This is a genomic window from Exiguobacterium sp. HSB13 (genome assembly GCF_056764755.1).
Genome location: NZ_JBUZOM010000001.1, coordinates 230,686 through 288,356, shown reverse-complemented (window position 1 = coordinate 288,356; position 57,671 = coordinate 230,686). Strand labels below are relative to the sequence as shown.

Here is a 57,671-nt window from a genome sequence, read left to right as displayed (position 1 = left end):
CCATCATCTGTTCGACCTTGTCCATCGATAAATGGCGGTATGGCGTCGCACTAAAATGACGGGCAAACGTTACATCGTCAAGCAGACGTTGCATCACTTCGGTATCTTCCCGTTGAAAACGCGTCAGCCGGATGTGGTGACCTTCCAGTAGTTTTTTCAATTTTATCCTCCTCTATACTAAAAAACCGAAAAACGCTAACCCTTTTCAGAGTTAGCGTACTGTGATCATAAAACTTTTTCGAGGAATTTTTTCGCCCGGTCCGTCTTCGGATTGTCGAAGAGTTCAACCGGTGAACCTTCTTCCATCAAAATTCCTTCGTCGAGGAACAGGACACGATCCGCAACTTCTTTCGCGAAGCCCATCTCGTGTGTGACGATGACCATCGTCATCCCACTCTCAGCTAGCTGCTTCATGACGTCAAGAACTTCGTTGACCATCTCCGGGTCAAGAGCGGACGTCGGTTCATCAAACAGCATGACGTTCGGTTCCATCGCAAGCGCACGGGCGATCGCGACCCGTTGTTTTTGCCCACCTGACAACTGGTTCGGATAATTATCACGTTTTTCCGCTAGACCGACACGCTCAAGTAACGTCTCCGCCCGTTTAACTGCCTCATCCTTTGAGATACCAAGTACGTTGATCGGTGCGTACGTCAAGTTATCGAGAACGGACTTATGCGGGAACAAGTTGAACTGTTGGAAAACCATTCCGATGTTCTGACGTGCTTTTGAGATATTTGCTTTTGGTTTCGTCAATTCGAAACCATCGACGATGATTGTTCCACTCGTTGGTTGTTCAAGTAAGTTGATACACCGCAGAAATGTTGATTTACCGGATCCCGACGGTCCGATGACAGCGACGACTTCACCGCGTGTAACCGTCGTCGAGATACCTTTTAATACTTCTAATTTTCCGAACTGCTTATGCAAATCGGTGACTTGGATCATAGGTTCCATCTGATTACCCACTCTTTCTCATAGCTTTTTCGACTTGTTGGCCTATCAAGCTCAATCCCATGACGAGAACAAAATATACGAATCCGGCAAACAATAACGGTTCGAAATAAATCGCCTTTTCTCCTCCGACGATTTGCGCACGACGCATGACATCAAGCACACCGACCGTCGAGACGAGTGCTGATTCCTTCGTCAACGTGATCAATTCGTTCATGATCGCAGGAAGGATATTTTTAAAGGCTTGCGGTAAAATGATCGAACGGAGTTGTTTGAAATACGAAATACCGAGCGCATCCGCCGCTTCCCACTGTCCACGATCAACAGCCTGAATCCCTGCCCGGATGATTTCCGAGATATACGCTCCGGAGTTTAGGGAGAAGGCAATGATTGCCGATTGATATCCTGTTGTGACATACCCTGTCAGTTGCGGTAATCCGAAGTGGACGATCGCCAGTTGCAAGATCAGCGGTGTTCCCCGGAAGATCGCCGTGTAGGCATGACCGATGAAACGGAGAACCCGGCTCTTCGTGATTTTCAGTGCCGCGACGACGATTCCGATCAGCATCCCGGCAATGGCCGCCACGATGACGACTTGGAACAGGACCGGAATCCCCTCGAGAATATATGGAATTGAATCTTGAATCTTTGTAAAGTCTATCATAATCAATCTCCTAACGTCGCACAAAAGGGATGAGGTTACCCCCACCCCCATGCACTTGACTTATTTTGCTTCTTTTTGGAACCATTCTTCTGCCAATTTATCGATTTCACCACTGTCGATCATCTTCTTCAACTCTTTATTGAAATCGTCACGCATCTTGTCCCCTTTTTTGAAGGCGATCGCTGAACCAGCTGGACCATCTTCTTCAATCTGGTACGTTTTCAGGGATGCATCTTGATCCATGTATTTGACGGCTACTGCATCCTCGATGATGAGGGCATCAATCCGACCTGTATTTAATTCTTGAATGATTTCTGGGATTTTGTTTAAAGGAACCGCTTCGCTGTCTTTAAAGCGATCTTTTGCGAGTCCCTCTTGGATGGAACCAAGCTGGACACCGATTTTTTTGCCTTTGAGTTCGTCTTCCGAACTAATGGCTTTATCTTTCGTCATGACTAAGTTTTTTGATTCGAAGTAGATATCCGTGAAGTCAGCGTTTTTCTTCCGCTCTTCTGTTGGTGTCATGCCCGCCATGACGAAGTCGACACGACCTGAGCTGAGGGCACCAAGTAAGCTACCGAACTCCATGTCTTCGATTTTTAAGTCATACCCGAGATTTTTCGTGACTTCTTTGGCGATCGCAACGTCGAATCCGACGATGTCCTCTCCTTTTTTCGTATCGATGTATTCAAATGGGAAGTAATCCGCTGACGTTCCCATCGTCAATACTTTATCACTTTTACTTGATCCACCTGTTGATTCTTCCGACGCGCCACATGCTGCCATCGTGACTGCCAGAATGCCTGCCATTGCCGTTGCTAATAATTTTTTCATTCGAGTTTTCCCCTTCCAACGCTCAATTGTCAGAACTTTAACAATAGTATGACTTATGTGTATGTCCAATTCAATACCGAAAAGCCTGACCTGTTCTATTGCTTTTAGGATATACGAATATTTATTCACTGTAAAGCATAAATATATAAATTTTTTTGACTTTCTATTCATAATTCATGCATAAATGACTTTTTATACAGTTTTGCAAACGCTTTCAAATTTCAAATTTATTATTTTAATCTCATGAATGCGCAAAAAAAGACCCCTTTATCAGGAGTCTTCTTTGTTTATGCGTAGATTTCAATCAATGATTCAAGTTTCTCGACGACCTCTTCTGCCGTGAACGATTCGATGTCGAACCGCTCAACCATCGAGAGGATGTTTCCGTCTTGCATTAATGCAAATGATGGAGATGAAGGTGGATAACCTTCGAAGTATTCACGTGCACGGTCTGTCGCTTCACGATCTTGTCCAGCGAATACCGTAACGAAATGATCGGGCTTGATGCCATCTTTCCGATTGACATACGCTGCAGCAGGACGGGCGATCCCGCCAGCACATCCACAAACAGAATTGACAAGGACAAGTGTTAACCCTTCGCGTTTCATTGCTTCATCCACGCTCTCTGGCGTCGTTAATTCTTCAAATCCAGCAGCTTGCGCTTCTTTGCGGGCTGTTTGGACAACATCTTCAAAATACATTTGGAAATCCATCGTATTGCCTCCTTTGATTCGTTCTCCACCTTATTGTACGAGTTTCGGTGAAATCTGTCCAAGTCTGCCGCTTAATTCACTTTCTAAAAATGGACGGGCATGCAACAAATCACGGAAAGCGATATAACGATCAATCTTTTCTTCTGTTGGTCGTTTATTTTGTTTATAGGCGCGAATCAAGATGTTCTTCGGTGTGTGCTCGAGGTCGATGAATTCGAGAAGTTGCGCTTCATAACCGACGAGCGTCAGTAACTCGGCACGAATCGAATCTGTCGCAAGTGATGCGAATTTTTCTTTAATCAGTCCGTGCTGGAGCATGACATCGAGTGGCGAACAGTCGAGTTGACGGTTCAATTCCTTTTGACAACACGGTACGCTCAGAATGACTGATGCATTCCAGTCGACAGCTCGCGCGAGTGCGACATCGGTTGCGACATCACAAGCATGGAGTGTCACCATCAGGTCGACTTCCGTCTCCCCTGTGTAATCATGAACGTCCCCGACGCGGAACGTTAGATCGGTATAATCCAGATCACGCGCAATTTGTGTACATTCTTCGATGACTTCTTTCTTTAAATCAAGACCTGTCACTTCGAGGTCAAATCCTTTGACGACTTTTAGATAATGATAGAGAGCAAACGTCAAATACGATTTTCCGCAACCGAAGTCCAAGATCCGAAGTTTTTTTCCTTTTGGCAAGGCAGCAATGCTATCCTCGACGAATTCAAGGAAGCGATTGATTTGTTTAAACTTATCGTACTTTTGCTTTTTGACCTGTCCCGCTTCCGTCATGACGCCGAGGCGAATCAGAAACGGAACCGGCACACCGTCTTCTAATAGATAGGTTTTTTTTCGGTCATGCGACAAGAGAGCTTTCATCGGTTCCTTTTTGGATGTCTTGAGCGCGACTTTCATCTTTTTCGAGAGCTGGAACTGCCATTCTTCTTCCTCAAAACGGAATAAGAATTGGCGGAATTCCGTGAACCAGTCATCGAGTCGCCCGACGAAATCGTCCATTAAAATATTTTCATGCTTCATAACGCGTTCAAATTGAAACTCAACCTGCATCATCACCGTATCTCTTAATAGAATCGGTTTTACCTTGATTCGTCGGAGATCATTTGATTTTTGACGCGGATTACTTATCGTTGCATGGATCAGTGTTCCTTGCGTGATTTGCGAGGCAAGGCTCGCTTTTAATTCATGTAGTTCCACTAGTCGTCCCGTCCTTTTCTGATGTTCTTTCGAAACTGTAGCAAATTCGTACCTGTTCGACAAGTTTACACGCTTCATCATTCGCACATAATCAAAAGGAGGAATTCATCATGTTCAAAAAAATTCTCTCACAAATCGGAATCGGTGCCGCAACGGTCGATACACGGTTGACGGATGATCGCTGTGAACCAGGCGGTCAAATCCACGGTGTCGTCCATATCAAGGGCGGAAACGTCGATCAAGAAATTGACCGGATTTATCTTGAATTCAACACGCAGTACAAACAAGAAGTCAATGATAGCACGACATTTACGACCTTTACGCTCGACCGGTTTGCTTTAAATGAAGCAAAGTTCACGATCGAAGCGGGTGTCGAGCGGGAAATTCCCTTTACACTACGCGTGCCACTGAATACGCCACTCTCGGTCAGCCAATCGAAATCGTGGATTGAGACGGGTCTCGACATCGCTCAAGCCGTCGATCCATCGGACCGTGACGCCGTCATCGTCGAAGCAAACCGTTACCAAGCAACAGTCTTAGATGCCATGGAGTCACTTGGCTTCCGATTGAAAAAAGCCGACACGGAAAAATTACCTGGACGATTCCGGAAAGATTTACCGATTGCTCAGGAGCTTGAGTATTCAGCTCGCAATACACACTACGCTCATAAACTGGATGAGATCGAAATCATCATGCTTCAAGACGGATCTGGGATTGATTTAATCGTCCAAGTCGACCGTCGTGCGCACAGTCTCGGATCATTATTCAGTGAAATGGCTGGTGCGGATGAGTCGATGATCAAATTGCGTCTGTCCAATAGTGAATTGCAAGATCAATCGTTCGTCGAACGTCAGCTGACAAACATCGTGGAACGCTATAGCTAATTAATCGATCGAATTTACTTGAAAGTGATTCCTCTTCAGGGGAATCACTTTTTTATTGAATTTTATTTCAATTTGAAATCGTTTACAAATAAAATATTGTTTTAAAATATTCCCCTTGCTATACTGTCCGTATTGAAAAGAATTCCAGTCACGGTTTGACTAAAGGAGGACATACATCATGAAAAAAATCGGACAGTTCACGTTAACAGCAGGACTCGCAGCAGTACTTGTCTCAAGTAGTTTGCCTGTCATGGCAGAGGCAGGGTCTTCAGCCGATCGGATCAGTCAAAAAATCGTCACGATGACACTCGAACAAAAAATCGGACAAATGATCATGCCCGACTTCCGGCAGTGGAATGGTAGCAATCATACGTCGCTTGCCCCAGAAGTCGCGAACATCATCGACCGCTATGATTTAGGTGGCGTCATCTTGTTTGCTGAGAACGTCAGCGAAACCGAACAGACGACAAAACTCGTCCATGATCTGCAAGAAGTCGTCAAACAGGACGTCAGCAACGATATTCCGCTCTTCGTCACGATCGACCAAGAAGGGGGCATCGTCACTCGGCTCGGAACAGGGACGAACTTACCTGGCAACATGGCGTTAGGAGCGACCCGCAGCAGTACATATGCGAGTGATGCCGGTCACATCATCGGTTCCGAACTGCGTGCGCTCGGTATCAATGTTAACTTCGGTCCAGATCTTGATGTCAACAGCAATCCTGGAAATCCCGTCATCGGTGTCCGCTCGTTCTCGAGTGATCCGGAGCTCGTCGGAACGCTCGGTTCCGCTTTGATGAAGGGAATTCAGGATGAAGGCGTTGCGGCGACCGCCAAGCACTTCCCGGGTCACGGCGATACGGCGACCGATTCCCATTATGGCTTGCCGATCGTTGACCGATCCCTGCAGGAGCTAGAACAAGTCGAGCTCGTTCCATTCAAACGAGCCATTGCTGAAGATATCGATATGATCATGACGGGACACATCGGAATGCCACAAATCGAACCTGAAGTCGTCACGTCGAAAAGCGGTACCTTCCCTTTACCTGCTACGTTGTCGGATGACGTCATCACCGGTGTGCTACGCGAAAAACTCGGTTACGATGGCATCGTCATCACGGACGCGTTGAACATGCAGGCGATCGTTGATAACTTCACGGAATCAGAAGCCGTCTTAAAGACGTTTGACGCCGGTGTCGACATCGCGCTCATGCCGACGATTCTTCGTTCCGAGCAAGATGTCGAAAAGCTCGACCAGATTTTCAAGGACGTGATTGCGGCGGTCAAAGACGGTCGCCTTTCAGAGGAACGGATCGATCAGTCGGTTGAACGGATTCTGACGCTGAAGGCAGAGCGCGGAATTTGGAACGGTACGACTGACACGACATCACTAGCTGAAAAAATCGCGCAAGCGAACCAAATCGTCGGTAGTCCAGAGCATAAAGCAAAAGAACGTGCGATGACGGAAGCCGCCGTCACACTCGTGAAAAATGATCAGCGGACATTACCATTCAAACCGAAAAAGAATGCCAACGTCCTTGTGATCGCCCCTGCGGCGGATCAGACGGACAGCATGAAAAAGACGATTGCTTCCCTACCGAAGAATCGGAACTGGCGTGTGACGACAGCGAATTACTCGGCTACTACGCTACCGCTCGACCAAAACCCGACACTACGGGCACAAATTGATGTAGCAGATTACATCATCGTCGGCTCAAACGTCAATACGAGTGCTAAACTACTGCCTACCTCACCAGAACAAGCGATTCCGGCTTCGATCTTCCGCTATGCGAAACAAACAGACACACCATCCGTCCTACTCAGTCTCCGTAATCCATATGATGTCGCCGTTCAACCGGATGCACCGGCACACGTCCTCGTCTATGGTTTTAAAGGGGATCCGAACGGTCCAGACTCTGAAGCAGGCAATCTGAAATCAGCGGGACCGAACCTTCCGGCAGGTATCCGAGCGATCTTCGGAACGTTCAAACCGCAAGGCACTTTACCCGTTGATGTACCAGTCTTTCAGAACGGTGTCTTTACCGATCAACTGCATCTTAAATTCGGTGACGGCTTTAAAAACTGGAAGAAATGATGACGTGATACACCAAAAGACCGAAGCTCCTTAAAGGATGCCTCGGTCTTTTAATGATGGATATGCAGATTCGGCTTCTGCTTTCGCACGCTCGTAGACACGATGAAGTGAATAAGTCAACGAAGCGTAGAGGACGACGACCAGGACAGTCGCGATAGTTCTCCCCGTTGTAAAACCGAACTGAAGCAACCCCTGAAAATTCTGAATCGTAGCATATGTTCCGTACACCGCCATCAAGATGGGAATGATGTACCCAACAAATCTCACTTTTACTTTTCCGAGCACCTGTTGCACGACATAGGCCGCGAGGATCACGAGTGCGATGACGATGATTTCCATTCCAATCCCTACTTTCGCTAGATGGTATTCCTAATTCTACCATCTAGCGATTCAAGAAGATACTGCTCGTGCCGGAATCGTTTCGTAAACCGACGCAAACGTCTCTTCCGTCCACCCCATATGCCAGAAGAGTAACTCATAGTAACAACTCGTCACGAAATGACGTTTCATCCGCTCGCGTTCCGTCGGGCTCGCTTGCTCCGCCAGCGCATCAAGCCTTGCAATCTGTTCAAGGACGACCTTTTCAAACCATTCCGAGCTATACGTGTCGATCCATTGCTGATAGATTTTTTCTTCCGGTGTACATGTCAGTAATTGTTGCCCGACTTCGTAATACAACCAGTAACATGGCAAGATGGCAGCAATCGTCTCACCGAGTGTCCCTTCGCTTGCATGATGCATGTGCGAGACGTACGCATATGCTGTCGGTGCCGGTTCGAATGCTTCAAGGTCTGCTGCCGTAATACCGAGCGGCTCAAAAAATGATTGATGTAAACTTAGTTCTGCCTCGTAAGTTGAAGTCGCGTGCTCGGCAAGCGTCGCGATTGTCGCGAAGTCGTCTGCTTTTGACGCTGCTCTCGCCTGTATCTTCGCAAAGTGTTTTAAGTAGTAGGCATCTTGCATGACGTAATGCCGGAATTTCGAGAGCGGTAACGTCCCCTCTCCGATTCCTTGAACGAATGGGTGCGTAAAACTACTATCCCAATACGCTTGTGCCGCTTGTTTGATTTCTTGTGTAAATGTCATGATCTCATCCTCCTCGTTTGGTATGAAACGAAAAAACACCACCCCGAAACACACGGGCATGGCGCAAGAAGAACAAGACTTGACGCCACTTCCCTCCGTAAGTACGAACTTAATCAGGTTCAAAGGGTCCGAACGTCTTCGTTCGTCTCAGTCAGCCTACTGACTCCCCTAGTGGTCATTATTCGATTCAAATTCACTATAGCATGCTGAAAACGGAAGTCAAGTTGTCCCCTTTTCGCTATACTATGGAGTGTCAGAAGACGGATGCCGTCTCCATCTGCAGACCGATTCCGAACAGACATCGTTCCCGTACACTAACTTTAGTACCTGATACTATAATTCATTCTGTTACTTACAATTGGAGGACTTCATTATGCATACACCAACAAAAATCATGGCATCAGCCGTTATCGCTTCTGCTCTTTTACTTCCGACAGCCGCATCTGCCGAACAAGTCGTCGATCAGACGATCATCACACTCGGGGAGTCGCTCGGGGCAAAGGATAAAGCATGGGTGCTTTCCCGTCTCAATGCACCGGAAGGCATCACGCCGATCATCGCAACTTCTGCAGACGAAGAAAAATATCTCGGGAAAAACATTCCACAGTCGCAAAAAGGTGGCAATATGTATTCGTCGGCTAAGATCGAACTGACGGAAAAAGGCGATGGACTCTCCGTCTCGACGGAGAATATCACATGGGTGACAAAGGATATGTATCTCAACGCTCTCGTCACAGCAGGTGTCAAAGATGCCGACATCACGATCACTTCTCCCTACAAGGTCACCGGGACATCGGCCCTGACGGGAATTATGAAAGCGTACGATCAAACTTCTGCCGAGACCGGAATTAAGTTAAGTGACGAACGCAAGGATCTAGCACAGCAAGAATTATCAGTCACATCAGACGTCGGGAAAACGGTCGGCACGGATAAGGTCGCTGACTTGATGAATGAGATCAAGGCTGAGATCGCCAATCAAAAACCGGAAACCAAAGTCGAGATCGAAAACCTGATCGTCCAAGTCATTCAAAATAACAATATCCAGTTGTCTGACGCACAAATGGACCGGTTGACGAATCTGTTCAATCAAATGGAGCAAGCGAACATCAACTGGGGACAAATCGAGAGTGGATTGAAAAATGCGGGACAAGACATCCACGCGTTCGCAACCTCAGAAGAGACAAAAGGATTCTTCGCTAAATTATTCGATGGGTTAAGTGACTTCTTCAGCTCGATTGCTGGCGTGTTCAAATAATTCAGACTTCCGCAACTGAAAAAATAGTAGTAGACTAGATGTATCTGAAACGAAAGGTGGTGTGAAAAGATGGACTTTGCCGCGTGCAAACACTGGTTGATGGAACAATTGTATCTGTTGCGCGCGATTTTTCATGGAATGGCGTTCTAAGGCACCCGTCTGTCCTTTTTTAGAACTTCATGAATGAAAAATACAGCAAAGCGCATCTTTCACACGTTAGGGAGAGTGCTGTTTGCGCTCTCCTTTTTTTGATGCGCGCGAAAGGAACAATTGATTATGATGATTTGCGACATTCAACACCTGACTAAACAATTCGGAGGCGAGACGATCTTAGCGGACGTTTCCCTCTTCTTAAACGAACACGACCGCGTCGGTCTGATTGGACGAAACGGGAGTGGCAAAACGACATTACTCCGCTTGCTTGCTCGCCTCGAGCAACCGGACGGTGGTGTCATCTATCAAAAGAGCGGTTTGACGATCGGCTACTTGGAACAACTTCCTGTTTATAGTGAGACGATGACCGGACTCGACGTCCTTTGGACAGCGTTTGCAGACATTCTCGCGATTCGTTCTCGGATGCAACAGTTGGAGCAAATGATGGCGACAGCACCAGATGATCTCGATGCACTACTCGTGCGATATGCGGAAGCGACGAATGCGTTCGAACAAAAGGATGGCTACCTGCTCGACTCGAAGATTGAGCGCATGGTGAACGGATTACACTTACGTCCGTTACTCACGCGTCCTTTCCACCAGTTGAGCGGTGGTGAACAGACGAAGATTTGTCTCGGTCGCATGTTACTCATGGAACCAAATCTGCTCATTCTTGACGAACCGACGAACCATCTCGATTTGGCTGCCGTTGAATGGCTTGAGCAGTTCTTGCGGGACTACACAGGGACCATCCTGCTCGTCTCTCACGACCGGGTCTTCTTGGACGCCGTCGTCACTTCGATCGTTGAGCTCGAAGATGGTGAACTGACAGCCTATATAGGGAACTACAGCGCGTTCGTCGTCGAGAGAGAACGCCGTCTGCTCGAACAGTTCCATGCCTATCAAGAACAACAGAAAAAAATCAAAAAGATGAAGGAAGCGATTCGTCGTCTTCGGCAATGGGCAAACGAAGCGTCTCCACCGAGTGAGAAATTATTCCGTAAAGCGAAATCGATGGAGCGGGCACTCGAGCGGATCGAGCGGATTAAACGACCACAACTCGAAGCCAAAACCGCTGATGTCTCCTTCTCCTCCACCGATCACACGAGCCAAGTCGTCTTTCGCGCTGAAGAGCTCTCGTTTGCTTATGGAACCCGTCCTATTTTTGATGGCGTCTCGTTCGAAGTCATGGCACAGGATCGTATCGCGATCGTCGGAACGAATGGGAGCGGGAAATCGACGTTGCTCTCACTGTTGCTTGACGAATTATCACCGGACGCGGGCACACTCACGCGTGGACTATCAAATCATGTCGGTTACTTGTCCCAGCATGCCCATTTCGAGGAGGACGCGCGGTTAATCGACTGGTTTAGACAACGAATTGCCGTTCCGGAAGCAGAGGCACGCCATATCCTTGCCCGGTTCCTATTCTTTGGACCGACTGTATTCCGGTCCATTTTGTCACTGAGCGGAGGCGAACGTGTACGATTGCAACTCGCCGTCCTCGTTCATTCGTCGATCAATGTCTTAATTCTCGACGAGCCGACGAACCATCTCGATATTGAATCCAGAGAGACGCTTGAAGAAGCACTCGAGAATTTTTCTGGTACATTGATTGCCGTCTCACACGACCGCTATTTCTTGAATCGTCTTTTCTCGCAGATCCTGTGGCTCGAAAATGGTCTGACACGCTATCATGGTTCGTATACGTACGCCCAACAGAAGCGTACCGAGTTCGCTACGGCTTCCTCACTCCACGTACCCCCTCGAAAACCAAAGCGCTTGTCGCAACACGAGCTGGAAGTGCAGATTGAGCGACTTGAACAGAAATTAGCAAAACGTGAAAAATCGACTGATACCATTTCTAAAAGCATCCAACAGCAACTCGATGACCTATACGAACAGTTGCTACAATATGGATGATTTAGCTTTCCTTGACTGTCACTCTCGATACCGAGAGCGACAGTTTTTTCGTTCACCTACAAAGTTTTTAACTCCTAAAATTTAGCTAACTTTATTAAGTTTTAAAATTTAATTTTATTTTGTTGTTGCTTATTGTCTGAAAATTCGTATAATTTAGCGTATAGCTTTTATTATTCTTTGGGAGGAATACACCATCATGAACGCCATTCAGCAAGTCATTCAAGGAAGTGTCGATTACGCCAATAACATTTTATGGTCGTATGTATTAATTGCCGTATTGATCGGCGGCGGGATCTACTTCACGATCCGAACTGGCTTCATCCAATTCACTTACTTAAAAGAGATGTTCCGCGTCACGCTCGATAAAAGTGAACAAACAACGGATGATACAGGAGAAAGCATCACTTCCCTCCAATCATTCTTCATCGGGGCTGCGACACGGATCGGTACGGGTAACCTTGCCGGTGTTACGATTGCCGTCACACTTGGTGGACCAGGTGCCGTCTTCTGGATGTGGATGGTCGCGTTACTCGGAGGTGCGACAGCGCTTATCGAGAGTACACTCGCTCAAGTCTACAAAGTGCGGGATACAAAATCGAACGCATACCGTGGTGGTCCTGCCTACTACATCGAAAAAGGCTTAAAGAATCGTGCTCTTGGAATCGTCTTCGCAATCTTGATTGCCGTTACATTCGGACTCATCTTCAACTCCGTTCAATCGAATACGATTGCTGCTGCCTTTGATAATGCGTTTGGCATCAATACAGCTGTCGTCGGTGGTGTGCTCGTCGTCTTGACAGGACTCGTCATCTTTGGTGGTGTCCACCGTGTCGCGAAGTTCTCTGCGATCGTTGTTCCCATCATGGCAGGACTTTACTTGATTGCTGCTCTTTATGTCGTCGTTACGAACCTCACTGAGCTACCTGGTGTCTTCGCAATGATCTTCAAAAGTGCCTTCGGAATCGAACAAGCAGTCGGTGGATCAGTTGGTGCTGCGATCTCACTCGGTGTCAAACGTGGATTGTTCTCGAACGAAGCCGGGATGGGATCTGCTCCGAACGCCGCTGCTGCTGCTGAAGTCTCGCACCCAGCCAAGCAAGGTTTCTTGCAGACACTTGGCGTATTCCTTGATACATTGATTGTTTGTACAGCGACAGCAACGATCATTCTCCTCAGTGACAGTTATGCTGCTGGTAACGGCGAAGGGATCGGCATGTTGCAAAACGCACTTTCTGAGGAATTTGGTGCGATTGCTCCACCATTCATCGCACTCAGTGTCTTCTTGTTCGCCTTCAGTTCAATTGTCGGTAGTTACTACTACGGTGAAACGAACATCGAGTTCATTAAACAAAGTCCGGCTGCCGTCTTCGGTTTCCGTCTTGCGACGATGGGCTTCGTCTTCATCGGATCGGTTCTCAGCCTCGGTATGGTATGGAGCTTTGCCGACCTCTTCATGGCAGGCATGACATTGATCAACATGACGGCAATCCTTCTCTTGAGCGGCATTGCCCTCAAGGTCATCAAAGACTACCAGGAACAACGCAAACAAGGACTTGATCCTGTCTTCTCAGCAAAAGCACTCGGCATCGAAAATACAGAGTGCTGGGATGTTGAAGAAGAAGCACGTCCTGCGGCTGGTGAAGTGCCACCATCACAATAATTTATCTTTGAGTTTAAACTATAGCACCGAGTAAGCCATGCGCTTACTCGGTGTTTTTATTTGTCAAAAAAATTTGGATTATGTTTTCATCGGACAGGGAAAAAGTCAACAGATTGTCCTGAAGGAGGAATTCATCTTGTCTCAAGTCATGCTCATCATCAACCCGTCTTCCGGTAAAGAACTCGGAAAAAAACACGCAACGCTCGCTGAAGAAACGCTTGCTACTCGTTTTGAAACCGTCGACGTTCGGTTCACGGAAAAAGAACACGATGCGACGGAATTCGCGCGTCATGCTGCCCAGTCTAATTATGACGCCGTCATTGCCATGGGAGGTGACGGAACAGTCAATGAAGTCATCACCGGAATCGCGGAGCAACCACATCGCCCAACACTCGGGATCGTCCCACTCGGAACGGTCAATGACTTATCGCGCGCTCTACACATCCCGACTGATCCGGAAGAGGCGATTCAGATCTTAGCTGATGCCCCTGCCCGACCGCTCGATATCGGTAAATATGATGACCATTACTTCATGAACGTCATCGCTGTTGGTCTGATTGCAGAAGCCGTCGAGGAGGTCAGTGTCGAACAAAAAACGTCACTCGGATCGGTTGCCTATTTCATAGAAGGTCTGAAAGCCTTCAAGGATCATAGCCCGTATCCGATCGAAATCGATTCCGCTGAAAAACAATTCGATGGGGAGGCACATTTGTTAATCATCGCTTTGACGAATTCAGTTGGCGGATTCGAATCGTTTGCGGAAGACGCAAGAGTCGATGATGGACTTCTGCACGGTTTCATCATTACGAAGCTCGGATTTTTTGATGCGCTTCAAGCATTACCTAAACTCATCACAGGTGGGTTATCAAAGGCCGATCAAATCGAACACTTCACGACGACACGTGTTGAAATTCGCTCGAAAGAGGAATTGCCGATCAATGCCGATGGAGATACAGCAGGTCACGTTCCCGTGACTGTCGAAGTACTCCCGCAACATTTGACTGTGTTTTCACCCTCTTCTGCTGAATAACAGTATAGGTTCATAGTAAAAAAGAACTGACTCTCCGTCAGTTCTTTTTTACTTATTAATCCATTACAATATATGTTAACAAAGCGTAATTTTGAAACATATTTGAAATATTTTCGTGTTATTGACGATGCTATAATCATCTCAGGCGAAAAATCATTCTTTTAAATAAATAAATATACATAAAATCTTACAATTTTGTAATGATCAGTTCTGTCGCTTCAGATTTTTAAGGAGGAAAAACACTCAATGAAACGTTTACTTACAACAATGACAATGACAGCTTTGGTAGTTTCAGGTTTTGCTACAACGAGTGCTTCGAAAGTTGAAGCTGCAACGACATATAAAGTAAAGGTCATGGCAGACGGACTTCGTGTTCGTACAGGTCCATCAACGGCTTACAAAATCGTAGGTAGCGTCAATACAGGACAGACATTCAATTATCTCGGTGTTTCCGGTTCATGGACAAAAATTTCATACGGTGGCGCATCACGCTATGTTTCTTCTACATATGTTAAAAAATACAGCACAACGACTTCAACAAAAGCAACAACTGGATTCTCGCGTCCAGCAAGTGGCCCGATCACACAAGGATATGGTGCTGCGAGTGGCATTTACGGTTACACGTTCCATAACGGTATCGATATCGGCGCTCCAACAGGTACACCTGTCTATGCATCAGCCGCTGGTAAAGTCATCACGTCTCGTTATTACGGCGCGTATGGCAATCATGTCATGATGACACATACTGTTAACGGCATTCAATATACGACGGTGTATGCACACTTGAACAGTCGCTCTGTCGCAGTCGGACAAACGATTGCAAAAGGATCGAAAATCGGTACGATTGGTGCAACAGGTAACGCGTTCGGTGCGCATCTTCACTTCGAAATGCATCGCGGTCCTTACGTCTACAGCGGAACATCTGCTGCAAACAGTGTTAATCCACTCAATTACTTCAACTAAGCTTGATTCACCGGACTTCTCCCCATGAGAAGTCCGGTTTTGTGTTTCAGATGAAATCTCCTGACAGGAGTGGTACGGTATGATTATGAGTCTAATCCACAACGGAGGCGAAACCCATGAAACGAACGATCCCCCTTCTTTTATCAGCGACGTTTGGTGTGGCGTTACTTGCCGGATGTCAAGATCAACCGACACCAGAAGAACGTCTTGATGCCTACATCAAACTTTGGGAAAAACAAGATTACGATAAGATGTATACGTACGCGAGTACGGCTACTAAAAAAGAATATGGTAAAAAAGAATTCATCGACCGGACAAAACAATTGTCGAAAACGCTTGATATCAAAAAGTTATCCGTCGAACGGAAGAAAGCGAAGGAAGCAACGGATGAAGAAAAAGCGTCTCTTCCCGTGCGGATCTCTTTCGATACGGTTGCAGGAGCCGTTGCTTATGATAAACAAGTTCCGTTAACATTCGAGAAACAAGGAGAAACAGAAAACTGGTTCATTGACTGGGACTCTTCGTTTGTTTTAAAAGACTTTAAGAAAGAAGACAAGGTTCAGTTACAAACCGTTGAAGGGAAACGCGGTGATTTACTCGACGCGAACGATAAACCGCTCGCGACCTCCGGTAAAGGGTATGCTGTCGGAGCAACTGCAGGACAACTTAAAGATGTCGCACAAGTTGCCGAATTGCTCGACCGCCCTACCTCATCGGTCGAAGATTCCTTAAAAGCAAGTTGGGTCAAGGACGGACAATTCGTTCCGCTCAAAACACTGACCGATGAAACAACGGTATCGAAATTGCGTGACATTGCAGGTATCAGCATCAAAGAGACGGAAGTCCGAACATATCCACTCGGAAAGGCCGCTTCACACTTGATCGGTTATATCGGCTCTGCGACAGCAGACGAGATTAAAGAATCGAAAAATAAAATCCAAGCTGGCGAACAGATCGGGAAACGGGGTCTCGAACAAGTCCTTGATGATCGCTTACGCGGTAAAGCCGGAGCTTCGATCATTCTACAAAAGAAAGACGGATCAAGCGTCACCGTCGCTGAAACGAAACCGACGGATGGTGAGGATATCCCGTTGACGATTGATGCTACGCTCCAGAAAAAAACATATGACACGATGAAAGAGGATCCAGGAACGGCATCGGCAATCGATCCGCGGACTGGTGAGACGCGTGTCTTACTCAGCTCCCCAGGCTTTGATCCTTCTGAGTTCATATCAGGTATCTCGCAAGCAAGACTCGATGAACTGACTCAGGATAAGGATCAACCGTTGTTGAACCGATTCACGAGTGCCTTTGCACCCGGTTCGACTCAAAAACCACTGACGGCCGCGGTTGGCTTAAAGAGTGGAACACTCGACCCGGAAAAATCCTATACGATCAATGGACTGAAAAATAAGATCGATGGTTTTAACGTCACACGGATTCACGAGACGCCAGCACCCGTTAATCTGCACAATGCGCTCGTTTATTCCGATAACATCTACTTCGCCCGTTCCACACTCGAACAGGTTGGAACGAAGGCGTTCACGTCTGGACTTGAAGCACTCGGATACGGAGAGAAGCTACCGTTTACGTATCCGTTACGCGCTTCTCAAATCTCAAACGACGGGACGATTGCTTCAGATGGACAGCTGATGGATACGTCGTATGGACAAGGACAGATGCTGACAAACATTCTCCACCTAGCGTCGATGTATGAAATTTTCCTAACTGACGGAACGATTTATCGTCCGACCCTTTTACAAGAGGAAAAAACGAAGCAAGTCTTCAAAAAAGATCTGCTAGATGCGAATGACGCGAAGATGATTCGCGATGATCTCTATGACGTCGTCCATAACGGCTACACACTTCCGGCTGACATCAAGGAAGTCGACGTTGCCGGTAAGACCGGCACGGCAGAATTGAAAAAGGCAGGCGAAACCGATGGAAAAGAGAACGGCTTCTTCGTCGGTTACGACAACGACAAAAAAGATCTTCTCGTTGCCATCATGATTGAATCGGTCGAAAAAGAAGATCGCGGTAGTCCGTATGTTTCTGGACTCGTCGCCGAAGTACTCAAACAAAATCGATGATTGGAGTGATCTCGTAATGATCCGCATGAGCCATGATTCAGACCTCCCTGCCCTGCTTACACTGACGGCTGAGACATTCCTGCATCATCAGCGATTGTCGCCTCACTTTCATCCAGATGTAACGACACCGTACACGCTGGAGTCTTTAAGTCAGATGGTGGAAGCAGAACAACAACTCTGTCTGACAGCGCTTGACGGAGAAACACTCGTTGGTTACTTGTTCGGCAAGTGGACTGCGCCAGCATCCGATCGATTTACACCAGTCCGGATCTTAAACATCACTGACGTCGGTGTCACCTCATCCCATCGTTCGTCGGGAATCGGTCGCCAGTTGATGCAGGTTGCAGAAGAACTGGCACTCGCGCGAGGTGTCGATGCGGTTCGCTTAAACGTTTGGGCGGTCAACGACCGGGCTGCAACGTTTTATGAGGAACTCGGATTCGAGCCACTGTATACGAGTTTGCAAAAGCCACTCACTCAAAAATGATATTAAATTAGACACCAAAGAGCGGATGATCAAGTGATCATCCGCTCTTTTTATTAATGTGAAGGAGTCGTCGCAAGGCGTGCTGCCATCAACTGTTGAATCGTTTCTCGATCATTCTGATGGAGTAAGTCGACGATCTTACTACCGACGATGACACCCGAGACTGGGCGACTCAATTGTTTGACATGTTCCGGTGTACTGATTCCGAATCCGGCAAGGACCGGTACTGGACTGTTTGCTGCGACGTTTGCTAAGTGGTCTTCGAGCGCCGTATCAAACGTCGTCTGTCCGCCTGTCGTTCCGTTGACCGTGACCGCATAGAGGAAGCCTTCACTTTTATCGGCAATCTTTTGGATCCGCTCCATCGGACTCGTCAAGGAGACGAGTTGAACGAGCGCGATGTCCGATTTGTCTTCTTGTTCGAAAAACTGTTCGCTCTGCTCAAGCGGCAAATCAGGAATGATTAGTCCGTCGACCCCGACTTCGCGGCATGTCGCTAGAAACGCTGTTAATCCGTAGCGGAAAATTGGATTCAGGTACGTCATCAAAACGACCGGAACATCGACGGTCTGACGGGCAACGCGAACTGCCTCAAGGACATCCTTCAGTCCGACGTTCGCTTCTAGCGCACGGAGTCCTGCTTCTTGAATGACCGGACCGTCAGCGACGGGATCCGAAAACGGGACACCAACTTCAATCGCTGTCGCGCCGGATTCAGCGAGAAACGAAAGGATTTCCGGGAGTTGATCAATTCCTCCATCTCCCCCCATCACGTACGGGATGAAGGCTTTCTCCCCTTTGCTCGTAACGGTACGAATGGCTGTTTCTAATCGCATCATGCTTCCCCCTTTAGTGCGTTTCTGACAGTGACGACGTCTTTGTCGCCGCGTCCTGATAGGCAGATGACGAGAATCTCTTCTTTGTCCATCTCTGCCGCGAGTTGAGTCGCATAGGCAATGGCGTGCGCCGACTCAAGTGCCGGGATGATTCCCTCCTTACGGCTCAACAACTGAAGTGCTTCCAGTGCTTGTTCATCGGTCACCGCTTCATACTGAACACGACCAATATCTTTTAGCAAACTATGCTCCGGACCTACACCCGGATAATCGAGTCCAGCTGAGATCGAGTGCGCTTCTTGTACTTGACCATGTGCATCCTGTAAGAGATACATCATCGAGCCGTGCAAGACACCGACCTCTCCTTTTGTCATCGTCGCTGCGTGTTTCTCTGTGTCAATCCCGCTACCCGCTGCTTCGATTCCGTATAATTTTACATCTGTATCATCGATGAACGGATGGAACATGCCGATCGCATTACTGCCACCGCCGACACAAGCGACGATCGCCTCCGGCAGACGCCCTTCTTTTTCGATGATTTGGCGTCGTGTCTCTTTTCCGATGACCGCTTGGAAATCACGGACGAGTTGCGGGAATGGGTGTGGTCCGAGAACAGAACCCATCAAGTAGTGCGTGTCCTCGACATGTTTGACCCAGTAACGGAGTGCTTCATTGACGGCATCTTTGAGTGTCCGACTCCCTTGAGTGACCGGGATGACGGTTGCTCCGAGTAACTCCATCCGGAAGACGTTCAACTCTTGACGACGGACGTCCTCTTCGCCCATGAAGATGACACACTCGAGGTCGAGTAAGGCACAGACCGTCGCTGTCGCGACACCGTGTTGTCCTGCCCCTGTCTCAGCAACGATTTTTCGTTTCCCCATCCGTTCAGCCAGTAACGCTTGACCGATCGTATTGTTGATTTTATGGGCACCGGTATGGTTCAAGTCTTCTCGTTTCAAATAGATCTTTGCGCCACCGATCGTTTGCGTCAAATGTTCGGCAAAATAAAGTGGTGTTTCACGTCCGACGTATTCTTTCAGCAATTCGTCCATCCGTGCTTGAAACGCTGGATCTTCTTTTACCGTTGCATATGCTTCTTCGAGTTCGATTACCGCGTGCATCAATGTTTCCGGGATGTAGCGTCCTCCGTATTTACCATATTGTCCGAGTGTATCCGGTTGTGCGTAGCTCATGCTTCTCTCTCCTTTACGGCATCTGCGAATGCCTGCATTTTGATGGAATCTTTCCGTCCATCCGTCTCGATGCCACTTGAGACATCGACGGCGAACGGGTGATATCGTTTGATTGCTTCTCCTACGTTGTCAGCTGTCAAGCCACCGGCAATGAACAGTGGACGTTCTGCTTGAATATCTCGTGACCAGTCGAATGTCTCGCCACTTCCAGCAACCGGTGCGTCGACGAGTAAATAATCCGTCTGTTGTTCTACTTTTGCGATATCCGTCACCGGAATCGCTTGAATGGTCGGAACCGGTATCTTGCCGTCCGGGATCGTCCCATGAATTTGAACGAGATCCAGTTCGACCTGTTCGACCGCATCAATCACCTGTTGATAGGTCGGGGAGACGAAGACACCGACGACCTGGACTGTACTTGGAATATCGCGTCTAAGACGTGCTGCCTCTTCCAGCGTGACCTGTCGTTTACTTTTAGCAAAGACGAAGCCGATGTAGTCCGCTAAGCGAACTGCTGCTTCGACATGTTCTCTTTCCCGGAGACCACAGAACTTAATCCGTGTCATACGCGCACGCCACTCACTTCTCGGATGAAGACTTGTGGATCGTCTGCCCGCATCAATGTCTCGCCGACGAGAATTCCGTCTGCACCGGCAGCATGTAATCGCTGTGCTTCCTCGACCGTCTTGATGCCACTCTCACTGATGTACCGGACGTCCGGTTGTTTCTGTTCGAGTAATCCAATCGATGTCTGTAAATCAACTTCGAACTTTTTCAAGTTGCGGTTGTTGATGCCGATGATTTGCGCACCGATCGCCTCTGCTCGGCGTAATTCCTCTTCGTCATGGACTTCGACTAAAACCTCAAGTCCTTCCGCGTAAGCATACGCATACAAGTCAGCAAGCGTCTCTTGTTCGAGAGCGGCGACGATCAAGAGAATCAACCGTGCTCCATGTGCTTTTGCGCGGTCAATCTGAATCCGGTCGATCATGAAATCCTTACAAAGCACCGGGATGTCGACTGCTGCAGCGACTGCCGCTAAATCATCCATCGATCCTTTGAAGTATGTCTCGTCCGTCAAGACGGAGATGACGGTCGCCCCACTCGCTTCATATTGTTTCGCCTGAGCGACGACATCGACGTCAAGTGCGATTGCCCCTTTTGATGGCGACGCTCGTTTGATTTCCGCGATGACGGATAACTCCGCTCCCGATAGTCGTTGCTTAATCGACGGCTTCAATGCCTCCCGGTCGATCCGTTCGACGCCAGTTAATTTCAATTGTAGGACTTCTGTCCGTTTCGTTTTGATGATGCGATCTAAGATATTCATCCGATTGCTTCCTCCCGAGTCATTTGTCGTAATTGATTCAATCGTTCCATCGCTCGTCCTGAGTCGATGCTATCTGCTGCTAAAGCGATTCCTTCTTGAATCGTCTTCGCACGGTTCGCTGCAAAGAGGGCAATTCCAGCATTGAGCAGGACCGTGTCACGATAAGCACCATGCTCACCACCAAGGACTTGCAGTAAAATGGCCGCATTTTCTTGTGCACTACCTCCGCGAATCGCTTCAAGCGGTGCGGTCTTCAGTCCGACTTCCTCCGGATGAAGACTGAAGCGGATTAGTTCACCTTCGTCGAGTAAGACGAGTTGGTTCGTTCCGGCAAGGGACGCTTCATCCATTCCGTTCGCACCGTGCAAGACGATTGCCCGCTTCCGACCGAGTCGATGTAAAGTCAATGCCATCGTCTCGAGCATATCCTCGCGGTAAATTCCTAATAGTTGTGTCTTGAGCGGAACTGGGTTCGTCAATGGACCGATCAAGTTAAAGATTGTCGGAATCCGCAAATCGCGTCGGACCTTCATGATTTGCTTGACACGTGGATGCATCCGTTGCGCAAACAAGAAGGCGATTCCGTTTGACTCGAGCTGTTCTGCTAAACGTTCCGGTGTCGTATCGAGCGAAACCCCAAGTGCTTCGAGCACATCAGCGCTGCCCGTTTTACTCGAGACACTCCGGTTCCCGTGTTTTGCGACTTTCATGCCGGCACCTGCTAGAACGAAGGCCGCTGTCGTACTGATGTTGAACGATTGTGAGCCGTCGCCTCCTGTACCGCAGTTATCCATGAACTCACCCGTGACCGGAATGTCGAGGGCGACCTCGCGCATGATCGAAGCGAGACCAGCTAATTCTTCTGCAGTCTCCCCTTTTGCTTTCAATGCAACGAGAAAAGCGGCAATTTCGCTATCGGTCACGTCTTCCGCAAACAGTTCGCGTGCTGCCTGTTGCATCTCTTCATATCGTAAATGTTTTGCTTCCGCTAATTTTAATAACGTCTCTTTCATCGTTTGTCACTCCTTCGTCAATTCAATGAATCGTTTAATCATCTGCTGTCCTTGTGGTGTTCCGACGGATTCCGGATGGAACTGGATTCCGAAGGTTGGATGTGTTTTGTGTTCGAGCGCCATAATCGTTCGGTCATCCGTTTCTGCTGTGATGACGAGCTCCGTCGGTAAGTCGTTTCGAGCGACGATCAGCGAATGATAGCGCATGACTTCTAACGTTTCCGTCATTTCGGCGAAGAGTTGTCCCGATTGTCGAATCATCGATGTCTTCCCGTGCATGATGACCGGTGCTTCGACGACGCTTCCTCCGAATGCTTCGCCGATTGCCTGATGTCCGAGACAGACACCGAGAATCGGTACTTGACCCGATAATTGACGAATCAGATCGATGCAGATGCCAGCGTCAGCCGGGCGACCGGGACCCGGTGAGAGGATGATGCCGTCCGGCTTCATTTCGCGGAGTCCTTCTATGCTGACCGCATCGTTTCGAATGACGTGGACGTCCGTATAAACGGATGCGTATTGGTATAGGTTATAGGTAAAGGAATCATAGTTATCAATCAGGACGATCATTTCCAAACCTCCAGTAGTGATTTCGCTTTGTGTAACGTCTCCTGGTACTCGAGGCGTGGAATCGAGTCGTAGACGATGCCAGCACCTGCTTGCACAGAGGCGACACCATCTTTGATCACCATCGTCCGGATGGCGAGGGCAAAATCCATATTCCCCCGAACATCGAAATAGCCGACAGCCCCGGCATATACTTCTCGTTTCACCTGTTCGTACTGGTCAATCAACTGCATCGCTCGGATTTTCGGAGCTCCCGTGACCGTCCCAGCTGGTAGACAAGAGACGAGTGCGTCTGCTCCGGTCTTTCCGTCTGCTAACGTGCCTTCGACGACGGAGACGAGGTGCATGACGTTCTTGAAGCGCTCGATTTGCATGAAACGTGTCACCTCGACGGTACCAATCTGACAAATCCGACCGAGGTCGTTGCGTCCGAGATCAACGAGCATCCTGTGCTCGGCGCGTTCCTTCTCATCGTGAAGCAACTCCTCTGCCAGCCGTTCGTCCTCCTCTTTCGTCTTCCCCCGGCGGCGTGTGCCGGCAATCGGATTCGTCGTCACGCGATTCCCTTTGACTTGGACCAAACTTTCCGGGGAGGCACCGAGTACGATTGCTTCCCCTAAGTCGATATAGAAGAGATAAGGGCTTGGATTGTCCTTGCGGAGCTTCCGGTAAAACTGGAATGGGTCACCTGAGAACGTCGCATCGAGGCGCTGTGAGAGTACGAGCTGGAAGACGTCGCCTTGGCGGATATGTCTCTTCGCTTGTTCGACGAGTCCTTCAAACGTCTCTTGATCCATCAATGGTTCGTAGACGACATCTCGGAGTGGACGCTCAATATCCGTTCGCTCTCGCGGTTGCTCAAGTTGTACTTTCCGCTCTGCTAGACGTTGACGTAATTCATCACGATCGGTGATGCCACCGAGTGACGTCTGAATCAAATGAACACGATGTTCGAGATGATCGAACAGGATGATTTGGTCGTATACGGCGAGTAGCGCGTCCGGTAGTTGTCTCGTTCGCTCTGGAACCGCTCCGAGTGTTTCATAGGCGCGCATCATGTCGTAACCGACATATCCGATCCCACCTGCTAAAAACGGAAGGTCCTCTTCGACGCCACCTCGGAGGATCATCTGTTGCATCAGCCGTACCGGATCACCCGTTTCCTGCGTCAATTGACCTGTCTTCAACTGTTCCCGTGTCACGGTTTGCCCCTCTGCGCGAATCATCTCCACCGGATCGACACCGATAATTGAATACCGTCCTTGATCCGTATGGGCGGAACTTTCAAGTAAACATTTTTGCGTTCCGCTCAGTTGTTGGAAAATCATGATCGGCGTCATCTCGTCGCCGTTTAATTCAAGTTGTTCGATGATAAGTGTGTCTGTCTGAACCATCCCTGTTCGCCTCCTGGAATATAAAAAAAGTCCTCCACACAGCGTATGCTGCATGGAGGACGATTATCTCGCGGTGCCACCTCTCGATTGGAACGGTTCGACCGTTCCCACTCTGTCTGATGCGTCTACATAAGAGACATCATAGCCTACGATAACGGGGGCATCCGTCGCGACCTACTTCTTCGTTCAGCCACGCTCTCATGAGACCATTCACGAAACCTCGCCGTACGGAAGTCGCACCATTCTTCCGCTCTCTGAAACGCCGATGTTGTCTCGCTACTTAACTCACTCTACGATTTGTTCGATTCGATTGTATACGAAAAGGGTCTTCTCGCCCATTCATGTAGAACATGAAGGACGGGAAGACCCGCGGTACCACCTTCGTTGACGATGCTGACACCGTCCCCTTTGAAACGAACCGGACCGTTGTCCTGATTCGTCGACCCCGATAACGGGAGGAACCCGTCAGAGCCTACTACCCATTGAAGGGATTCGGTCTGAAGCTCAGAAGGCCATTCGCTTGTTGCCCGATACTGATTCGCACCACCCATCAGCTCTCTTGAATCGTTTCACAAGTTACTTCTCTTCGTCTTTGCTATCGTGTGTTGAATTGATTCTTATATTACGATGCTTCTTCTTCCCTGTCAACTGGAAAAACTCAATATAGGGAAAGTTGGTTCGGATCGATCGATTCGAGTGCTTGTTTGACGGTTTGCAGGAACTGTCCGGCAACGAGTCCGTCGAGTACCCGGTGGTCGATCGACATACAGAGGTTGACCATGTCGCGTGCTGCGAACATGCCGTTCACCCAAACTGGACGTTTGACGATTGATTCAACAGATAGAATCGCCGCTTGCGGGAAGTTGAGGATCGGTGCCGATTGGATCGAACCAAACGATCCTGTATTGTTGACCGTAAACGTCCCGCCTTGCATCTCTGCAGACGACAACGTGCCTGCTTGTGCCCGTTTTCCGAAGTCATCAATCGCGCGTGCGATTCCCTTGATGCTTAGTTCATCCGCATTCTTGACGACTGGTACGAACAGAGCGTCCTGCGTCGCGACGGCAAGTGATAGGTTGATCGCTTTCTTTTGAATGATCTTATCTCCCGCCCATGTCGAGTTCATGATTGGATGTTTCTTCAATCCTTCGACCGTCGCCTTCATGAAGAACGGCAAGAACGTCAATTTGACCCCTTCTTGTTTGAAGAACGCATCTTTATGACGATTACGTGCTTCGACCAAGTTCGTGACATCCACTTCAATCATCAACCAGGCATGTGGCGCTTCGTGTTTCGCGCGTACCATGTTCGAAGCGATTGCTTGACGCACACCGGCAGTCGGAATCTCGATGTCGCCCGTTTCCGTCGGTTGTGGTGTGCTGACCGGACGTTTCGGTGCGGATGGTGCTTCTGCCGGAGGCGCTACCGGAGTTGCTTGCGCTTCCGGTTTTGGTTCAGTTGCTTGTGGTGTCGGAATAGAGCCAGACTCGATCAGTTTCAAGAGATCTTTCCGGGTAATCCGGCCACCGGCTCCCGTACCTGTTACTTGTTCGAGATCAATGCCATGTTCCCCCGACAGCTTCAAGACTGCTGGTGAATAACGTTTTTTCATCGATGTATCAGCCGACGTCGTTTCTTCGACAGCCGGTATTTCTTGTTCGGTCGCTGCGACTTCCGTTGATCCGCCGTTGACTTGCATCGTGACGATCGCGTCACCGACTTGTAACGTATCGCCTTCTTCAGCAAGCAGTTTTTCAATCACACCGTCGAACGAAGATGGGACTTCTGCCGTTACCTTATCGGTAATGACTTCCGCAATCGGATCATATTTTTTGACAGTATCGCCCGGTTTGACGAGCCACATCGAAATCGTTCCTTCAGTAACACTTTCCCCAAGTTGTGGCATCGTAAGTGTTTCAGTCTTCATCGGTCAGTTCCCCCTTAGTATGCGTGTAACGTCCGGATCTTATCTTCAATTTTCTCACTTGAGATGTTGAAGAACTTCTCCATCGTCGGAGCGTATGGCATCGCTGGGACGTCTGGACCACAGAGACGCTCGATTGGTGCATCAAGATCGAACAATGCTTCTTCTGCAATGATCGCCGACACTTCACTCATGACGCTACCTTCTTTATTGTCTTCCGTGACGAGTAAGACTTTCCCCGTCTTTTTCGCTGCTTCGACGACGGCTTCGCGATCGATCGGATACACCGTCCGCAAGTCAAGAATGTGGACATCGATTCCGTCTTTTTCAAGGCGTGTTGCCGCCTCGAGTGCCATATGGACACATAGTCCGTAAGTGATGATCGTCACGTCTTCGCCCTCACGCTTGACGTCTGCTTTACCGATTTCAACCGTATAATCGCCTTCAGGGACATCCCCCTTCAACAGACGATAGCCCCGTTTATGTTCGAAGAACAAGACTGGGTCATTCGAACGAATCGCTGCCTTTAGCAATCCTTTTGCGTCATATGGATTCGATGGGATGACGATTTTCAGACCTGGCGTCGAGTTGAACATCGCCTCGACCGACTGAGAATGATAAAGTGCCCCGTGAATACCGCCGCCAAACGGTGCGCGGATGACGATCGGACACGTCCAGTCATTGTTCGAACGGTACCGAATCTTCGCTGCTTCACTGACGATTTGGTTGACCGCTGGCATGATGAAATCAGCGAATTGCATTTCAGCAATCGGACGCATGCCGTACATCGCAGCTCCGATTCCGACACCGGCGATCGCACTTTCAGCGAGTGGCGCATCGATGACACGTTCTTCTCCGAATTGTTCGAGCAATCCTTGTGTCGCCCGGAAGACACCACCACGGACACCGACGTCTTCGCCGAGGATGAAGACGGACTCGTCGCGTTCCATCTCTTCTTTGATTGCACTATTGATCGCTTCGATTAAACTTAACGTCGTCATTTCGTTTCCTCCTCGTCGTACACGTAACGTAATGCATTTTCTGGCGCATCGTAAGCTGCTGCTTCCGCATAAGCCGTTGCTTCGTCGACTTCTTTCTCCATCGCTTGTTCGATTTCAGTCGCTGATTCTTCCGTCAGGACACCCATTTCAATCAAACGCGCACGGAAGAGTTTGATCCCGTCACGTGCTTTTAAGGCATCGAGTTCTTCAGCAGAACGGTACGATTTATCGTCATCATCCGATGAGTGTGGCACGAGGCGTTCGACTTCAACTTCGATCAAGGTCGGACCTTCTCCCCGTAATCCGCGTTCACGCGCTTCCTTGACGACTTTGAAGACAGCGAGTGGATCGATGCCATCTACCGTATAGCCAGGCATTCCGTAACCGATCGCCCGATCAGCGACGTGTTTCGCCGACAACTGTTTCGAAAGTGGTGTCGAGATCGCGTATTTATTGTTTTCACAGAACAAGATGACAGGAAGCTTGTGAATTCCGGCGAAGTTCGCCCCTTCATGGAAGTCTCCTTGGTTTGAAGAGCCCTCTCCGAACGAGACGTACGCGACGAGTGGTTCCTTACGCATCTTCGCAGCAAGTGCGATCCCAACAGCATGTGGTACTTGTGTCGTGACCGGACTTGAACCTGTGACGATGTTCAAGGCACGTGAACCGTAGTGTCCTGGCATTTGGCGACCACCTGAGTTCGGATCTTCTGCCTTTGCAAATGCAGACAGCATGATATCGCGTGATGTTTGACCAAAGTGCAAGACGACGCCTAAATCACGGTAATACGGCAAAATGTAGTCCGTTCCTTTTTCAAGGGCGAACGCTGCACCAACTTGAGCCGCTTCTTGTCCTTGACATGAGACGAGGAAGGGAATTTTACCCGCTCGGTTCAATTTCCACATCCGTTCGTCGATCTTCCGCGCACGGACCATCGTTTCGAACATCTGAATCGCGTCCTGTTCCGTTAATCCGAGTTCTACTAATTCTTTGAATTCTATCTTTTCCATCCGTAATTCCTCCTTAGGCGTGAACCGCAAGTCCATCGACGGCAAGTGCTGCTTCACCGAATGCTTCTGACAAGGCTGGGTGCGGATGCACGAGCTGTCCGACTTCCCATGCCGTTGCATTGAGTACGAGCGCTAATCCACCTTCACTGATCAGTTCCGTTGCTTTTGGTCCGACGATGTGAACGCCGACGAGATCATCTGTCTTCGCATCCGAGACGAGCTTGATGAAGCCTGCTGCCTCTCCTTCGATCCGTGCTTTTCCTAATCCGTTGAACGAGAAGCTCCCTACCTTGACGTCCATTCCGGCACGTTTTGCTTCGTCTTCCGTCAAACCGACCGATGCCGCTTCCGGTACGCTGTAGATACAACGTGGTACGAACGCATATTCAAGTGGTGTCGTCGATCCGTTTACAATCGCTTCAACCGCTTTGACACCTTCTGCTGACGCGACGTGCGCTAGTTGTAAGCGTCCGATGACGTCCCCGATCGCATAGATATGTTGATCCTTCGTCCGGAAATGGTCATCGACTTGGATGAAGCCATTTTCAACGACGATATTCGTGTTTTCGATTCCGATGCCTTCGACGTTCGCCATTCGACCGATCGCGACGAGTAACTTATCCGCTTCAAGTGTCGTCTGTTCTCCGTTACGGTCGATTGCGATCGAAACACCGTCTTCCGACATCCGGAACGTATCGCTTTGTGCAGCTGCACCGGTATGAATCTTGACGCCCCGCTTTTTCAGTTGACGAGCGACTTCACGGCTGACTGCCGCATCTTCCGTTGGTAAAATTCGGTCGCTGAATTCAACGACTGTTACTGCGACGTCGAAATCTGTCAACATCGATGCCCATTCGACACCGATGACGCCGCCGCCGATGATGACGATCGATTTTGGCAAATCTGCCATATCAAGCGCATCATCCGAACTGAGGACATACTCTGAATCAAAAGCAAGTCCGTTCAATGGACGTGGGCGTGACCCTGTCGCGACGATCAATTGACGCGGAAGAATCAATTCGCCTTCGCCTTCTTCCGGCTCGACGCTGATCGTTCCCGGCATCGGTGAAAAGATACTTGGTCCAAGAATCGAACCCCGACCGTGAAAGACTTCAATCTTTCCTTTTTTCATCAGATGCTGAATGCCTGCCTCTAATCCATCTACGATTTCTTGTTTGCGTTGTTTGACCTGTTCGAATCGTAAAAACGATTCCGGTACGTCCACGCCATATGTAGCAGCGTGTTTGACCGTCTGATAGACTGCTGCTGATTTCAAAAAAGCTTTAGATGGGATACAGCCACGATGTAAGCATGTCCCGCCTAATTTTCCTTGTTCTACGATTGCTACCGACTTCCCGGCTTGTGCCGCACGGATCGCGGCGACATATCCACCGGGTCCACCGCCTAGGACAACGACGTCGAATTCTCTAGCCATGTTGGTTCGCCTCCATATTCCTTAACTTCCTCTTCTCCACGTAAGACACGCAACACTCCTTCTGCGAGCGCCTGCAACTCATCTTCACCAGGACTACGTACGACTTGACCGAGGTGGGCGATGCGTTCTTCGATCGCACGCGTTAACCGATCACTATAGGCGAGTCCGCCCGTGAGAATGATCGCGTCGATCTGACCGAACAAGACAGCACTTTGACCAGCGATCTCTTTTGCAATCCGGTACGCTATCGCGTCATATAACAATGCCGCTTTTTCGTCACCTTCTTCAATCCGCCGCTCAATCTCAATCGCGTCAAACGTTCCCAAGTGCGCGACAAGTCCGCCTGACCCAACGACCAGACGCTTCATCTCTTCAAGTTTATACTTGGTACTATAACATAGTTCTACTAGTTGACCAACAGGTAGCGATCCGCTGCGTTCCGGCGAAAACGGGCCTTCTCCATCGAGTCCATTGTTGACATCGATGACACGCCCCTCTTGGTGTACACCGACCGTAATCCCGCCGCCCATGTGTGCGATGATCAGGCGCAGTTCCTCATACGGACGTCCGATTTCCTTCGCGTACCGCTTCGCGACAGCTTTTTGATTCAATGCATGAAAAATACTCTTTCGTTCAAGTTCAGGTAAGCCTGTAATCCGCGCGATCGGCTCGAGCTCGTCAACGACGACCGGATCAACGATGAATGATGGGATGTCGAGTGTCCGAGCAATCTCATCCGCAAGAAGTCCACCGAGGTTTGAGGCATGGACGCCAAAAATACCGCTGAGTAAGTCTTCTCGCATTTCCCGGTTAACTGCGTACGTCCCGCTGACGAGCGGTCGGAGTAACCCACCGCGTCCTACGACAGCAGTAAGCGCTTTCAAATCAATCTGCTCTTCAGCTAATACTTCGAGTAACACATGACGACGCATCTCCAGCTGTGTTGGAAGCGGTCCTCCGACCGCTTCCGCTGGATGGCGCAACGTCTTCGTGAACACCTGGTTCGCCCCTTCGAAGATACCGATCTTCGTCGACGTCGAACCAGGATTGATCGTTAAAATACGTTCGCTCATGGATATCCTCCTCTGATCAGCCGCGTGATCCTAGAATGTTTTTATCACGACGTAGGAACTGACTACGGGCACTACGCATCGTCGCGATACGCTCTTCTGCCATTTTTTCAGCCGCCCGGTACGTTGGTAGGTGGTCGCGTTTTGCGATTTCAAATACTTTCGTGACCGCATCGTAGACGAGTTCGACTTTTTTCATGGCACGATCACGGTTGTATCCGTCGAGTTCGTCAGCAACGTTGATGACACCACCGGCATTGATGACGAAGTCTGGTACGTATAAAATATCGCGTTCTTCGAGCATGTCACCGTGACGGTCTTCTTTGAGTTGGTTATTTGCCGCACCGGCGATGATCTTAACTTTCAATTGTGGAATTGTCTCGTCGTTTAATGTCGCACCGAGGGCACATGGAGCGAAGATATCCGCTTCGACACTGTAGATGTCTTCTGGTGCGACGATCAAGGCACCGAATGCTTCTTCTGCACGTTGAAGTGCTTCTTGGTTGATGTCCGTGACGATCAGTTTCGCCCCTTCTTCATGCAAATGACGGCATAGATTGAAGGCAACGTTACCGACACCTTGGATCGAAATCGTTTTTCCACCAAGTGAATCTGTTCCGTACACTTCTTTTGCCGCTGCTTTCATCCCACGGTAGACACCGTATGCTGTCACTGGTGACGGGTTACCACTTGATCCGAATGCTGGGCTAACACCAGTGACGAAATCTGTCTCCATATGGATGTAATCCATGTCTGCAACCGTCGTATTGACATCTTCTGCTGTGATGTAACGACCATTCAGTGACTGGACGTAGCGTCCGAATGCCCGGAAGAGTGCTTCTGACTTTTGTGTCTTCGCATCGCCGATGATGACAGCTTTACCACCACCGAGGTTCAAACCAGCAGCTGCGTTCTTATACGTCATCCCTTTTGATAAACGGAGCGCATCAATCAATGCTTCTTCGTCTGATGCATAGTTCCACATACGAAGTCCACCGAGTGCCGGTCCGAGTGTCGTGTCATGAATCGCGATGATCGCTTTTAATCCCGATACTTTATCGTGGCAAAAAACGACTTGTTCGTAATCTTCCATCTCCATTGTTTCAAAGATGCTGAAGCGTGATTCTACGTTTGTTTCGACCATTTTAAGTTCCTCCTCAGATTGTTTGTTTTACTTTTTTCGTCTGTTGAGCATTTAAAAGCGCAAAGGCTAGTGAGTACATTTTTGCTTCTGCTGTATCGGCACGGCTTGTTAAGACGACCGGAGCCCGTGCCCCGACGAGAATCGCCGCAACCGAAGCATGTGCGAAATACATGAGTGATTTGTAGATGACGTTCCCGACTTCGATTTGCGGAACGACGAGTAAATCCGCCTGACCTGCTACGTCTCCCGTTAACCCTTTTTGCTGGGCAGCGACGAGATTCACGGCATTGTCAAGCGCGAGTGGTCCGTCTACAAGGCAATCCTTGATTTGACCACGTCGGTTCATCTGTGTTAAAAGTGCGGCATCAATCGTCGCCTGCATCGTCGGATTGACGACTTCGACGGCTGCTAAGACTGCGACTTTCGGTAAGCCGTATCCGAGAGCACGTAAGGCGGAGACACCGTTTTCGATGATCTTCACCTTGTCTTCGAGTGACGGTTGGATATGAATCGCTGCATCTGTTAATCCAATCGCTGATTCACGCCCTGGTACTTCGAACAACGCGACATGCGACAGGACATTTCCTGAACGCAGACCTGTTTCTTTGTTTAAGACGGCTTTCATGAACGTTGCTGTTGGAACAAGTCCTTTCATCAAGACGCTCGCATCCCCTTTGCGAACGGCATGAGCAGCACGTTCTGCCGCTTCTTGTGATGTAGAGGTATGGGTAATCACGAATTGTGACTCCCGTAATGCCCGTTTTTGAATCATCTGCTGAATCCGTGTCGCATCCCCGAACAAATGAAAACGCGCTAAATCGTTCTCAATTGCTAATGCGACAGCATCCATCACTTCTTCGTCATCCGCAGCTGCAATCGCAACGACGGAATCTTCGAGTCGAGCTGCCTGCTCGACCATTTCACTGAATCTCACCGTATTCCCCCCTCACCTGTCATACATAAATAGTAATAGCAATTTTCGTGCCAATTCAAAAGAGACGGTAGGATAAGCAAGAACGTCTTTAATTTTGCACGCTTTTGCATTTTTTGCAATATATTGCACGCAAAAATTTGCGCTTTACGAATAGATGTTAAATCGTTCCACTTTGTAATAAAGTGCCCGGAGAGAAATTCCGAGTTGTTTCGCCGCTTCTGTTTTGTTGCCATTAAAGGCAGTAAGCGCTTCCCGAATTAACCGTTCTTCGACGTGGGACATCTCGTCTGATAAATGTTTGATTTCCTTTTTCTGTCTTGTCGCAACTTTCGTTGTTTGTGGCACGACAAGCTGAAGATGCCCCTTTCGTAAGACCGTTTCTGTTTTATCTGTAAAAATCAACGCGCGACCGATGACATTTTCAAGCTCGCGCACATTTCCTTTCCACGGTTGCTTCTTCATTGCTTCAAGTACATCATCCGAGATCCGTCCGACCGATCGTCCATAACTTTGATTTAATTTACGGAGTAAGTGTAAGGTCAATGGTGCGATGTCATCCGGTCGTTCCCGTAGTGCTGGTATGTGAATCGGTAAACGATTGATCCGGTAGTAGAGATCTTCTCGGAACTCATTCATGATAATCTTTTGCTCCAGATTCGCATTCGTCGCCGCGATGATTCGGACGTCAACCGGAATCGCCTTTGTTCCACCAACGCGAACGACTTCATTCTCCTGTAACACGCGTAACAGTTTGGCTTGGACGTCGAGTGGCAATTCGCCGATCTCATCTAAGAACAGCGAACCGCCGTGCGCTTCTTCGAAGTATCCCCGTTTCCCGCCACGTCGCGCTCCTGAGAACGCGCCTTCCTCGTACCCGAATAGTTCACTTTCGAGTAACGTCGGTGCGATCGCCGCACAGTTGACGCGGACGAATTGTTCATATTTACGTTCGCTCGCTGCATGAATCGCATGTGCGAACAGTTCCTTTCCGGTTCCGGATTCACCGCGAATCAAGACGTTGACAGGCATCGTTGCCGCAAGCTTTGCTTGATCGACGACGAAGCGCATCGCTTCACTCTCAGCGATGATATCATCAAATGTATATTTGGCTTCTAGCGTCCGGATTTTTTGCCGCGCTGCCTTCAATTCTTTGGCCAGTGCCTTCATTTCTGAGATATCCCGAATCACACCGACGGAGCCGCGGACTTGTCCATCGACGATGACAGGTGCCGCATTAACGATGATATCGCGTTGATCTTGTCCAATTTTCATTCGAACATCTCGCACGTTCTCGCCCGTATTCAAGACTTTCAAATGAACGGATTCCTGCATTCCGATATCGGCACTTGCTGGTTTTCCGACGACATCTCGCTCTGTGAAACCGGTCATTCGCGTATAGGCTGGATTGATCAGCATCGTCTGTCCGTCTTGATCAGCAACGGATATCGCTTCACTCGTACAATGAATGATCGCTTCGAGCATTTTCTCTTTTTCAGTCAATCGCTCGAGCAACACTCTGACGAATTCACCCGGTAAGACCGCTGCTCCCGGAAAATCATGGATCAATTGCTCAAGTACACCATGTTCTCCTGTAGCGTCAATAATGAAATCGACGTTCGTTCCTTCAAAAGCTGACCAGTTCGTTTCGATCCGAATGTCCGCACGCCGTGCAAGCGCCACCCCAGGCGCCTCCATATTTGGATCGACGAGACCGATGACCGTTAATAATGGTGAACGTTGAAATGCGTGCAGGACTTCTGTTCCCCCTTGACCAGCCCCGACAACGAGTAGATGATGCATATGAATTCCCCCTTTGAAACTGCTTACATTTATATCGTACTCGGAATAAAATAGGGAAGCAAACCCGATTCGCAGAACGATCGATTTTTTGATACAATACGCTTGGAAAGGAGTGGCGTCCTATGCGTATCATTGGTTTGCTCTCATTATTAATCCCCGGCATCATCGGCGCGATTGGTATTAAGCTCATGCGTGATAGTGTTTTTCTAATTGCACAAGTGCCGTTTAAATACTTAGGCGATGCGGCTTACGTATATGTATTGCAAGGTCTCGTTGGTTTAGTTCTTGCGATGGGTGGCATTGGATTTGTCGCAGGATATGTCTTTTATCGCGATCGAAAACGTGGAAAAGTCTCCGACCGCTATCAAAAAAAATGAACACAGAAAAAGGTCCCCATCTCTTGAACTCATTTCAAGCGCGGGACCTTTTACTCGTATAAAATTGGTTTCACTTACGGATGAACTCCTCTCATAGTTAGAACTATTCGTGTACTCCAAAACCTTAGGTGTTCCTCTTAATGAAGAGGTAGAAAGAAATCAGATCTGGCTATCGGGCTAACGATAGAATGGTGTTTCAGTTCCATCATCTGACTGTACTCGGGACCTAGGTGGAGCGTAATGTCATCCGCTTGAAGCAGTCAAACATTCGGTTGCTAACAATCACTGCTAGACAACACTCCTTTTCACGAACTGTACTTTTTCATTTTAGACGATCCGTTACCTTCCACTTTTCCCTAGCTTCGAAATCATGGAAGCTCCCATTCATTCGAGATTTCCCATCTAGAATGAACAAGATACCTTGGTACGACTTCTACCAAGAGAATGTCGTCCGGCATTCTTGAGCCATTTACAGTTGGCGTTCTGAGATGATATTCATCAACAGGATTTCCGGAGTCCTTGTCGACTCGACGTTCATCTGACGTCTTGCCAAATCATTTGGTACCTTTATTATAACAAACATTTCAGTTTATGCAATATTTATTTGCAAGCGCTTTTATATATTTTTATTTTTACGGTATGCTATAAGCAGATTGTATTCGAAAGGAGACCTTTCATGCGAAAAATCATCGTATTCGAACATCTATCGTTAGACGGTGTCATTCAAGCACCGAGCGATCAGACAGAAGATGTAAGCAATGGTTTTACCCATGGTGGTTGGACTACTTCGTTTCAACATCCTGAGATTGGTCAGGTCATTCGTGGATGGATGCGTGAAGATTGCGCCCTGTTGCTCGGTCGCGCGACTTACGAACAATGGGCAAGTTATTGGCCACTCCATGCAGATATCTGGCCAGTTGCCGATCGTGCCATGAAGTATGTCGCTACGCGTCATACACCACCTATCCTTTGGCAGCCAACGACATATTTGAATCAACCGACTTCTGAACTAACACGCTTGAAACAACAGGACGGATCACCACTTCATGTCTGGGGCAGTAGTGAACTCGTTCATGCACTATATCAAGCGGATCTGATTGATGAACTTCGATTGATCCACTATCCGGTCATCGTTGGTTCTGGTAAACGTCTCTTTCCCGACAACGGAATGACGCCCCTCACTTGGAATGTTACGAAACGACACACGTTTGATAACGGTGTGTTGATCGCTTGCTACGAACGGGATCGGAACTAAAAACACACCGTCTATCCATCAGACGGTGTGTTTCCTTTAACCAGATTGTTCTTGATTCATATGACTGGAAACATACGAGATGAATTCCGAGTTCTTTGGACTTTTCTCCTGTTCGATTCGTCCGTTGAAGAGTTCGTGCTGTTGCATTCCTTCGTTCCAAGCAGACTTGATGGCGTGACGCATCGCTCGTTCGACGCGAGATGCTGTCGTTTGATGTTTTTTCGCAATCGTCGGATAGAGTTCCTTTGTGATCAATCCAAGTAAATCTTCCCGTTCAAGCACCATTAAGACAGCGTCCTTTAAATACGTGAAGCCTTTGATATGCGGAGCAATCCCCACTTCTCGCAGTGTCGTACCGACTCTTAAGTCAATCGTTTCGACGATCGGAGCTTGTCCTTGATGCGTCACGAGACGAATTTTTTGAACGAGCTGATCCATGCTGAACGGTTTAAGTAAGAAGTACGATGCTCCGAGAGTGACCGCCTGTTGTGAGACCTCATCCTTACCGAAAGCACTCAACATGATGACAGCAGGATTCTTCTTTTTCTTCATCAACTCCTCGAGAACACCAAGCCCATCTAAATGAGGCATGATGATGTCGAGAAGCAATACATCCACTTCATGTTCTTTCATACGTTCGAGACAACTCTCGCCATTGTAGGCGACGCAAACGACTTCCATGTCTTCTTGCGCAGAGATATGCTGGCGAATCAGTTCGACCATTTCGCGATTATCATCTGCTATCCCGACTTTAATCAATCCTTACACCCCATTTTTAAGCGATTCTTTCATCGTCTTCGCCTGATCCATCAATTCCTCGGCATGGCGTAACGTCAAATCCGTCATATGCGCACCGGAAATCATCCGTCCCAGTTCGTTTCCTCGATCTGACTGAGACAAGACATTGACCTGTGTCGTCGTACGATCCGTCTCCTCAATCTTCCGAATATAGAGATGTTGATCGGCCATCGAAGCGACTTGCGGTAAGTGCGTAATACAGAGCACTTGTCCCTCTACCGATAAACGATAGATTTTTTCAGCCATCGCTTGTGCGACACGACCCGATACTCCTGTATCGACTTCATCGAAAATGATCGAAGCGACTCCGACCGAGCGCGAGAAGATTGACTTCAGTCCGAGCATGATACGAGATAACTCCCCGCCCGATGCGACTTTTCCGAGCGACTTGAATGGTTCTCCCGCATTCGTCATGATGAAGAACTCGACTTGGTCGATCCCGTTCTTGCGTAGCATCGGTGTCTTCCCGTCTTGAAGAAAACGAATTTCAAATCGTGCTTTCTCCATGTAGAGCTCACGCAACTCTAGATGAATCGCTTCGCTTAATTGAACGGCCGCTTTTCGACGCTGTTGCGAGAGTCGACCACCAATTTCAAACAATTCGCCTTCGAGCTGTTCGACTTCGGCTTTTAATCGTTCAATCCGCTCATCTCGATTCGTCATCGTATCGAGTTCAACTCGAATTTTTTCCCCATACGCGATGACTTCCTCGATCGTCGCCCCGTATTTTCGTTTCAGCTGCTGAAAGACGGATAGACGTTGTTCGATCTCATCGAGTCGATTGGAATCAAACTCAAGTGTTTCAAGTTGATCTCGAATTGCATACCCGACTTCTTCGAGTCCATAAAAAGCGCTTGCGATCGCGTCACTCTGCTGCGAAAACTGTTCGTCGATGCTTGATGCTTGCTGTAGTTCACGCATCGCGTCTCCAACAGAATCGATGCCGCGCATCTCATCGTGTAAAGCATCATACGCTGTCTTTAACGACGCATATAGCTTTTCGAAATTCGCGAGACGATTCCGTTCAACGAGCAACTCATCTTCCTCGTGTGCTCGAAGTTTTGCGCCTTCAATCTCTTCCGTCTGAAAAGATAGTAAATCGATCCGTTGCGCGAGTTCTTGCTCACTTTGCGCGAGCGATTGCAAAGCCGTCCGTTTTTCTTCATACGCTTGGTAACCGGACTGGTAGGCTTGAAGAAGCGGCGCGATTGCCTCTTGCGCGAAGTCATCGAGAATCGCTTGATGATACGTACTGTCCATTAAATGCTGATGTTCATGTTGCCCGTGCATGTCGACGAGGACGCGCCCGAACTCACGTAAGATCGTCAGTGTGACCAGCTTATTGTTGACGCGACAGACACTTTTCCCGGTCGCGAACAGATCACGACGTAAGATGATCAATCCATCTTCGATATCGATACCGTACTCTTCTGCGAGATCATAGACGAGATGGTCGTCTTCAATCAGAAATAATCCTTCTAGTTCCGCCCGATCTTCCCCGTATCGAACGAATTCCGCGGATCCACGTCCACCAATCAATAATCCGATCGCGTCGAGAACGATCGATTTACCGGCACCTGTTTCCCCAGTCAAGACGGTCATTCCTTTTTTTAAGTCGATCTGTAGCTCGTCAATGATCGCAAATTGTTTGATCGATAATTCAGCTAGCATCCTGTCAACTCCTTACAGCATTTCTAAAATTCGTTCCGTCACTTCTTTCGCTTGTTCCTCACTTCGTGCGATCAATAGGATCGTATCGTCCCCACACACCGTGCCAAGCAGTTCGTTCCAGCTCAAGTGGTCCAGTAAGACAGCGACTGCGTTCGCATTTCCCGGCAGGACATGCATGACAATCAGATTTTGAGCAGAATCAATCGAGATGAAGCTGTCCCCGAGCAGACGCCGCAATTTCCCGAGTGGGTTGAAGCGTTGGTCGGCGGGTAAGCTGTATTTATAACGTCCATCATTCAACGGGACCTTAACGAGATGAAGTTCCTTAATATCTCGTGATACCGTTGCCTGTGTCACCTTATATCCTGCATTCCGTAATTCCTCTACCAATTCATCTTGGGTTTCTACTTCCGACTGGGTGATGATCTCCCGAATCTTAATCAACCGTTGCCCCTTTGTCATTCCTGCACCTCACAGTATTCTTCGATGTTACTATTGTAATCCAATAAATCATTAAAAGTCCACGTTTGCCATTTTATTATACGGTTTTCGTCGCTCCGAACAACAACGAAGACGGACCCATGAACCGGATCCGTCCTCGTTTTCATCTGTTCGTTTTAAAGACTAGCGTGTGCTTGCTTGACTGTCTCTGTCGCATCAACAGATGGGTCAAGCCCTGGTTGACCAAGGCGCGCATGCAATAAGAACTCGATGTTCCCCTCTCCACCAGTAATTGGTGAATAGTCGAGCTGTTTTACATAGAATCCTTGTTGAATGAAAAATTCGACCATCTCCTCGAGGACACGGACATGAATCCGTTCATCACGCACGATACCTTTTTTGCCGATATCATCACGTCCCGCTTCGAATTGCGGCTTGACGAGCGCCATGACATCTCCTCCTTCAACGAGGATCGTCTTCAGAGGTGGAAGCATCAATCGTAACGAGATGAATGACACATCGATCGTCGCAAACTGCGGCGCAACAGGGAACATGTCTAGTGTCGCATGCCGGAAGTTCGTTTTCTCCATCACTGTCACACGGTCATCCGAGCGAAGCTTCCAGTCCAGCTGATTGGAACCGACATCGAGCGCATACATATGCGCTGCTCCATTTTGTAAGGAGCAGTCGGTAAAGCCACCTGTCGAAGATCCGATATCGAGACCTGTTTTACCCGTGACATCGAAATCAAATACTTGAAGTGCCTTTTCCATCTTGAAGCCTCCACGACCGACATAAGGCATCAACTGACCTTTGACATGCAGATCGATGTCCGATTTGACCTTCTCACCGGCCTTCTCCAATCGTTCCGTTCCGCTAAAGACCAGTCCAGCCATGATCGACCGCTTCGCTTTCTCACGCGTTTCAAACAAACCGCGCTCGACGAGAAGAACGTCGAGGCGGATTTTCTTTACATTTTCCATGAATCGTCACACACTCTGTTTCTTTCCTTGATTGACGAAAGCGCGTACTTCTTCTGCGATTTGTCCAGGTAATAATCCGATTTCTTCTAGTAATTCGTTCACACCGCCATGCTCGATATACCAATCCGGAATACCAAAGCGTTTGACGCGTGGGAATGCTTCCTGCTCGTTCGCATGTTCAAGGACAGCTGATCCGAATCCACCTTTTAGGACGGCTTCTTCGAGCGTCACGAGTGGAATGCCTTCGGCGTAAAGGGCGTTCAGCATCTTCTCATCAAGCGGTTTGATCGTCCGGGCATTGATGACACGAACCGATAGTTCGTCTGCTAGGAGATCCGCAATTTTGAGCGCATCTTGTACTTGTGGTCCGAATGCAAGGATCGCGACGTCCGTTCCTTCACGTTCGACTTCCCATGTATCAAGAGAAATTTCATGCAATGTCTCGTCCATTGGTACACCGATACCTTCTCCACGTGGGAAACGAACGGCGATTGGCCCTTCATATTTGACGGCTGAATAGAGCAAGTGTTGCAGTTCGTTCTCATCCTTCGCCATGACGATCCGGATGTTCGGTACGTGACGCATGAAGGCAATATCGAAGACGCCTTGGTGTGTTTCACCATCTGCGCCAACGAGACCTGATCGGTCAATCGTAAACGTCACATCTAGATTTTGACGCGCCACGTCGTGAACGAGCTGATCGTATGCACGTTGGAAGAAGGTCGAGTAGATCGATACGACAGGTTTCATGCCTTGCGTCGCTTGACCAGCTGCGAACGTCACAGCATGTTGTTCTGCAATGCCGACGTCAAACATCCGCTCTGGGAATTCTTTTTCAAAACAATCGAGTTTTGAACCGACGCTCATCGCTGGCGTGATCAACGTTAACTTTTCATCGTCGCGTGCCATCTTCGTCAACGTATCCGCTACCGTAAAGGAATAACTAGGTGCTTTTGATTTCCCTTTAATGACTTCGCCAGACTCCATCTTGTATGGTCCAAGACCGTGCCATGTGCCGACGCCATCGAACTCTGCTGGACGATAGCCTTTCCCTTTTTTCGTGATGACATGAAGTAGGACAGGGCCTTCTTCTTTTTTCACGTAATTGAGCTGTTCGATCAAATCATCAAGATCGTGCCCATCGACCGGACCGTAATAGTTGAAGCCGAGCTCTTCGAAGAACATGCCAGGAACAAGTGCGCCTTTAACGGCTTCCTTCAACTTCTCGCTTCCTTTTTCAAGGCGTCCGCCAATGACCGGAATCTTTTTGATCAACGTTTCAAGCTCGTCTTGGGCAAAACGCACTTTACGTGATGAACGAATTCGTCCAAGCATTTGATGCATCGCCCCAACGTTTGGTGCAATCGACATCTCGTTATCGTTCAAGATGACGATGACGTTTTGTTGTTCTGCTCCAATATGATTCAATGCTTCGAGTGCCATCCCACCTGTCAACGCACCATCACCGATGATCGCGACTGCACGATCACTCTTACCGCTTAGTTCATTCGAGACAGCAATCCCCATTGCTGCTGACAAGGACGTCGAGCTGTGTCCTGTCTCCCAGACGTCATGCACACTCTCATTGCGTTTCGGGAACCCACAGAGTCCTTTGTGCTGACGGAGCGTATCAAACTGGCTCGCACGTCCTGTCAAAATCTTATGCACGTATGCTTGGTGCCCGACATCCCAGACGAACTTGTCATTCGGACTGTCGAATTCACGATGCAACGCAAGCGTCAACTCGACGACACCGAGGTTCGGTGCCAAGTGTCCACCTGTCGTCGCTAATTCTTCAATCAAAAAGCGTCGAATATCGCCTGCGAGTACTTCGAGTTCGGAGACCGACATACGCTTTAAAAATGACGGATCCTGTATTTCTGTCAATTTCATACCTTACCGCCTCTTTTCCTTACAATCTTATAGGGTTTGTACCCTACATTGTACTAGAACAATCTATCGAGCGCCATTGTCAGCATAGAAAAAGACGACGCAGATGCGTCGTCCTGCTTAATGGTCGCGCTTGACCACGAAGTCGAGCAGTTCCTTAAGTGTCGTCGCTTCGACTGATAATGCATCAATCGCTTGTTCCGCTGCTTCCACCTGAGCTGTCAGCGCGCGTTTCGCGCCTTCAAGACCCAGTAATTTTGGATACGTTGCTTTTTCGTTCCCTTCGTCGCTACCAACCGGTTTGCCGATTTTTTCAGCATCTCCCGTCACGTCCAAGATGTCATCTTGAATTTGGAATGCGATTCCGAGATGGCGACCGTATTGCTTCAAGTGATCAAGATCGCTCGAGCTGACCGAAGCAAGCAATCCACCCGCTTCGACTGCAAAGACGAGGAGTGCTCCTGTTTTCCGACGGTGAATCGACTCAAGCTCCGCTACGTCATTGATGCCGCCGTGCTCTCCGAGCATATCGTCGAGTTGACCTCCGACCATACCTGTAGCACCTGCTGCTGCTGACAATCGTTCGACAAGGGCAAGCTTCACTTCTGGCGAAGCCGGTGTCTCAAGAAGACAGCTGAAGGCGTTCGTAAGCAAGGCATCTCCTGCTAAAATCGCTGTCGCTTCATCAAAAGCGATATGATTCGTCGGACGCCCTCGACGCAGATCATCATCGTCCATTGCTGGAAGGTCATCATGAATCAGTGAGTATGTATGAATCATCTCGAGTGCCGCAGCAGTCGCGTCACCTTTTGCACGGTCGATCGAAAAAGCATCGAGTACCGCATAAATCAAGGCTGGGCGAATTCGTTTCCCACCCGCATCGAGTGAATACCGCATCGAATCGCGTAAACGATCCGGTGCGTCGAGTCGCTCCATGAACTCTTCCATTTTGTTTTCGACTTGTGTCTTCCACTCATTCAAAGCAATCATTGCGCTCCTCCTTTTTCCCGAAGCGTACCATCTTGCTCCAGGATTTGATCGAGTTTTTTCTCAGCAACGGATAACTTTCCTTGGCAAAGAGCCGTCAGTTTGACGCCTTCTTCATATAGAGCCATCGCCTGTTCAAGAGGAGCTTCGCCCTCTTCGAGTAACGTGACGATTTCTTCTAATCGTTCCAGTGCTTCTTCAAAAGATTGTTCCGTCTCCATTCTTACTCCCCATCCTCTCGTTTAGCACGAATCGTTCCATCATGGAATCGGATATCGAACGAAGACGCTGTCAATGCCTTCGCGGAACGGACGATTTGTCCATCCTGTTCGACATACGTATAGCCGCGCATCAGAACATGCGTCGGACTGACGGAGTCGAGTCGCGCGAGCACATGACGCACCTGTTGTTGCTTCGATTGCAAGAGTCGACGAACGATTTCGAGTCGACGTCGTGATTGTTCAATCGTCGCCCGTTGTTGCACGAAGCGATCCCGCACCGGCACACGCATTAAGCGTGTGTCAAGACGCTCCACCTGTTGCTGGTGTTGCGCTATTACTTGCTTGATCTCCTTTTGGAGTGACATCTCTGCTCGGTCTAGTTGCTCCTGCTTCAGTCCGAGTAGAACGCGTGGTGATTTCAGACCGTAGCTCGCGGCAAGCCGTGTCACTTGCTCCTGTTTACTTTTAAGAAGTTGTGCATAGGTTCGTTCTAAACGACGCTCCACATCCTGCACCCGTCGAGTGAGTGCCTCTGCTTCCGGAGTAACGAGTTCTGCCGCTGCTGTTGGTGTAGCAGCACGAACGTCGGCGACGAAATCACTGATTGTAAAATCCGTTTCGTGACCGACAGCAGAGACGATCGGAATGCGTGATTCAAACACGGCTGTCACGACAGACATCTCATTGAATGCCCACAGCTCCTCAATCGAACCACCACCACGACCAATGATCAACACATCACAGGCAGCATGCTCATTCATCAGCTGAATGGCACGGCTGATTTGTGGTGCCGCATCCACTCCTTGTACAAGGACCGGGGCGAAGACGATGGCCGCTTGCGGATAACGGCGCCGGAGTGTCGTTGCGATGTCATGAAGCGCTGCTCCTTTTGGCGACGTAATGATCCCGATGCGCTCTGGAAAAGCTGGCAACGGCTGTTTGATTGCTGGATCAAACCAGCCACGCTCTTCTAAATCTACCTTCAAGCGTGAGAACGCCTCATACAGCGCTCCTACACCGTCTTCCGTCATCCGTTCGACATAGAGTTGCATCTCTCCAGAAGAGACGTAGACGGATAAGCGTGCCGTAACGACAACACGCATCCCATCGCGAACGTCTGCTTTGACTCGACTGGCATCCCGGGCAAACATGACGGCTTTCATCCGTGATTGCTCATCCTTCAACGTAAAATAAAGGTGACCGGAAGAGTGTCGTTTAAAGTTCGACACTTCTCCCACCACCTGGACTTGTTGCAGAAGGGCGTCGCCTTCTAGTTCACGTTTGACATAGTGGACTAAATCGGAAACGTGAAGAGGTTCGCTCATCGCGCAGCCTCGATCGTGTTATGCAGTAGCATCGTAATCGTCATCGGACCAACGCCACCTGGAACAGGTGTGATCATCGATGCAACATCTTGTACCGTATCAAACTCGACATCACCGACGAGTTTGCCATCAACACGGTTGACACCAACATCAATGACGACAGCATCCGGTTTCACCATATCCGCCGTAATCAGCTTCGGTACGCCGACTGCGACGATCAAGATATCCGCTTGACGCGTCATCGCACCGAGGTCTTTCGTTTTTGAATGACAATAGGAAACGGTAGCCGATTCATTCAAGAACAACATACCGACGGGTTTACCGACGATTTGGCTACGTCCGACGACAACGACGTGTTGACCGGCAATCGGTACGTTCATCTCTTTGACGAGATGAAGAATGCCGTTTGGTGTACACGGTAAAAATGTCGGTTCACCAATCATCATTTTCCCGACAGAGACAGGATGAAAACCATCGACGTCCTTTTCAGGAGAAATCGCAAAAATGACCTTACTCTCATCAATGTGGTCAGGCAACGGCAATTGGACGAGAATCCCATGGACACTCGCATCAACGTTCAGACGGTCGATCAAGTGAAGAAGCTCTGATTCCGTTGTTTCTGCCGGAAGTCGGATCAACTCCGAATCCATGCCGATTTCCTTCGCCGCCTTTTCTTTACCACGTACATAGGACTGACTAGCAGGATCTTCGCCAATCAGGATGACAGTCAATTGCGGTTGAATCCGCTGTTCTTTCAGACGTGCGACTTCTTCTTTCAGCTTCATACGATATGAATGGGCTACCTGTTTTCCATCGATTACTACTGCCATGATTTGTCCACTCCCCCAAAAAGTTCGATTCACTCTTCTGTCTGTTTGTCTCTATTCGGTTTTACAAGTTTATGAATTTTCTTTGACGACGCCTTGTGCGACCTTACCGAGAACACCGTTCACGATTTTTGTCGCTTCTTCATCCGCGAACGCTTTCGTCAATTCAATCGCTTCGTTGATCGTCACTCGAACTGGAATGTTCGTTTCGAATAACAATTCGTAGACGGCTAAGCGAAGAATCGTCCGCTCGATGTTTCCGAGTCGTTCGAATGACCAGTTGACGAGTGCTTCTCGGATGTGTTGGTCAATCGTTGCTTTGTTCGTTTCGACACCGTTCACCAATTGCTCGACGAATGTGTCATATTCCTTACCTTCTACCGCGAATTCAATGGCCTCTTGTGCAGTCAGATCCGAAAGCTCCATTTGGAACAAAGACTGGACTGCGAGTTCGCGTGCCATGTGTCGTTTCATCATGATTTTGCGTGCTCCTTTTTTTGTCGTTCTCAATCAGTTAGTTTAGCACATTCCTCTTTTAAAAAACATAGAGAACGCCAAAAAAAGACGGGAGTTCGTCGCACAAACTCCCGTCCTGATTCAGTTAACGATCGTACCTTTTAGCTCACGCTCTGCGAATTTCGTCGTGAACGTCCCACGCCGGAATACCGGGTGACTGAGAACACGTTCGTGGAACGGGATCGTCGTCTTGACACCTTCGATCCAAAATTCAGCCAGTGCACGTTCCATCTTCGCACATGCTTCTTCCCGTGTTTCCGCATGGACGATCAACTTCGCAACCATCGAATCATAGTACGGTGGAATCATATACCCCGGATAGACCGCACTATCGATGCGCACACCCATTCCGCCTGGTGTCACGTATTGTGTGACGCGTCCAGCAGACGGACGGAAATCATGGTCTGGATCCTCGGCATTGATTCGGCATTCGATCGAATGACCGTGGAACTTGATATCCTTTTGTTTGACGGCAAGCGGATGATCAAGCGCCACTTGCAGTTGCGCTTGAACGAGGTCGAACCCAGTGATCATCTCCGTTACCGGGTGTTCGACTTGAATGCGCGTATTCATCTCCATGAAGAAGAATTCTTCCGTCTCTTCGACGAAAATGAATTCGATCGTCCCTGCTCCTGTATACTGAATCGCTTTTGCGGCTTTTACGGCAGCCTCACCCATCTTCAATCGTGTCGCTTCACTGACCGCAGGTGATGGCGCTTCCTCGATCAGTTTTTGCATCCGACGCTGGACGGTACAATCCCGTTCACCAAGGTGAATGACATTCCCGTGTCGGTCAGCGAGGACTTGTACCTCGACATGGCGGAATTCTTCGATGAAGCGTTCTAAATAGACATCCCCGTTTCCGAAAGCTTGTTTTGCTTCACGACGTGTCTCACTTAGCCCGTTGATCAGCTCTTCTTCCGAACGAGCGACCCGAATCCCTTTACCTCCACCACCGGCTGTTGCTTTGATGATGACTGGATAACCAATTTCTTGCGCCAGTGCGACCGCTTCTTCGTCCGTGACCGTTCCATCCGAACCAGGCACGACAGGCACTCCACACTCGATCATCGTCTTCTTCGCGACGTCCTTGATCCCCATCTGACGGATCGCATCCGACGTCGGACCAACGAACTTGATTCCGCACGCTTCACACATCTCAGCAAAATCAACGTTCTCGGCTAGGAAACCGTAACCCGGGTGGATCATCGTTACTTGACGGTTCGTTGCGATTGCGAGGATATTCGTAACGTTTAAGTAGGATGAAGCAGAACTCGCCTCACCGATGCAGTACGCCTCATCGGCTAAACGAACGTGTAAGGCTTCCTTATCTGCCGTCGAGTAGACAGCAACGGTCTGTATTCCAAGTTCCTTTGCCGCTCGAATGATACGGACGGCGATTTCTCCACGGTTGGCAATCAATAATTTTTCCATGCTGTTCACCCCCGTTTACGGACGGATCCGGAAGAGTGGTTGACCAAATTCAACGAGATCTCCATCGGCGACAAGAATCTCGACGACCGTTCCAGATACTTCCGAGTTTAAGTTATTGAAGAGCTTCATTGCTTCAAGGACACAAACGATCTGACCTACTTCAATCTGATCACCGACTTTGACGTATGCCGGTTTATCCGGATTCGGACGCGAATAGAACGTTCCGACCATCAAGGCATTGATCGTGACCGTATCATCCGCAGTCGCCTCTTCCTCGACTGGAGCCGTTGCTTGCTTAACTGGAGCAGGAGCCGCTACCGGCGCAGCAGGTGCTTGGTGCGAGACCGTCACTGTTTCTCCTTGTTTCTTCAACTTCAATTTATACGTATCCGTCTCGAGTGAGAGTTCATTTACACTCGACTGATCGAGCATTTCGAGTACTTGTTTCAACTGATCGATTTTCATCTGTCATTCTTCCCCCATCTATGCTGTATTCACAATTATTATACCAGGTGCTAATGCCTACTCAAATACTTATATTAACTGGTCATACCATTGGATGCAAGTCAAGCTGGATGAAAAAAAGACGTCTCTCGACCTGATAGAAGGTGAGAGACGTCTTGTCGTTTCAATATTATCCGTTGTAACGACCTGTGAAATCACCTGTACGTGTATCAACCGTTACTTTTTCGCCTGCTTCGATGAAGAGTGGTACTTGAATGATGTGACCCGTCTCCACTGTCGCGTTTTTCTTGACGTTCGAAGCTGTATCACCCTTAACGCCAGGCTCTGCTTCGACGATCGTCATGACGACTGTGTTCGGTAATTCAAGACCGAGGATTTCGCCGTTGTAAACCGCGATTTGAACTTCCATGTTTTCAAGCAAGTATGGAAGAGCTGCTTCGACTTGTGCCGTCGTCAATTCCAATTGCTCATACGATTCTGTGTCCATGAAGACGTAAGTCTCACCCATTGGGTAAAGGTATTGCATCTTGTTACGCTCGATATGTGCACGCTCGACACGCTCACCACCACGGAATGTCATCTCTTGGATGTTTCCGTTACGGATGTTACGCATTTTCGTCCGAACGAAAGCTGCCCCTTTACCTGGTTTAACATGTTGGAATTCAAGTACTTGCCAAATCATACCGTCTGAAGTTTTAATCGTTAATCCTGTTTTTAAATCGTTTACTGATACCATGAATGGTTCCTCCTAAAATGTCCCGTCACTCTGAATTAGAGAGTGATCAGTTCTTTTGGTGAAGACGAAAGAATTTCTCGACCTGTTTCCGTGATCAAGACGTCATCTTCAATCCGGCATCCGCCAACTTGCGGCACGTAGATACCTGGTTCGACCGTAACGATCATGCCCGGTTCAAGTTTCGTCTCAGAGCGGAACGACAAGCCAGGTCCTTCATGTACTTCTAGACCAATACCGTGTCCCGTCGAGTGACCGAAGTACTCACCGTAACCTGCTTCTTTGATGATATCACGTGTCAACGCGTCCGCTTCGATTCCAGTGATACCTGGTTTTAAGCCATCGACACCCGCTAGTTGCGCTTGTAAGACTGTATCGTAGATCTTCTGCAATTCGGCATTGATCGGACCGACTGCGACAGTCCGTGTGATATCTGAAACATAACCGTTCAAGAGCGCTCCGAAATCAAGCGTCACGAGCTCACCCGTCGCAATGACTTTCGAGCTGGCAACACCGTGCGGCAAGGCAGAACGATGGCCTGACGCCACGATCGTATCGAAAGAAGAAGACGTCGCTCCATGCTTGCGCATGAAGAATTCTAGTTCATTTGATACTTCAAGTTCTGTTCGTCCTGGTTGAATGTACGTCAAGATGTGTTGGAAGGTCGCGTCTGCGAGCTCCACCGCTTCCTTAATCATCTTAATCTCTGACGAATCCTTAATCAAGCGTAGGTTTTCAATGATTCCTGTCGTCGGAACAAGCTCGATTGCCGAAGCTTGATCGTATGCTTCAAAAGCACCGAGTGTCATCGCATCCTTTTCGACACCAACCGCGCGAACACGCGCTCCTGCCATCAATTCGCCCATCGTCTCTGGAATCGAACGTTCGATTTGAACGATCTCCATTCCTTTGACTTGGTCTGCCGCTTGCTCCGTGTAACGGAAATCCGTCACGAAGTACGCTTGCTCTTCTGTTACGAGACATGCACCGCTTGATCCCGTGAAGCCGGAAATGTATCGAATGTTCTCTGCTTTCGTGACGAGTAATCCTGGAAGGTCCCGTTCCTTTAAAGCTGCTTGTAACGCCTCGATCCGTTGTTTCATGATTGATTTCCCCCTTGTTCCGATTGTTGTAAAGCTTGAAGTGCTTCCGTTGCTAGACGATATCCCGTCATGCCAAGTCCAGCAATGACGCCTTGACAGACGGATGCGATCATCGAATGATGACGGAAGGATTCACGTGCATGGACATTCGATAGATGGACCTCGATGACGGGTGCTTCGATCGCAGCGATCGCGTCACGTAACGCGATACTCGTATGCGTATAGGCAGCCGCATTGAAGACGATGCCGTCCGCTCCCCGTTCCTCGTGAAGAACATCAATCAGTCGTCCTTCATGGTTCGATTGTTCAAACCGAAACTGAATGTTCGGAAAATAAGCGCGAAGGTCGTGTTCTAAGTCGGCTAATGTCGCCGTTCCATATGTATCCGGTTCGCGTGTTCCGAGTAAATTCAAGTTTGGTCCGTTTAATATCAAGACACGCAAAAAAACACCTCCTCGAATTCCTTTTCATTGTATCATAACCCGATTTCCGACTCCTAAAGATTACCTCGTTTTGACGAGTCGAACATAGTTTTTTTAGCGTAAATCAAGTACACTGACGATACACCTAATTTTAATGAAGACGGGATGCGTTCTATTATGAAAACGACTAATCCGCCAGTCGGTGGTCAAGCCATCGTCGAAGGCGTCATGTTCCAAAATGCGACCCATGCAGTCTCCGCGATTCGTCGAAATGATGATTCGATCGAGACGTTTGCCCAGCAAAAACCGGTTCGACCACGAATCGCCAAAGGAAAACGAATTCCACTTTTGCGTGGTCTCTTTGCTTTGATGGAGTCCTCAGCGAATGGCGCAAGTCATATGAACTTCGCAAGTGACCGCTACGGTGTCAAACCGGGTGAAGAAGAACCGGAAGAGGCGACTGCCAGTCCTTTGACGAAATGGCTCGGCGTAGCTGTCGTCGGGATCCTATCATTCTTTTTCGGTAAATTACTCTTTACGTTACTACCTGCTTTCCTTGCATCACTGTTCGATGTATTTCCAGCCTTGTCTGGACATGTCATTCAAAACGTCATTGAAGCAACAATCAAATTAACGCTTTTGTTCAGTTATCTCTACGTGATTTCGTTGACCCCGCTTGTTAAACGACTTTTCCAATATCATGGTGCTGAGCATAAAGTCATCAATTGCGTCGAGTCAGGACGTCCACTTACGGTCGAGAACGTTCGCGTCAGCAGTCGGCTTCATTACCGGTGCGGCTCGAGTTTCTTGATCTTCACCGTCATCGTCGGATTTTTCGTCTATCTGATCGTGCCAACGGATCCGCTTTGGTTGCGTCTCGTCTGCCGAATCGCTTTATTACCGGTCGTCATCGGTCTTTCATTTGAAGTGTTACAGCTGACGAATAAAGCACAGCACATTAAAGGACTTCGCGTCATCGCCTTGCCTGGCCTATGGTTGCAGTACTTGACGACGAAGGAACCGGACGATTCACAGATCGAGGTTGCGATTTATGCGTTTGAAGCGTTGGAAAAACAGGAACATAACCTACATGAGAATGCACTGGGTTAATCGATAACAGGGGTGATATTATGATCAGACAACGCATTGGTTCTACATTTGCACTCGTCGTGTTACTGTTCGCTTTTGTCGGCTTCGGATATAAACTCGTCAACAATCCAAGTAGTCTGTTTTCACAATTGCTGTTCTTCGGGATTACCGCCGGGATTATCTTCTTGCTCTTTAAGTTCCTGACTCGTAATCGAAGCGTCGGAAATGGTGCGAACGCTCAGTACCGAAAATCCGTCGCTCAATCAAAAAAAATGCATGGCTCTTCGAATTCTGTTCGCCGGACAGACTTTAAGAAAAAACCGGTCAAGTCTTCAAAAGCGCCGGCTTCGAATAAAGTCAGACCGTTGCGGGATCGTTCAAAAGCGCCTCACCTGACAGTCATCGAAGGAAAAAAAGGTAAAAAGAAAAAACGTGCTTTCTAAATTTCAAAAGTACATTAAAAAGGAGATTCGTCACGCGACGAATCTCCTTTTTTCGTGTTCAATCCGTTTCGACCCAACCGATATACGGTAGATTGCGATATTCCTCAGCACAATCGATTCCGTACCCAACAACGAAGTAATCCGGAATCTCAAAACCGACATAGTCTGCGTCGAGTTTTACTTCACGACGTGCCGGTTTATCGAGTAACGTACATACCTTCAGGACGCCTGGTTGATGTAATTTCATATGATCACATAGGAAATGAAGCGTCCGTCCTGTATCGATGATGTCTTCGATGACGACGACATATTTTCCTTGAACATCGAGATCGAGATCTTTCTTCAACTGGACACGCCCGGAAGAGACGGTCTTTGTTCCGTAAGAAGAGCACGCGACTGTATCAATTTGAACGCTTCCTTTGATTTCGCGCATCAAATCCGCAGCAAAGACCATCGACCCTTTCAACACGACGACAAGAACGATTTGACGTCCGGCAGCATCTGCTTCAATCTGTTGTGCTAATTCACGGACTTTTTCTTTTAGTTGTGACTCAGACACTAACTTTTCTTTAATCGTAATTTCCATGACCAGGTGCGAACACCCGTCACCCCCTTCGTCCATTTTCAGGCTCAGTATAACATAACACCTTTTAAATGCGCACTTTATCATTAAATTGTAATGGAATGTTCGTGTTTAAGATGATCTCTTAGAAAAAAAGTATAAAAAAACAAGCCTCAATCCTCTGGATGGGCTTGTTGATAGCGATGCAGTTCCTCTTTCAAACCAGGACGTTCTGCGAAGAACTGAATCATTCCGTTGATCTTATCCAACGCTTCGATACTAATATGATGTTCGATTCCTTCGACATCCTTATAAATCAGTTCTTCATCCACACCAACGAGACGAAGAAAATCTTCAAGTAAGGCGTGTCGTTCCACGAGACGCTTTCCGATTTTGCGTCCTTTAGGCGTCAGCATGAGACCCCGATACTTTTCATAAACGAGATACGTCTCCCGGTCGAGCTTTTGAACCATCTTTGTTACCGACGACGGGTGAACGCCTAACGACTCCGCTATATCCGATACGCGGGCATACCCCTTATCTTCAATCAGTTTATAAATTTGTTCCAAATAATCTTCCATACTCGGAGTTGGCACGACATCACCTTCCCATTTCATTCATTAGCGTTTCCAGTTCCACTCATCACTACGGTATTTCTCGGCAAGACGCTCAATCTCCTGCCACTGCTCGCTAGTGAACGTTAATGGAACGAACGACAAATCAAGCGCCTCTTCGAAGCCTTTCGTGAATGCTTCTCGTACCTCGTCAAATGCGACTGCGCGACCTGCTAGCTCATTCAAAGCGACAGCTTTTCCTGAAAAACGCGCTTTCATCCGTTCGCGCGTCGACTCATCATCATACAAGAAACAATCAAACAATTCACCTTCATCGACAGAGAGTGGAACCGAACCGTGCTGTAAGACAACGCCTTGATGGCGAACTTGTGCACTTCCGGCGACTTTCCGTTTTCCGACAGCGAGTTCATAATACGAGGCTGCATCAAAACAGACGGCTGATTTCGGCTTTCGTAATTCTTCTTTTTCCTCTTCCGTCAACGGAACGGAAAATTCGACCGGAATGCCGAGGTGATGGTATCCTTTGCGAATCCCTTCCGTCAACATCCGATAACTTTCGATGACCGTGCGTGGTAAACCTTCTGTATCTTCTGGGATGACGACACTGTATGTCAACTCGTCTGCATGCAAGACAGCGCGTCCTCCTGTCATCCGACGCACGATCGGAATCCCGAGCTCCGCGATCCGCTTTCGATCGATATCACGGGTTGCCCGTTGAAAATGACCAACGCTTAATCCACGTGGTTCCCATGAGTAAAAACGAAGCGTCGGTGCGATTTCCCCCCGCCCGACGAACTGAATCAATGCTTCATCGATTGCCATGTTCATTGCCGGCTCCATTGCCGGCGTCGTCAACACTTGCCACTCTCTGTTCACTTGAGCACCCCCAAAACGTTTCCGTCTTAGTGTATCAAACCCATTCTCGGTCGCGCAATCACGAGTCGATTGCCGAAATCGATTTCGTTGACTATAATGAAACAGAGGTTAAACGAACGAAGGGGTTGGAAGTCGAATATGGAAACTGGAACTATCATTACGATCGTATTATGGGTCGCGCTCATCGCTTACATCGCTTGGCGTTTCATGCCGGTCAAAGGCATCACGAAATTATCGCAAGAAGAATTCCGTGCGAACTACCGTAAAGCACAAATCGTCGATGTTCGCGAGACACAGGAATTCAAAGGTGGACACATCGTCGGTGCCCGTAACATCCCGGTCAGCCAAATGAAGATGCGCTCGAAGGAATTACGAAAAGACATGCCGATTTACTTGTATTGTCAAGGTAGCATGCGTTCTTCACAGGCTGCAAAAGTCTTGAAAAAAGCTGGTTATACGAATCTGTATCAGTTAAAAGGCGGATTCAAGCAGTGGTCAGGAAAAATCAAACGGAGCTGATGCTTCGTTCATCGCAAAAAGAGGATCTCTCCTTCGTCGGAGAGGTCCTCTTTTTTATGAAGTAGCTTATGCGTGTACTTCTTGTTTTGGTTCGTAGCGTAAGACCGGTTTTCGAGCAGCAAGTGTCTCGTCCATCCGTTTGACGACCGTCGTGTGTGGTGCATTCAAGACGACATCTGGTGTCTCTTCGACCTCTTTTGCAATCTGGAGCATCGCATCACAAAAGGCATCGAGTGTTTCTTTCGACTCTGTTTCCGTCGGTTCGATCATGATACACTCCTCGACGTTCAACGGGAAGTAGATCGTTGGTGGATGGTATCCAAAGTCAAGCAGACGTTTAGCGATATCAAGCGTCCGTACACCTAGTGCTTTTTGACGTTTACCCGACAAGACGAATTCGTGCTTGCAATAGACGTCGTATGGCGCGTCATACGCACCTTTGAGACGAGCCAACATATAGTTCGCATTCAAGACCGCTTCTTTCGAGACGCGAGCGAGACCTGCCCCACCCATCGTCCGAATATAGCTATAGGCACGAACGTTGATGCCGAAGTTACCGTAGAATGGTTTGACGCGACCGATTGCTTCCGGACGATCATAGTCGAGGACATAACGCTCCTCTTCTTTGCGGACGATTGGTCTCGGTAAATACGGAATTAAATCTTGTTTGACACCAACCGGACCCGACCCTGGTCCGCCGCCACCGTGCGGTCCTGTGAACGTCTTATGCAAGTTCAAGTGAACGACATCAAAGCCCATGTCTCCTGGACGAGCAATGCCCATAATCGCATTCGAGTTCGCACCATCGTAGTACAGTTTTCCGCCCGCCTCGTGAACCGCTTTGGCGATTTCAACGATATCCGACTCAAACAGACCAAGCGTATTTGGATTCGTCAACATGAGTGCCGCTGTATCGTCACCGACCTTTTTCTTTAAATCCGCTAAATCAACAAGACCACGTTCATCCGATAAGACCGTCACCGTATCAAATCCAGCAACTGATGCCGATGCCGGGTTTGTTCCGTGCGCGGAGTCCGGTACGAGGACTTTCGTCCGTTTAAAGTCACCGCGTGCATGATGGTAGGCCTTAATCAGCATCAAGCCTGTCCATTCACCGTGTGCTCCCGCCGCCGGCTGGAGCGTCACTTCATCCATTCCTGTAATGACTGCGAGTTTTTCTTGCAGATCATACATCAAACCGAGTGCCCCTTGGACACTTTCGACTGGTTGAAGCGGGTGAATGTGTGCAAACCCAGGGAGGCGCGCCATATCTTCATTGATTTTCGGATTGTATTTCATCGTACATGACCCGAGTGGATAGAATCCAGAATCCACACCATGGTTACGGTTCGAGAGTGCCGTGTAGTGACGGACGAGATCCAGTTCCGATACTTCCGGTAGCGCCACGTCTTCCTTCCGTAACATCGAGGTCGGTAACAATTCTTCTACTGCCACCTCATCGACAGTCGGTAACGGTAAGCTATAGGCGATACGACCCGGTTTGGAAATTTCAAAGATCAATGTTTGCTCATTCATGTGTGAGTCCCCCTAACGCTGTCACGAATTGATCCAACTCTTCATTCGTCCGTAATTCCGTTGCACAAACAAGCATTTCATTTTGACGTGCCGCGTCATACGATCCTAACGGCAAACCGCCGATGATTCCGTGATCGAGCAATTGTTGACTCGCACGTGTCGCGTCGATTGGTAGCGTAACGACGAATTCATTGAAGCTCGGTCCATCGTCAACGATCGTAAAGCCAGCCTGTTTCAGCTTTTGTTTTAATGCATGTGCCGTTTGCAAGTTGCGTGTCGCGAGTTCCCGGATCCCCCGTTTTCCGAGTGCACTCATCGCGATCGAAGCAGCGAGTGCATTCAACGCTTGGTTCGAACAGATGTTAGATGTCGCTTTGTCACGGCGAATGTGTTGTTCACGTGCTTGTAACGTCAGAACGAAACCGCGTTTTCCATTCTCATCGACGGTCTGTCCAACGAGACGTCCCGGAATCTTACGCATCAACGCTTTTGTCGTCGTGAAATAACCACATGTCGGTCCACCAAAGCTTTGTGGAATCCCGAACGGTTGGCAATCTCCGATCGTAATGTCAGCGCCAAGTTTACCTGGCGCTTCTAAGATACCGAGTGCCAGTGGATTCGCAGAGACGATGAAGAGCGCACCACGTGCATGTGTCGCATCGGCCAATGCTTGTAGTTCTTCGACACGACCGTAGAAGTTCGGATACTGCACGATGACACAGGCGACGTCTTCGATGGCATCGAGTTGATCGATCCGTGTGACACCTTGCTCAAGCGACAATGTCTCGACGTTTAGTCCTGGACCGTTCGCATACGTCCGGACGACATCGTGTGCTTCCGGGTGAACGCCGTCCGAAAGAACGATCGTCTTTTTCTTCGTATGGGCACACGCAAGCATGGCCGCTTCCGCTAACGCCGTGATACCGTCATACATCGACGAGTTCGCGACATCCATCCCTGTCAACTCGCAAATCATCGATTGAAATTCAAAGATCGCTTGTAGTTCGCCTTGCGAAATCTCTGGCTGATACGGTGTATAGGCAGTGTAAAACTCTGAGCGCAGTAACATATGATTGACGACAGCAGGTGCATAGTGATCATAGATGCCAGCGCCAAGGAACGATGGATATTGTTTCGTATTCATGTTTTGGTCGGCAAGCTTCGATAGCGTCCGAATCAAGTCCGTTTCCGGAAGTGGCACACCGACTTCTTCCAATGTACCGTTATCACGGACGGATGCCGGGATATCAGCGAGTAAATCTTCGATCGATGTTGCACCGATCGTCTGTAACATCGCCTGCTCATCTTCTGCTGTCATTGGTAAATAACGAAAATCCATAGAAATATCCCCCTTATTTCGTGCGACGATAAAACGGTGTCGCTGTTCGTTTCGCTGCTAAACGTTTTCCGCGTACTTCCACTTCAAATTGCTCTTGTTCCGCTACTTCTGCAGGAACGAGTGCCCAAGCAATCGCTTTTCCGACTGTCGGCGGCAATGTACCTGTCGTCACGACACCAACGACTTCCCCGTCATGCCAAACCGGTGCATCTTGACGCGCAATCCCTTTATCGAGTAATTCAAGACCGATCAAGCGCCGCGGTGCTCCTTGTTCTTTCTGTTGCAACAAGACTTCCGAACCGACGAACGGTTTGACTTGTGGTTTGACCGCAAATCCCATTCCCGCTTCTATTGGTGAAATCGTTGCTGATAATTCATGTCCATAAAGCGGAAGACATGCCTCAAAACGTAATGTGTCGCGTGCTCCGAGCCCGCATGGTACGACACCTTGCTCAAGCAGTGCTTGCCAGACAGCAGGTGCGTCACCAGCTGCCATGTAGAGTTCGAACCCATCTTCCCCTGTGTACCCACTGCGTGAGACGATCATTTCCACTCCTGCAACCGTCCCCCGTTGGAACTTGAAAAATCCGATTTCTGATAAGACAAGTGGTGTCATGACAG

At 48.7% G+C, this 57,671-nt stretch carries 58 protein-coding genes, 1 riboswitch and 2 other annotated features (2 of these 61 only partly in view); of the genes, 14 read left to right on the top strand and 44 right to left on the bottom strand.

The genetic code is table 11. The features are described from left to right. From ACZGCQ_RS01485 to ACZGCQ_RS01460, 6 genes are all read right to left on the bottom strand, one after another. Positions 1-160, bottom strand: partial view of a GNAT family N-acetyltransferase gene (locus tag ACZGCQ_RS01485; RefSeq protein WP_214808240.1) — the 5' end (the start) only. It extends 377 nt beyond the left edge of the window; only the first 160 of its 537 coding nucleotides appear in the window; it begins with the start codon at positions 158-160; its stop codon lies beyond the left edge, outside the window. A gap of 65 nt (positions 161-225) precedes the next feature. Then, on the bottom strand, positions 226-948 hold the full coding sequence (locus ACZGCQ_RS01480) for an amino acid ABC transporter ATP-binding protein (RefSeq protein WP_041255311.1): 723 nt from the start codon (positions 946-948) through the stop codon (positions 226-228). A 13-nt stretch (positions 949-961) separates the two neighbouring features. Further along, entirely contained in the window at positions 962-1,621 is a 660-nt protein-coding gene (locus tag ACZGCQ_RS01475; protein WP_029341131.1) for an amino acid ABC transporter permease, read from the bottom strand. 57 nt (positions 1,622-1,678) lie between these two features. Next, a complete protein-coding gene (locus ACZGCQ_RS01470) occupies positions 1,679-2,452 on the bottom strand; it encodes a transporter substrate-binding domain-containing protein (RefSeq protein ID WP_029341130.1) in 774 nt (257 codons plus the stop codon). 287 nt (positions 2,453-2,739) lie between these two features. After that, complete coding sequence (locus ACZGCQ_RS01465) at positions 2,740-3,165, bottom strand: BrxA/BrxB family bacilliredoxin (protein WP_481265163.1); 426 nt, start codon at positions 3,163-3,165, stop codon at positions 2,740-2,742. Between the two features lie 30 nt (positions 3,166-3,195). Further along, a complete protein-coding gene (locus ACZGCQ_RS01460; protein WP_481265162.1) occupies positions 3,196-4,380 on the bottom strand; it encodes a class I SAM-dependent methyltransferase in 1,185 nt (394 codons plus the stop codon). A gap of 110 nt (positions 4,381-4,490) precedes the next feature. Here ACZGCQ_RS01460 and ACZGCQ_RS01455 point away from each other — a divergent pair, with 110 nt between their 5' ends. Beyond that, on the top strand, positions 4,491-5,264 hold the full coding sequence (locus tag ACZGCQ_RS01455) for a sporulation protein (RefSeq protein ID WP_294747515.1): 774 nt from the start codon (positions 4,491-4,493) through the stop codon (positions 5,262-5,264). 178 nt (positions 5,265-5,442) lie between these two features. Beyond that, on the top strand, positions 5,443-7,359 hold the full coding sequence (locus ACZGCQ_RS01450) for a glycoside hydrolase family 3 protein (RefSeq protein ID WP_481265161.1): 1,917 nt from the start codon (positions 5,443-5,445) through the stop codon (positions 7,357-7,359). A gap of 30 nt (positions 7,360-7,389) precedes the next feature. Here ACZGCQ_RS01450 and ACZGCQ_RS01445 read toward each other — a convergent pair whose 3' ends face one another. Next, complete coding sequence (locus ACZGCQ_RS01445; RefSeq protein ID WP_481265160.1) at positions 7,390-7,698, bottom strand: hypothetical protein; 309 nt, start codon at positions 7,696-7,698, stop codon at positions 7,390-7,392. Between the two features lie 51 nt (positions 7,699-7,749). Next, the gene (gene tenA, locus ACZGCQ_RS01440; protein WP_481265159.1) at positions 7,750-8,445 is read right to left on the bottom strand and encodes a thiaminase II; all 696 of its coding nucleotides are present in this window, start codon (positions 8,443-8,445) and stop codon (positions 7,750-7,752) included. Positions 8,446-8,518: 73 nt separating this feature from the next. Further along, positions 8,519-8,625: riboswitch (TPP riboswitch) on the bottom strand. 193 nt (positions 8,626-8,818) lie between these two features. On the opposite strand from tenA, the gene ACZGCQ_RS01435 reads away from it, so the two are divergent. The 7 genes from ACZGCQ_RS01435 (at position 8,819) to ACZGCQ_RS01405 (ending at position 18,006) form a co-directional block, all read left to right on the top strand. Next, positions 8,819-9,700, top strand: coding sequence for a DUF1002 domain-containing protein (locus ACZGCQ_RS01435; RefSeq protein ID WP_481265158.1), 882 nt, complete (start codon positions 8,819-8,821; stop codon positions 9,698-9,700). Between the two features lie 279 nt (positions 9,701-9,979). Continuing rightward, positions 9,980-11,776 carry a ribosomal protection-like ABC-F family protein gene (abc-f, locus tag ACZGCQ_RS01430; RefSeq protein WP_481265157.1) on the top strand — a complete coding sequence of 599 codons (1,797 nt, stop codon included), beginning with the start codon at positions 9,980-9,982 and terminating at the stop codon, positions 11,774-11,776. A gap of 196 nt (positions 11,777-11,972) precedes the next feature. Further along, entirely contained in the window at positions 11,973-13,436 is a 1,464-nt protein-coding gene (locus tag ACZGCQ_RS01425) for an alanine/glycine:cation symporter family protein (RefSeq protein WP_481265156.1), read from the top strand. Positions 13,437-13,572: 136 nt separating this feature from the next. Next, positions 13,573-14,466, top strand: a complete 894-nt coding sequence (locus tag ACZGCQ_RS01420) for a diacylglycerol/lipid kinase family protein (protein WP_481265155.1) — start codon at positions 13,573-13,575, stop codon at positions 14,464-14,466. A 246-nt stretch (positions 14,467-14,712) separates the two neighbouring features. Then, the gene (locus tag ACZGCQ_RS01415) at positions 14,713-15,429 is read left to right on the top strand and encodes a peptidoglycan DD-metalloendopeptidase family protein (protein WP_481265154.1); all 717 of its coding nucleotides are present in this window, start codon (positions 14,713-14,715) and stop codon (positions 15,427-15,429) included. Between the two features lie 116 nt (positions 15,430-15,545). Continuing rightward, a complete protein-coding gene (locus ACZGCQ_RS01410; protein WP_481265153.1) occupies positions 15,546-17,519 on the top strand; it encodes a penicillin-binding transpeptidase domain-containing protein in 1,974 nt (657 codons plus the stop codon). Positions 17,520-17,544: 25 nt separating this feature from the next. Further along, a complete protein-coding gene (locus ACZGCQ_RS01405; protein ID WP_481265152.1) occupies positions 17,545-18,006 on the top strand; it encodes an N-acetyltransferase family protein in 462 nt (153 codons plus the stop codon). 53 nt (positions 18,007-18,059) lie between these two features. On the opposite strand, the gene trpA is transcribed toward ACZGCQ_RS01405, so the two are convergent. The 15 genes from trpA to ACZGCQ_RS01330 all read right to left on the bottom strand — a co-directional run bounded on the left by trpA (position 18,060) and on the right by ACZGCQ_RS01330 (position 34,663). After that, positions 18,060-18,842, bottom strand: coding sequence for a tryptophan synthase subunit alpha (trpA, locus tag ACZGCQ_RS01400; protein WP_481265151.1), 783 nt, complete (start codon positions 18,840-18,842; stop codon positions 18,060-18,062). Next, positions 18,842-20,038, bottom strand: a complete 1,197-nt coding sequence (gene trpB, locus ACZGCQ_RS01395; protein ID WP_023467602.1) for a tryptophan synthase subunit beta — start codon at positions 20,036-20,038, stop codon at positions 18,842-18,844. Before trpB ends, trpA begins: the two co-directional genes overlap by 1 nt. Continuing rightward, positions 20,035-20,604, bottom strand: a complete 570-nt coding sequence (locus ACZGCQ_RS01390; RefSeq protein WP_481265150.1) for a phosphoribosylanthranilate isomerase — start codon at positions 20,602-20,604, stop codon at positions 20,035-20,037. The genes trpB and ACZGCQ_RS01390 overlap by 4 nt, the downstream gene beginning before the upstream one ends. Next, a complete protein-coding gene (gene trpC, locus ACZGCQ_RS01385; protein WP_481265149.1) occupies positions 20,601-21,368 on the bottom strand; it encodes an indole-3-glycerol phosphate synthase TrpC in 768 nt (255 codons plus the stop codon). The genes ACZGCQ_RS01390 and trpC overlap by 4 nt, the downstream gene beginning before the upstream one ends. After that, positions 21,365-22,381, bottom strand: a complete 1,017-nt coding sequence (trpD, locus tag ACZGCQ_RS01380) for an anthranilate phosphoribosyltransferase (protein ID WP_481265148.1) — start codon at positions 22,379-22,381, stop codon at positions 21,365-21,367. Before trpD ends, trpC begins: the two co-directional genes overlap by 4 nt. A 6-nt stretch (positions 22,382-22,387) precedes the next feature. Further along, complete coding sequence (locus tag ACZGCQ_RS01375) at positions 22,388-22,954, bottom strand: anthranilate synthase component II (RefSeq protein WP_481265147.1); 567 nt, start codon at positions 22,952-22,954, stop codon at positions 22,388-22,390. Beyond that, positions 22,951-24,345: an anthranilate synthase component I gene (trpE, locus tag ACZGCQ_RS01370; protein WP_481265146.1), complete on the bottom strand. Its 1,395-nt coding sequence runs from the start codon at positions 24,343-24,345 to the stop codon at positions 22,951-22,953. Before trpE ends, ACZGCQ_RS01375 begins: the two co-directional genes overlap by 4 nt. Before the next feature lie 52 nt (positions 24,346-24,397). Further along, positions 24,398-24,647: a binding site (T-box leader), on the bottom strand. Between the two features lie 48 nt (positions 24,648-24,695). After that, positions 24,696-24,947 (bottom strand) — a binding site (T-box leader). A 56-nt stretch (positions 24,948-25,003) separates the two neighbouring features. Then, the gene (locus ACZGCQ_RS01365) at positions 25,004-26,272 is read right to left on the bottom strand and encodes a dihydrolipoamide acetyltransferase family protein (RefSeq protein ID WP_481265145.1); all 1,269 of its coding nucleotides are present in this window, start codon (positions 26,270-26,272) and stop codon (positions 25,004-25,006) included. A gap of 14 nt (positions 26,273-26,286) precedes the next feature. Then, positions 26,287-27,270: an alpha-ketoacid dehydrogenase subunit beta gene (locus ACZGCQ_RS01360; protein WP_023467596.1), complete on the bottom strand. Its 984-nt coding sequence runs from the start codon at positions 27,268-27,270 to the stop codon at positions 26,287-26,289. Further along, complete coding sequence (locus tag ACZGCQ_RS01355; RefSeq protein WP_294742758.1) at positions 27,267-28,280, bottom strand: thiamine pyrophosphate-dependent dehydrogenase E1 component subunit alpha; 1,014 nt, start codon at positions 28,278-28,280, stop codon at positions 27,267-27,269. Before ACZGCQ_RS01355 ends, ACZGCQ_RS01360 begins: the two co-directional genes overlap by 4 nt. 13 nt (positions 28,281-28,293) lie before the next feature. Then, positions 28,294-29,715: a dihydrolipoyl dehydrogenase gene (gene lpdA / locus ACZGCQ_RS01350; RefSeq protein WP_481265144.1), complete on the bottom strand. Its 1,422-nt coding sequence runs from the start codon at positions 29,713-29,715 to the stop codon at positions 28,294-28,296. Beyond that, on the bottom strand, positions 29,685-30,788 hold the full coding sequence (gene buk / locus ACZGCQ_RS01345; RefSeq protein ID WP_481265143.1) for a butyrate kinase: 1,104 nt from the start codon (positions 30,786-30,788) through the stop codon (positions 29,685-29,687). The genes lpdA and buk overlap by 31 nt, the downstream gene beginning before the upstream one ends. Before the next feature lie 16 nt (positions 30,789-30,804). Beyond that, a complete protein-coding gene (locus tag ACZGCQ_RS01340; protein WP_481265142.1) occupies positions 30,805-31,929 on the bottom strand; it encodes a Leu/Phe/Val dehydrogenase in 1,125 nt (374 codons plus the stop codon). 13 nt (positions 31,930-31,942) lie between these two features. Next, the gene (yqiS, locus tag ACZGCQ_RS01335) at positions 31,943-32,863 is read right to left on the bottom strand and encodes a phosphate butyryltransferase (RefSeq protein WP_029341108.1); all 921 of its coding nucleotides are present in this window, start codon (positions 32,861-32,863) and stop codon (positions 31,943-31,945) included. Between the two features lie 144 nt (positions 32,864-33,007). Beyond that, on the bottom strand, positions 33,008-34,663 hold the full coding sequence (locus ACZGCQ_RS01330) for a sigma-54 interaction domain-containing protein (RefSeq protein ID WP_214728062.1): 1,656 nt from the start codon (positions 34,661-34,663) through the stop codon (positions 33,008-33,010). 122 nt (positions 34,664-34,785) lie between these two features. Here ACZGCQ_RS01330 and ACZGCQ_RS01325 point away from each other — a divergent pair, with 122 nt between their 5' ends. Further along, complete coding sequence (locus ACZGCQ_RS01325; protein ID WP_058265115.1) at positions 34,786-35,040, top strand: DUF2627 family protein; 255 nt, start codon at positions 34,786-34,788, stop codon at positions 35,038-35,040. Between the two features lie 676 nt (positions 35,041-35,716). Continuing rightward, complete coding sequence (locus ACZGCQ_RS01320) at positions 35,717-36,295, top strand: dihydrofolate reductase family protein (protein ID WP_481265141.1); 579 nt, start codon at positions 35,717-35,719, stop codon at positions 36,293-36,295. A 36-nt stretch (positions 36,296-36,331) separates the two neighbouring features. Here the strand turns inward: ACZGCQ_RS01320 and spo0A are convergent, their stop codons facing one another. The 15 genes from spo0A to aroQ all read right to left on the bottom strand — a co-directional run bounded on the left by spo0A (position 36,332) and on the right by aroQ (position 50,132). After that, positions 36,332-37,054: a sporulation transcription factor Spo0A gene (gene spo0A / locus ACZGCQ_RS01315; protein ID WP_074668437.1), complete on the bottom strand. Its 723-nt coding sequence runs from the start codon at positions 37,052-37,054 to the stop codon at positions 36,332-36,334. Between the two features lie 3 nt (positions 37,055-37,057). Beyond that, positions 37,058-38,764 (bottom strand): DNA repair protein RecN, encoded by a 1,707-nt coding sequence (recN, locus tag ACZGCQ_RS01310; protein ID WP_481265140.1) that lies wholly within the window; start codon positions 38,762-38,764, stop codon positions 37,058-37,060. Positions 38,765-38,776: 12 nt separating this feature from the next. Beyond that, entirely contained in the window at positions 38,777-39,226 is a 450-nt protein-coding gene (ahrC, locus tag ACZGCQ_RS01305; protein WP_023467586.1) for a transcriptional regulator AhrC/ArgR, read from the bottom strand. A gap of 155 nt (positions 39,227-39,381) precedes the next feature. Continuing rightward, a complete protein-coding gene (locus tag ACZGCQ_RS01300; protein ID WP_481265139.1) occupies positions 39,382-40,188 on the bottom strand; it encodes a TlyA family RNA methyltransferase in 807 nt (268 codons plus the stop codon). Positions 40,189-40,194: 6 nt separating this feature from the next. Beyond that, a complete protein-coding gene (gene dxs, locus ACZGCQ_RS01295) occupies positions 40,195-42,081 on the bottom strand; it encodes a 1-deoxy-D-xylulose-5-phosphate synthase (protein WP_023467585.1) in 1,887 nt (628 codons plus the stop codon). A 117-nt stretch (positions 42,082-42,198) separates the two neighbouring features. Further along, on the bottom strand, positions 42,199-43,068 hold the full coding sequence (locus ACZGCQ_RS01290; protein WP_214728072.1) for a polyprenyl synthetase family protein: 870 nt from the start codon (positions 43,066-43,068) through the stop codon (positions 42,199-42,201). After that, positions 43,065-43,286: an exodeoxyribonuclease VII small subunit gene (xseB, locus tag ACZGCQ_RS01285; RefSeq protein WP_023467583.1), complete on the bottom strand. Its 222-nt coding sequence runs from the start codon at positions 43,284-43,286 to the stop codon at positions 43,065-43,067. The genes ACZGCQ_RS01290 and xseB overlap by 4 nt, the downstream gene beginning before the upstream one ends. A gap of 2 nt (positions 43,287-43,288) precedes the next feature. Further along, positions 43,289-44,611: an exodeoxyribonuclease VII large subunit gene (gene xseA / locus ACZGCQ_RS01280; protein WP_481265138.1), complete on the bottom strand. Its 1,323-nt coding sequence runs from the start codon at positions 44,609-44,611 to the stop codon at positions 43,289-43,291. Continuing rightward, positions 44,608-45,441, bottom strand: coding sequence for a bifunctional methylenetetrahydrofolate dehydrogenase/methenyltetrahydrofolate cyclohydrolase FolD (gene folD, locus ACZGCQ_RS01275; protein WP_082627410.1), 834 nt, complete (start codon positions 45,439-45,441; stop codon positions 44,608-44,610). Before folD ends, xseA begins: the two co-directional genes overlap by 4 nt. A 69-nt stretch (positions 45,442-45,510) precedes the next feature. Then, entirely contained in the window at positions 45,511-45,915 is a 405-nt protein-coding gene (gene nusB / locus ACZGCQ_RS01270; RefSeq protein ID WP_023467580.1) for a transcription antitermination factor NusB, read from the bottom strand. 120 nt (positions 45,916-46,035) lie between these two features. Then, positions 46,036-47,388, bottom strand: a complete 1,353-nt coding sequence (accC, locus tag ACZGCQ_RS01265) for an acetyl-CoA carboxylase biotin carboxylase subunit (RefSeq protein ID WP_035409099.1) — start codon at positions 47,386-47,388, stop codon at positions 46,036-46,038. A gap of 15 nt (positions 47,389-47,403) precedes the next feature. Continuing rightward, complete coding sequence (gene accB / locus ACZGCQ_RS01260; protein ID WP_481265137.1) at positions 47,404-47,853, bottom strand: acetyl-CoA carboxylase biotin carboxyl carrier protein; 450 nt, start codon at positions 47,851-47,853, stop codon at positions 47,404-47,406. A gap of 169 nt (positions 47,854-48,022) precedes the next feature. Further along, positions 48,023-48,589, bottom strand: coding sequence for an elongation factor P (gene efp / locus ACZGCQ_RS01255; protein WP_023467577.1), 567 nt, complete (start codon positions 48,587-48,589; stop codon positions 48,023-48,025). 35 nt (positions 48,590-48,624) lie between these two features. After that, a complete protein-coding gene (locus tag ACZGCQ_RS01250; RefSeq protein WP_029341091.1) occupies positions 48,625-49,689 on the bottom strand; it encodes a M24 family metallopeptidase in 1,065 nt (354 codons plus the stop codon). Beyond that, positions 49,686-50,132 (bottom strand): type II 3-dehydroquinate dehydratase, encoded by a 447-nt coding sequence (gene aroQ / locus ACZGCQ_RS01245; protein ID WP_029341090.1) that lies wholly within the window; start codon positions 50,130-50,132, stop codon positions 49,686-49,688. Before aroQ ends, ACZGCQ_RS01250 begins: the two co-directional genes overlap by 4 nt. 156 nt (positions 50,133-50,288) lie before the next feature. Here aroQ and ACZGCQ_RS01240 point away from each other — a divergent pair, with 156 nt between their 5' ends. Together ACZGCQ_RS01240 and ACZGCQ_RS01235 are read left to right on the top strand one after the other, a co-directional pair. After that, positions 50,289-51,221 (top strand): DUF1385 domain-containing protein, encoded by a 933-nt coding sequence (locus ACZGCQ_RS01240; protein ID WP_029341089.1) that lies wholly within the window; start codon positions 50,289-50,291, stop codon positions 51,219-51,221. Positions 51,222-51,241: 20 nt separating this feature from the next. Next, positions 51,242-51,643 (top strand): SA1362 family protein, encoded by a 402-nt coding sequence (locus ACZGCQ_RS01235; RefSeq protein ID WP_069940386.1) that lies wholly within the window; start codon positions 51,242-51,244, stop codon positions 51,641-51,643. A 58-nt stretch (positions 51,644-51,701) separates the two neighbouring features. On the opposite strand, the gene hpt is transcribed toward ACZGCQ_RS01235, so the two are convergent. The 3 genes from hpt to ACZGCQ_RS01220 form a co-directional block, all read right to left on the bottom strand. Next, positions 51,702-52,229: a hypoxanthine phosphoribosyltransferase gene (gene hpt, locus ACZGCQ_RS01230; protein WP_023467572.1), complete on the bottom strand. Its 528-nt coding sequence runs from the start codon at positions 52,227-52,229 to the stop codon at positions 51,702-51,704. A 149-nt stretch (positions 52,230-52,378) separates the two neighbouring features. Continuing rightward, positions 52,379-52,801, bottom strand: a complete 423-nt coding sequence (gene mntR, locus ACZGCQ_RS01225) for a transcriptional regulator MntR (RefSeq protein ID WP_035398709.1) — start codon at positions 52,799-52,801, stop codon at positions 52,379-52,381. 24 nt (positions 52,802-52,825) lie between these two features. Next, positions 52,826-53,656 (bottom strand): lipoate--protein ligase family protein, encoded by an 831-nt coding sequence (locus tag ACZGCQ_RS01220; protein ID WP_074668436.1) that lies wholly within the window; start codon positions 53,654-53,656, stop codon positions 52,826-52,828. 138 nt (positions 53,657-53,794) lie between these two features. Here ACZGCQ_RS01220 and ACZGCQ_RS01215 point away from each other — a divergent pair, with 138 nt between their 5' ends. Then, on the top strand, positions 53,795-54,175 hold the full coding sequence (locus ACZGCQ_RS01215) for a rhodanese-like domain-containing protein (RefSeq protein ID WP_023467569.1): 381 nt from the start codon (positions 53,795-53,797) through the stop codon (positions 54,173-54,175). Between the two features lie 66 nt (positions 54,176-54,241). On the opposite strand, the gene gcvPB is transcribed toward ACZGCQ_RS01215, so the two are convergent. The 3 genes in view from gcvPB to gcvT are tightly spaced (at most 13 nt apart) and all read right to left on the bottom strand, a layout consistent with a single transcriptional unit that may run on beyond the window. Further along, entirely contained in the window at positions 54,242-55,711 is a 1,470-nt protein-coding gene (gcvPB, locus tag ACZGCQ_RS01210; RefSeq protein ID WP_481265136.1) for an aminomethyl-transferring glycine dehydrogenase subunit GcvPB, read from the bottom strand. Continuing rightward, positions 55,704-57,050: an aminomethyl-transferring glycine dehydrogenase subunit GcvPA gene (gcvPA, locus tag ACZGCQ_RS01205; RefSeq protein ID WP_481265135.1), complete on the bottom strand. Its 1,347-nt coding sequence runs from the start codon at positions 57,048-57,050 to the stop codon at positions 55,704-55,706. The genes gcvPB and gcvPA overlap by 8 nt, the downstream gene beginning before the upstream one ends. 13 nt (positions 57,051-57,063) lie before the next feature. Further along, positions 57,064-57,671, bottom strand: the 3' portion of a protein-coding gene (gene gcvT, locus ACZGCQ_RS01200) for a glycine cleavage system aminomethyltransferase GcvT (RefSeq protein ID WP_481265134.1). It continues 475 nt past the right edge of the window; 608 of the gene's 1,083 nt are visible here — the last part of the coding sequence; its start codon lies beyond the right edge, outside the window; its stop codon occupies positions 57,064-57,066.

Bases quoted from the DNA above. Each gene is read 5' to 3' on its own strand.
- ACZGCQ_RS01480 (WP_041255311.1), bottom strand. From the start codon at position 948: ATGATCCAAGTCACCGATTTGCATAAGCAGTTCGGAAAATTAGAAGTA.
- ACZGCQ_RS01470 (WP_029341130.1), bottom strand. From the start codon at position 2,452: ATGAAAAAATTATTAGCAACGGCAATGGCAGGCATTCTGGCAGTCACG.
- ACZGCQ_RS01465 (WP_481265163.1), bottom strand. From the start codon at position 3,165: ATGGATTTCCAAATGTATTTTGAAGATGTTGTCCAAACAGCCCGCAAA.
- ACZGCQ_RS01455 (WP_294747515.1), top strand. From the start codon at position 4,491: ATGTTCAAAAAAATTCTCTCACAAATCGGAATCGGTGCCGCAACGGTC.
- ACZGCQ_RS01450 (WP_481265161.1), top strand. From the start codon at position 5,443: ATGAAAAAAATCGGACAGTTCACGTTAACAGCAGGACTCGCAGCAGTA.
- ACZGCQ_RS01445 (WP_481265160.1), bottom strand. From the start codon at position 7,698: ATGGAAATCATCGTCATCGCACTCGTGATCCTCGCGGCCTATGTCGTG.
- tenA (WP_481265159.1), bottom strand. From the start codon at position 8,445: ATGACATTTACACAAGAAATCAAACAAGCGGCACAAGCGTATTGGGAT.
- ACZGCQ_RS01435 (WP_481265158.1), top strand. From the start codon at position 8,819: ATGCATACACCAACAAAAATCATGGCATCAGCCGTTATCGCTTCTGCT.
- abc-f (WP_481265157.1), top strand. From the start codon at position 9,980: ATGATTTGCGACATTCAACACCTGACTAAACAATTCGGAGGCGAGACG.
- ACZGCQ_RS01425 (WP_481265156.1), top strand. From the start codon at position 11,973: ATGAACGCCATTCAGCAAGTCATTCAAGGAAGTGTCGATTACGCCAAT.
- ACZGCQ_RS01415 (WP_481265154.1), top strand. From the start codon at position 14,713: ATGAAACGTTTACTTACAACAATGACAATGACAGCTTTGGTAGTTTCA.
- ACZGCQ_RS01410 (WP_481265153.1), top strand. From the start codon at position 15,546: ATGAAACGAACGATCCCCCTTCTTTTATCAGCGACGTTTGGTGTGGCG.
- ACZGCQ_RS01405 (WP_481265152.1), top strand. From the start codon at position 17,545: ATGAGCCATGATTCAGACCTCCCTGCCCTGCTTACACTGACGGCTGAG.
- trpA (WP_481265151.1), bottom strand. From the start codon at position 18,842: ATGCGATTAGAAACAGCCATTCGTACCGTTACGAGCAAAGGGGAGAAA.
- trpB (WP_023467602.1), bottom strand. From the start codon at position 20,038: ATGAGCTACGCACAACCGGATACACTCGGACAATATGGTAAATACGGA.
- ACZGCQ_RS01390 (WP_481265150.1), bottom strand. From the start codon at position 20,604: ATGACACGGATTAAGTTCTGTGGTCTCCGGGAAAGAGAACATGTCGAA.
- trpC (WP_481265149.1), bottom strand. From the start codon at position 21,368: ATGAATATCTTAGATCGCATCATCAAAACGAAACGGACAGAAGTCCTA.
- trpD (WP_481265148.1), bottom strand. From the start codon at position 22,381: ATGAAAGAGACGTTATTAAAATTAGCGGAAGCAAAACATTTACGATAT.
- ACZGCQ_RS01375 (WP_481265147.1), bottom strand. From the start codon at position 22,954: ATGATCGTCCTGATTGATAACTATGATTCCTTTACCTATAACCTATAC.
- trpE (WP_481265146.1), bottom strand. From the start codon at position 24,345: ATGGTTCAGACAGACACACTTATCATCGAACAACTTGAATTAAACGGC.
- ACZGCQ_RS01365 (WP_481265145.1), bottom strand. From the start codon at position 26,272: ATGAAGACTGAAACACTTACGATGCCACAACTTGGGGAAAGTGTTACT.
- ACZGCQ_RS01360 (WP_023467596.1), bottom strand. From the start codon at position 27,270: ATGACGACGTTAAGTTTAATCGAAGCGATCAATAGTGCAATCAAAGAA.
- ACZGCQ_RS01355 (WP_294742758.1), bottom strand. From the start codon at position 28,280: ATGGAAAAGATAGAATTCAAAGAATTAGTAGAACTCGGATTAACGGAA.
- lpdA (WP_481265144.1), bottom strand. From the start codon at position 29,715: ATGGCTAGAGAATTCGACGTCGTTGTCCTAGGCGGTGGACCCGGTGGA.
- buk (WP_481265143.1), bottom strand. From the start codon at position 30,788: ATGAGCGAACGTATTTTAACGATCAATCCTGGTTCGACGTCGACGAAG.
- ACZGCQ_RS01340 (WP_481265142.1), bottom strand. From the start codon at position 31,929: ATGGTCGAAACAAACGTAGAATCACGCTTCAGCATCTTTGAAACAATG.
- ACZGCQ_RS01330 (WP_214728062.1), bottom strand. From the start codon at position 34,663: ATGCATCATCTACTCGTTGTCGGGGCTGGTCAAGGGGGAACAGAAGTC.
- ACZGCQ_RS01325 (WP_058265115.1), top strand. From the start codon at position 34,786: ATGCGTATCATTGGTTTGCTCTCATTATTAATCCCCGGCATCATCGGC.
- ACZGCQ_RS01320 (WP_481265141.1), top strand. From the start codon at position 35,717: ATGCGAAAAATCATCGTATTCGAACATCTATCGTTAGACGGTGTCATT.
- recN (WP_481265140.1), bottom strand. From the start codon at position 38,764: ATGCTAGCTGAATTATCGATCAAACAATTTGCGATCATTGACGAGCTA.
- ahrC (WP_023467586.1), bottom strand. From the start codon at position 39,226: ATGACAAAGGGGCAACGGTTGATTAAGATTCGGGAGATCATCACCCAG.
- ACZGCQ_RS01300 (WP_481265139.1), bottom strand. From the start codon at position 40,188: ATGGAAAATGTAAAGAAAATCCGCCTCGACGTTCTTCTCGTCGAGCGC.
- dxs (WP_023467585.1), bottom strand. From the start codon at position 42,081: ATGAAATTGACAGAAATACAGGATCCGTCATTTTTAAAGCGTATGTCG.
- ACZGCQ_RS01290 (WP_214728072.1), bottom strand. From the start codon at position 43,068: ATGATTGCTTTGAATGAGTGGAAGACACAAGTCGAAAACAAAATGGAA.
- xseB (WP_023467583.1), bottom strand. From the start codon at position 43,286: ATGGAGACGGAACAATCTTTTGAAGAAGCACTGGAACGATTAGAAGAA.
- xseA (WP_481265138.1), bottom strand. From the start codon at position 44,611: ATGAGCGAACCTCTTCACGTTTCCGATTTAGTCCACTATGTCAAACGT.
- folD (WP_082627410.1), bottom strand. From the start codon at position 45,441: ATGGCAGTAGTAATCGATGGAAAACAGGTAGCCCATTCATATCGTATG.
- nusB (WP_023467580.1), bottom strand. From the start codon at position 45,915: ATGATGAAACGACACATGGCACGCGAACTCGCAGTCCAGTCTTTGTTC.
- accC (WP_035409099.1), bottom strand. From the start codon at position 47,388: ATGGAAAAATTATTGATTGCCAACCGTGGAGAAATCGCCGTCCGTATC.
- accB (WP_481265137.1), bottom strand. From the start codon at position 47,853: ATGAAAATCGATCAGTTGAAACAAGTACTCGAAATGCTCGATCAGTCG.
- efp (WP_023467577.1), bottom strand. From the start codon at position 48,589: ATGGTATCAGTAAACGATTTAAAAACAGGATTAACGATTAAAACTTCA.
- ACZGCQ_RS01250 (WP_029341091.1), bottom strand. From the start codon at position 49,689: ATGAAACAACGGATCGAGGCGTTACAAGCAGCTTTAAAGGAACGGGAC.
- ACZGCQ_RS01240 (WP_029341089.1), top strand. From the start codon at position 50,289: ATGAAAACGACTAATCCGCCAGTCGGTGGTCAAGCCATCGTCGAAGGC.
- ACZGCQ_RS01235 (WP_069940386.1), top strand. From the start codon at position 51,242: ATGATCAGACAACGCATTGGTTCTACATTTGCACTCGTCGTGTTACTG.
- hpt (WP_023467572.1), bottom strand. From the start codon at position 52,229: ATGGAAATTACGATTAAAGAAAAGTTAGTGTCTGAGTCACAACTAAAA.
- ACZGCQ_RS01215 (WP_023467569.1), top strand. From the start codon at position 53,795: ATGGAAACTGGAACTATCATTACGATCGTATTATGGGTCGCGCTCATC.
- gcvPB (WP_481265136.1), bottom strand. From the start codon at position 55,711: ATGAATGAGCAAACATTGATCTTTGAAATTTCCAAACCGGGTCGTATC.
- gcvPA (WP_481265135.1), bottom strand. From the start codon at position 57,050: ATGGATTTTCGTTATTTACCAATGACAGCAGAAGATGAGCAGGCGATG.